This window comes from Caulobacter sp. Root1455 (assembly GCF_001426905.1).
Lineage (GTDB): Bacteria > Pseudomonadota > Alphaproteobacteria > Caulobacterales > Caulobacteraceae > Caulobacter.
Window position 1 is genome coordinate 1 of sequence record NZ_LMFQ01000003.1, and the last position, 54,089, is coordinate 54,089.

Annotated in this window: 58 protein-coding genes; 27 read left to right on the top strand and 31 right to left on the bottom strand. The window is 69.0% G+C overall.

Annotated elements, in window-relative coordinates; translation table 11 throughout:
• Positions 1-230: 230 nt before the first annotated feature.
• Genes dnaQ through ASD21_RS03420 form a run of 5 tightly spaced genes read right to left on the bottom strand, consistent with a single transcriptional unit; the run spans position 231 to position 3,965 of the window.
• A complete protein-coding gene (gene dnaQ, locus ASD21_RS03400; protein WP_056436827.1) occupies positions 231-947 on the bottom strand; it encodes a DNA polymerase III subunit epsilon in 717 nt (238 codons plus the stop codon).
• A 6-nt stretch (positions 948-953) separates the two neighbouring features.
• Positions 954-1,577, bottom strand: a complete 624-nt coding sequence (gene coaE, locus ASD21_RS03405; protein WP_056436830.1) for a dephospho-CoA kinase — start codon at positions 1,575-1,577, stop codon at positions 954-956.
• Entirely contained in the window at positions 1,574-2,461 is an 888-nt protein-coding gene (aroE, locus tag ASD21_RS03410) for a shikimate dehydrogenase (protein ID WP_056436833.1), read from the bottom strand. The genes coaE and aroE overlap by 4 nt, the downstream gene beginning before the upstream one ends.
• Positions 2,458-3,066, bottom strand: coding sequence for a Maf family protein (locus ASD21_RS03415; protein ID WP_056436836.1), 609 nt, complete (start codon positions 3,064-3,066; stop codon positions 2,458-2,460). The genes aroE and ASD21_RS03415 overlap by 4 nt, the downstream gene beginning before the upstream one ends.
• Entirely contained in the window at positions 3,063-3,965 is a 903-nt protein-coding gene (locus tag ASD21_RS03420) for a pyruvate, water dikinase regulatory protein (RefSeq protein WP_056436839.1), read from the bottom strand. The genes ASD21_RS03415 and ASD21_RS03420 overlap by 4 nt, the downstream gene beginning before the upstream one ends.
• Positions 3,966-4,420: 455 nt before the next feature.
• Between ASD21_RS03420 and hemE the strand changes: the two genes are divergently transcribed.
• The 4 genes from hemE to rho all read left to right on the top strand — a co-directional run bounded on the left by hemE (position 4,421) and on the right by rho (position 8,665).
• Complete coding sequence (hemE, locus tag ASD21_RS03425) at positions 4,421-5,449, top strand: uroporphyrinogen decarboxylase (protein WP_056436842.1); 1,029 nt, start codon at positions 4,421-4,423, stop codon at positions 5,447-5,449.
• Between the two features lie 5 nt (positions 5,450-5,454).
• Positions 5,455-6,507, top strand: coding sequence for a ferrochelatase (gene hemH / locus ASD21_RS03430; protein ID WP_056436845.1), 1,053 nt, complete (start codon positions 5,455-5,457; stop codon positions 6,505-6,507).
• Positions 6,504-6,971: a CopD family protein gene (locus ASD21_RS03435; RefSeq protein ID WP_082554611.1), complete on the top strand. Its 468-nt coding sequence runs from the start codon at positions 6,504-6,506 to the stop codon at positions 6,969-6,971. The genes hemH and ASD21_RS03435 overlap by 4 nt, the downstream gene beginning before the upstream one ends.
• Before the next feature lie 329 nt (positions 6,972-7,300).
• Positions 7,301-8,665 (top strand): transcription termination factor Rho, encoded by a 1,365-nt coding sequence (gene rho, locus ASD21_RS03440; protein WP_442856941.1) that lies wholly within the window; start codon positions 7,301-7,303, stop codon positions 8,663-8,665.
• Positions 8,666-9,449: 784 nt separating this feature from the next.
• Here the strand turns inward: rho and ASD21_RS03445 are convergent.
• Positions 9,450-10,415: a quinone oxidoreductase family protein gene (locus ASD21_RS03445; protein ID WP_056436855.1), complete on the bottom strand. Its 966-nt coding sequence runs from the start codon at positions 10,413-10,415 to the stop codon at positions 9,450-9,452.
• Positions 10,416-10,420: 5 nt separating this feature from the next.
• Entirely contained in the window at positions 10,421-11,119 is a 699-nt protein-coding gene (locus ASD21_RS03450; protein WP_056436858.1) for a dienelactone hydrolase family protein, read from the bottom strand.
• Between the two features lie 115 nt (positions 11,120-11,234).
• Here ASD21_RS03450 and ASD21_RS03455 point away from each other — a divergent pair, with 115 nt between their 5' ends.
• The 6 genes from ASD21_RS03455 (at position 11,235) to ASD21_RS03480 (ending at position 17,297) form a co-directional block, all read left to right on the top strand.
• Complete coding sequence (locus ASD21_RS03455; protein ID WP_056436862.1) at positions 11,235-11,492, top strand: DUF6489 family protein; 258 nt, start codon at positions 11,235-11,237, stop codon at positions 11,490-11,492.
• Positions 11,489-12,832, top strand: coding sequence for a tRNA uridine-5-carboxymethylaminomethyl(34) synthesis GTPase MnmE (mnmE, locus tag ASD21_RS03460; protein ID WP_056436866.1), 1,344 nt, complete (start codon positions 11,489-11,491; stop codon positions 12,830-12,832). The genes ASD21_RS03455 and mnmE overlap by 4 nt, the downstream gene beginning before the upstream one ends.
• Before the next feature lie 167 nt (positions 12,833-12,999).
• Positions 13,000-14,856 carry a tRNA uridine-5-carboxymethylaminomethyl(34) synthesis enzyme MnmG gene (gene mnmG / locus ASD21_RS03465; RefSeq protein WP_056436869.1) on the top strand — a complete coding sequence of 619 codons (1,857 nt, stop codon included), beginning with the start codon at positions 13,000-13,002 and terminating at the stop codon, positions 14,854-14,856.
• On the top strand, positions 14,856-15,521 hold the full coding sequence (gene rsmG / locus ASD21_RS03470) for a 16S rRNA (guanine(527)-N(7))-methyltransferase RsmG (RefSeq protein WP_056436872.1): 666 nt from the start codon (positions 14,856-14,858) through the stop codon (positions 15,519-15,521). The genes mnmG and rsmG overlap by 1 nt, the downstream gene beginning before the upstream one ends.
• Positions 15,505-16,317 carry a ParA family protein gene (locus tag ASD21_RS03475; protein WP_056436876.1) on the top strand — a complete coding sequence of 271 codons (813 nt, stop codon included), beginning with the start codon at positions 15,505-15,507 and terminating at the stop codon, positions 16,315-16,317. The genes rsmG and ASD21_RS03475 overlap by 17 nt, the downstream gene beginning before the upstream one ends.
• An 86-nt stretch (positions 16,318-16,403) precedes the next feature.
• Positions 16,404-17,297, top strand: coding sequence for a ParB/RepB/Spo0J family partition protein (locus ASD21_RS03480; protein WP_056436879.1), 894 nt, complete (start codon positions 16,404-16,406; stop codon positions 17,295-17,297).
• A gap of 243 nt (positions 17,298-17,540) precedes the next feature.
• Here ASD21_RS03480 and holA read toward each other — a convergent pair whose 3' ends face one another.
• The 4 genes from holA to ASD21_RS03500 all read right to left on the bottom strand — a co-directional run bounded on the left by holA (position 17,541) and on the right by ASD21_RS03500 (position 22,444).
• Positions 17,541-18,593: a DNA polymerase III subunit delta gene (gene holA / locus ASD21_RS03485; RefSeq protein WP_056436882.1), complete on the bottom strand. Its 1,053-nt coding sequence runs from the start codon at positions 18,591-18,593 to the stop codon at positions 17,541-17,543.
• A gap of 69 nt (positions 18,594-18,662) precedes the next feature.
• Complete coding sequence (lptE, locus tag ASD21_RS03490; protein ID WP_056436886.1) at positions 18,663-19,178, bottom strand: LPS assembly lipoprotein LptE; 516 nt, start codon at positions 19,176-19,178, stop codon at positions 18,663-18,665.
• Positions 19,179-19,181: 3 nt separating this feature from the next.
• Positions 19,182-21,767 (bottom strand): leucine--tRNA ligase, encoded by a 2,586-nt coding sequence (gene leuS, locus ASD21_RS03495; protein WP_056436889.1) that lies wholly within the window; start codon positions 21,765-21,767, stop codon positions 19,182-19,184.
• Between the two features lie 152 nt (positions 21,768-21,919).
• A complete protein-coding gene (locus ASD21_RS03500; RefSeq protein WP_156398282.1) occupies positions 21,920-22,444 on the bottom strand; it encodes a DUF3576 domain-containing protein in 525 nt (174 codons plus the stop codon).
• Between the two features lie 280 nt (positions 22,445-22,724).
• On the opposite strand from ASD21_RS03500, the gene ASD21_RS03505 reads away from it, so the two are divergent.
• Entirely contained in the window at positions 22,725-23,120 is a 396-nt protein-coding gene (locus ASD21_RS03505) for an NtrZ family periplasmic regulatory protein (RefSeq protein ID WP_235523737.1), read from the top strand.
• Between the two features lie 20 nt (positions 23,121-23,140).
• Here ASD21_RS03505 and ASD21_RS03510 read toward each other — a convergent pair whose 3' ends face one another.
• Positions 23,141-23,770: a thiamine phosphate synthase gene (locus ASD21_RS03510; protein ID WP_082554612.1), complete on the bottom strand. Its 630-nt coding sequence runs from the start codon at positions 23,768-23,770 to the stop codon at positions 23,141-23,143.
• On the opposite strand from ASD21_RS03510, the gene ASD21_RS03515 reads away from it, so the two are divergent.
• Positions 23,769-24,413, top strand: coding sequence for a YggS family pyridoxal phosphate-dependent enzyme (locus ASD21_RS03515; RefSeq protein WP_056436900.1), 645 nt, complete (start codon positions 23,769-23,771; stop codon positions 24,411-24,413). The genes ASD21_RS03510 and ASD21_RS03515 overlap by 2 nt on opposite strands.
• On the opposite strand, the gene ASD21_RS03520 is transcribed toward ASD21_RS03515, so the two are convergent.
• A complete protein-coding gene (locus ASD21_RS03520) occupies positions 24,410-24,940 on the bottom strand; it encodes a L,D-transpeptidase family protein (RefSeq protein WP_056436903.1) in 531 nt (176 codons plus the stop codon). The genes ASD21_RS03515 and ASD21_RS03520 overlap by 4 nt on opposite strands.
• A gap of 83 nt (positions 24,941-25,023) precedes the next feature.
• On the opposite strand from ASD21_RS03520, the gene ASD21_RS03525 reads away from it, so the two are divergent.
• Positions 25,024-25,710 carry a response regulator transcription factor gene (locus ASD21_RS03525; protein ID WP_056437107.1) on the top strand — a complete coding sequence of 229 codons (687 nt, stop codon included), beginning with the start codon at positions 25,024-25,026 and terminating at the stop codon, positions 25,708-25,710.
• A 198-nt stretch (positions 25,711-25,908) separates the two neighbouring features.
• Here the strand turns inward: ASD21_RS03525 and secB are convergent, their stop codons facing one another.
• Positions 25,909-26,403, bottom strand: coding sequence for a protein-export chaperone SecB (gene secB, locus ASD21_RS03530; RefSeq protein WP_056436906.1), 495 nt, complete (start codon positions 26,401-26,403; stop codon positions 25,909-25,911).
• Between the two features lie 161 nt (positions 26,404-26,564).
• On the opposite strand from secB, the gene timA reads away from it, so the two are divergent.
• Genes timA through ASD21_RS03545 form a run of 3 tightly spaced genes read left to right on the top strand, consistent with a single transcriptional unit; the run spans position 26,565 to position 28,844 of the window.
• On the top strand, positions 26,565-27,164 hold the full coding sequence (gene timA, locus ASD21_RS03535) for a TIM44-related membrane protein TimA (protein ID WP_056437109.1): 600 nt from the start codon (positions 26,565-26,567) through the stop codon (positions 27,162-27,164).
• The gene (gene mltA, locus ASD21_RS03540) at positions 27,164-28,300 is read left to right on the top strand and encodes a murein transglycosylase A (protein WP_056436908.1); all 1,137 of its coding nucleotides are present in this window, start codon (positions 27,164-27,166) and stop codon (positions 28,298-28,300) included. The genes timA and mltA overlap by 1 nt, the downstream gene beginning before the upstream one ends.
• Before the next feature lie 4 nt (positions 28,301-28,304).
• Positions 28,305-28,844 (top strand): Smr/MutS family protein, encoded by a 540-nt coding sequence (locus tag ASD21_RS03545; RefSeq protein ID WP_082554614.1) that lies wholly within the window; start codon positions 28,305-28,307, stop codon positions 28,842-28,844.
• A gap of 122 nt (positions 28,845-28,966) precedes the next feature.
• On the opposite strand, the gene ASD21_RS03550 is transcribed toward ASD21_RS03545, so the two are convergent.
• From ASD21_RS03550 to ASD21_RS03575, 6 genes are read right to left on the bottom strand one after another with little or no spacing between them, the layout of a single operon-like run.
• On the bottom strand, positions 28,967-29,290 hold the full coding sequence (locus tag ASD21_RS03550; protein ID WP_056436911.1) for a phosphoribosyl-ATP diphosphatase: 324 nt from the start codon (positions 29,288-29,290) through the stop codon (positions 28,967-28,969).
• The gene (gene hisF, locus ASD21_RS03555; RefSeq protein ID WP_056436914.1) at positions 29,287-30,069 is read right to left on the bottom strand and encodes an imidazole glycerol phosphate synthase subunit HisF; all 783 of its coding nucleotides are present in this window, start codon (positions 30,067-30,069) and stop codon (positions 29,287-29,289) included. Before hisF ends, ASD21_RS03550 begins: the two co-directional genes overlap by 4 nt.
• Positions 30,069-30,803, bottom strand: a complete 735-nt coding sequence (gene hisA, locus ASD21_RS03560; protein ID WP_162250202.1) for a 1-(5-phosphoribosyl)-5-[(5-phosphoribosylamino)methylideneamino]imidazole-4-carboxamide isomerase — start codon at positions 30,801-30,803, stop codon at positions 30,069-30,071. The genes hisF and hisA overlap by 1 nt, the downstream gene beginning before the upstream one ends.
• A complete protein-coding gene (gene hisH, locus ASD21_RS03565; RefSeq protein WP_056436917.1) occupies positions 30,791-31,432 on the bottom strand; it encodes an imidazole glycerol phosphate synthase subunit HisH in 642 nt (213 codons plus the stop codon). The genes hisA and hisH overlap by 13 nt, the downstream gene beginning before the upstream one ends.
• Before the next feature lie 13 nt (positions 31,433-31,445).
• Positions 31,446-32,036: an imidazoleglycerol-phosphate dehydratase HisB gene (gene hisB / locus ASD21_RS03570; RefSeq protein WP_056436920.1), complete on the bottom strand. Its 591-nt coding sequence runs from the start codon at positions 32,034-32,036 to the stop codon at positions 31,446-31,448.
• Positions 32,037-32,062: 26 nt separating this feature from the next.
• The gene (locus ASD21_RS03575) at positions 32,063-33,052 is read right to left on the bottom strand and encodes an adenosine kinase (RefSeq protein ID WP_056436923.1); all 990 of its coding nucleotides are present in this window, start codon (positions 33,050-33,052) and stop codon (positions 32,063-32,065) included.
• A gap of 104 nt (positions 33,053-33,156) precedes the next feature.
• Here ASD21_RS03575 and ASD21_RS03580 point away from each other — a divergent pair, with 104 nt between their 5' ends.
• Positions 33,157-34,008: an ATP-grasp domain-containing protein gene (locus tag ASD21_RS03580; RefSeq protein ID WP_156390515.1), complete on the top strand. Its 852-nt coding sequence runs from the start codon at positions 33,157-33,159 to the stop codon at positions 34,006-34,008.
• Between the two features lie 137 nt (positions 34,009-34,145).
• Here ASD21_RS03580 and nth read toward each other — a convergent pair whose 3' ends face one another.
• Entirely contained in the window at positions 34,146-34,847 is a 702-nt protein-coding gene (nth, locus tag ASD21_RS03585) for an endonuclease III (RefSeq protein WP_056436928.1), read from the bottom strand.
• Positions 34,848-34,912: 65 nt separating this feature from the next.
• On the opposite strand from nth, the gene ASD21_RS03590 reads away from it, so the two are divergent.
• From ASD21_RS03590 to ASD21_RS03600, 3 genes are all read left to right on the top strand, one after another.
• On the top strand, positions 34,913-35,389 hold the full coding sequence (locus ASD21_RS03590) for a DUF2244 domain-containing protein (protein ID WP_056436931.1): 477 nt from the start codon (positions 34,913-34,915) through the stop codon (positions 35,387-35,389).
• Positions 35,390-35,548: 159 nt separating this feature from the next.
• Entirely contained in the window at positions 35,549-36,430 is an 882-nt protein-coding gene (locus ASD21_RS03595; RefSeq protein ID WP_056436933.1) for a methylated-DNA--[protein]-cysteine S-methyltransferase, read from the top strand.
• A gap of 60 nt (positions 36,431-36,490) precedes the next feature.
• Positions 36,491-37,552, top strand: coding sequence for a DUF2252 family protein (locus tag ASD21_RS03600; protein ID WP_056436935.1), 1,062 nt, complete (start codon positions 36,491-36,493; stop codon positions 37,550-37,552).
• Positions 37,553-37,586: 34 nt separating this feature from the next.
• Here ASD21_RS03600 and hslU read toward each other — a convergent pair whose 3' ends face one another.
• From hslU to hslV, 3 genes are all read right to left on the bottom strand, one after another.
• Positions 37,587-38,879, bottom strand: a complete 1,293-nt coding sequence (gene hslU, locus ASD21_RS03605) for an ATP-dependent protease ATPase subunit HslU (protein ID WP_056436938.1) — start codon at positions 38,877-38,879, stop codon at positions 37,587-37,589.
• Positions 38,876-39,727, bottom strand: a complete 852-nt coding sequence (locus ASD21_RS03610; RefSeq protein WP_056436941.1) for a nuclear transport factor 2 family protein — start codon at positions 39,725-39,727, stop codon at positions 38,876-38,878. The genes hslU and ASD21_RS03610 overlap by 4 nt, the downstream gene beginning before the upstream one ends.
• Positions 39,728-39,800: 73 nt before the next feature.
• On the bottom strand, positions 39,801-40,400 hold the full coding sequence (gene hslV / locus ASD21_RS03615) for an ATP-dependent protease subunit HslV (RefSeq protein WP_162250203.1): 600 nt from the start codon (positions 40,398-40,400) through the stop codon (positions 39,801-39,803).
• Between the two features lie 5 nt (positions 40,401-40,405).
• Between hslV and ASD21_RS03620 the strand changes: the two genes are divergently transcribed.
• Positions 40,406-41,143: a HesA/MoeB/ThiF family protein gene (locus tag ASD21_RS03620; protein WP_056436947.1), complete on the top strand. Its 738-nt coding sequence runs from the start codon at positions 40,406-40,408 to the stop codon at positions 41,141-41,143.
• On the opposite strand, the gene ASD21_RS03625 is transcribed toward ASD21_RS03620, so the two are convergent.
• Entirely contained in the window at positions 41,140-43,140 is a 2,001-nt protein-coding gene (locus ASD21_RS03625; protein WP_082554615.1) for an alpha/beta hydrolase family protein, read from the bottom strand. The two genes, ASD21_RS03620 and ASD21_RS03625, sit on opposite strands and share 4 nt — an antisense overlap.
• 62 nt (positions 43,141-43,202) lie before the next feature.
• Positions 43,203-44,189: a 2-hydroxyacid dehydrogenase gene (locus tag ASD21_RS03630; protein ID WP_056436953.1), complete on the bottom strand. Its 987-nt coding sequence runs from the start codon at positions 44,187-44,189 to the stop codon at positions 43,203-43,205.
• A gap of 57 nt (positions 44,190-44,246) precedes the next feature.
• Between ASD21_RS03630 and ASD21_RS03635 the strand changes: the two genes are divergently transcribed.
• The 4 genes from ASD21_RS03635 to ASD21_RS03650 all read left to right on the top strand — a co-directional run bounded on the left by ASD21_RS03635 (position 44,247) and on the right by ASD21_RS03650 (position 47,714).
• The gene (locus tag ASD21_RS03635; protein WP_235523736.1) at positions 44,247-44,810 is read left to right on the top strand and encodes an SH3 domain-containing protein; all 564 of its coding nucleotides are present in this window, start codon (positions 44,247-44,249) and stop codon (positions 44,808-44,810) included.
• Between the two features lie 103 nt (positions 44,811-44,913).
• On the top strand, positions 44,914-45,429 hold the full coding sequence (gene fabA, locus ASD21_RS03640) for a 3-hydroxyacyl-[acyl-carrier-protein] dehydratase FabA (protein WP_056436956.1): 516 nt from the start codon (positions 44,914-44,916) through the stop codon (positions 45,427-45,429).
• A 70-nt stretch (positions 45,430-45,499) separates the two neighbouring features.
• Positions 45,500-46,717, top strand: coding sequence for a beta-ketoacyl-ACP synthase I (gene fabB, locus ASD21_RS03645; RefSeq protein WP_056437122.1), 1,218 nt, complete (start codon positions 45,500-45,502; stop codon positions 46,715-46,717).
• 181 nt (positions 46,718-46,898) lie between these two features.
• Complete coding sequence (locus tag ASD21_RS03650; protein WP_056436959.1) at positions 46,899-47,714, top strand: enoyl-ACP reductase FabI; 816 nt, start codon at positions 46,899-46,901, stop codon at positions 47,712-47,714.
• A 55-nt stretch (positions 47,715-47,769) separates the two neighbouring features.
• Here ASD21_RS03650 and ASD21_RS03655 read toward each other — a convergent pair whose 3' ends face one another.
• From ASD21_RS03655 to ASD21_RS03665, 3 genes are read right to left on the bottom strand one after another with little or no spacing between them, the layout of a single operon-like run.
• Complete coding sequence (locus tag ASD21_RS03655; protein ID WP_056436961.1) at positions 47,770-48,378, bottom strand: TetR/AcrR family transcriptional regulator; 609 nt, start codon at positions 48,376-48,378, stop codon at positions 47,770-47,772.
• 1 nt (position 48,379) lies between these two features.
• Positions 48,380-49,999: a DHA2 family efflux MFS transporter permease subunit gene (locus tag ASD21_RS03660; protein ID WP_056436964.1), complete on the bottom strand. Its 1,620-nt coding sequence runs from the start codon at positions 49,997-49,999 to the stop codon at positions 48,380-48,382.
• Positions 50,000-50,023: 24 nt separating this feature from the next.
• Positions 50,024-51,139: an HlyD family secretion protein gene (locus ASD21_RS03665; RefSeq protein WP_056436966.1), complete on the bottom strand. Its 1,116-nt coding sequence runs from the start codon at positions 51,137-51,139 to the stop codon at positions 50,024-50,026.
• Between the two features lie 288 nt (positions 51,140-51,427).
• Between ASD21_RS03665 and ASD21_RS24570 the strand changes: the two genes are divergently transcribed.
• Positions 51,428-51,559, top strand: coding sequence for a hypothetical protein (locus tag ASD21_RS24570; RefSeq protein ID WP_235523735.1), 132 nt, complete (start codon positions 51,428-51,430; stop codon positions 51,557-51,559).
• A gap of 46 nt (positions 51,560-51,605) precedes the next feature.
• Here the strand turns inward: ASD21_RS24570 and dut are convergent, their stop codons facing one another.
• Together dut and coaBC are read right to left on the bottom strand one after the other, a co-directional pair.
• Entirely contained in the window at positions 51,606-52,064 is a 459-nt protein-coding gene (dut, locus tag ASD21_RS03670; RefSeq protein ID WP_056436971.1) for a dUTP diphosphatase, read from the bottom strand.
• Positions 52,061-53,284, bottom strand: a complete 1,224-nt coding sequence (coaBC, locus tag ASD21_RS03675) for a bifunctional phosphopantothenoylcysteine decarboxylase/phosphopantothenate--cysteine ligase CoaBC (protein WP_056436972.1) — start codon at positions 53,282-53,284, stop codon at positions 52,061-52,063. Before coaBC ends, dut begins: the two co-directional genes overlap by 4 nt.
• A gap of 166 nt (positions 53,285-53,450) precedes the next feature.
• Here coaBC and ASD21_RS03680 point away from each other — a divergent pair, with 166 nt between their 5' ends.
• Positions 53,451-54,038, top strand: coding sequence for a hypothetical protein (locus ASD21_RS03680; RefSeq protein WP_056436973.1), 588 nt, complete (start codon positions 53,451-53,453; stop codon positions 54,036-54,038).
• Positions 54,039-54,089: the final 51 nt, after the last annotated feature.

Consider the following 54,089-nt stretch of genomic DNA (forward strand, 5'->3'; position numbering starts at 1 on the left):
AGGCCCTAACAGGGCTCAGCGTCGCGGGCTTCCGGATAACGGTGGCGCGGAGCGATCGGGCTTCGTCGAAACGGTATTTGTTCAAAGTTCTCCGGACGTCGTCCGGCGCTCCGCGACCCTTTCCATCCGCTCAGCGGCCCGCCGCGTGAGAACGAGAAGCCGTGCCCGCGAACACTTGCCCCCACCTGACCGCTTCGCGGTCTGTCCGCCCCCACAGGGGGCGGAGGGCCTCAGCCCTCGATCACGACCCCGACGCCGAACTGGATCCAAACGGCCTTGTCCTTGAGGTTCTTCTGCACGAAGGCGGCGTGGATCTGGCGTTCTTCCTCGGTCGAGCGCGGGGCCAGCGGCCGGGGCCGGGCGCCGTACGAACCGGCGCGGGCGGCCGAGACGGCGGTGACGGCGACCACCTGGGTCAGTTCCAGGGCCCGTTCCTTGCCGCCCTGCAGCTCGAGATAGACTTCGGCCAGCAGGTGGGCGTCGATCAGGGCGCCGTGCTTGTCGCGGCTGTCCAGGCTGATCTTGAAGCGTTTGCACAGCGCGTCGAGCGAGTTGTACATGCCCGGAAAGCGCTTCTTGGCCATGGCCAGGGTGTCGACCCAGCTGCTCTCCACGATGGGCGCGCGGCCGCATTTCTCCAGCTCGAAATTGACGAAGCTGCGGTCGAAGGCGGCGTTGTGGGCGATCACCGGACTGTCGCCGACGAACTCCAGGAACTTGTCGGCGATCTCGTGGAACTTGGGCTTGCCGGTCAGGAAGGCCGACGACAGGCCGTGCACCTTCTCGGCCTCGGCCGGCATGTCGCGCAGCGGGTCGCAATATTCGTGGAACGACCGCCCGGTGGGCATGTAGTCGACCACCTCGATGCAGCCGATTTCGACCAGCCGGTCGCCGGTCTTGGGGTCGAAGCCGGTGGTTTCGGTATCGAGGATGATTTCCCGCGCCATCGGATTTCAATGACCCTGTTCGCCGCCGCCTTCAAGCGGGGCCGGGGCGCGAAGGCGAGTCAGAACGTCGCGGACCTGATCGCGGGCGGCCTCCAGGCCCCGGCCGGTGTCGATCACGAAATCGGCCCGGGCCCGCTTTTCGGCGTCCGGCGTCTGGCGGGCCAGGATGGCCTCGAACTTGGCGGGATCCATGCCCGGCCGGGCCAGGACCCGCTGGCGCTGAATGTCGGCGGGGGCAGAGACGACCACGACCTTGTCGACCTTTTTCTCGCCGCCGGTTTCGAACAGCAGGGGGATGTCGAGCACGACGATGTCGGCGCCCTTGGCCTGGGCGTCCTCGAAAAAGCCGATGCGATGGGCGCCGACCAGCGGGTGGACGATCGATTCCAGCACAGCCAGGGCTTCGGGATTTCCCATCACCGCGGCGCTGAGCCGAGCGCGGTCGATGGCCCCGTCGATCACCACCCCCGGAAAAGCCGCTTCGACCGGCGCGACCGCCGCCCCGCCGGCGGCGTAGAGCGCATGGACGGCCGCGTCGGAATCGTAGACCGGCACGCCCGCCTCGACGAACATCTTGGCCGTCGTCGACTTGCCCATGCCGATCGAACCGGTCAGGCCCAGGACGATCATGTCGCGGCGTCTCCGAGCTGGGCCAGGGCCAGGGCCCGGACATCGACCCCCGCCGGCGGCGTCACGCCGAAGAAGGCTTCGAAGCTGGGGACCGCCTGGCGCAGCAGCATCTCCAGTCCGTCCACCGTGCGGCGGCCGGCCGCCTCGGCGCGGCGGAGGAACTCGGTGCGGAGGGGCTTGTAGACCATGTCGACGACCACGGCGTTCTTCGGCGTCAGCTCCAGCCGCGCGGCGGGGCCCGCGCCGCCGCCCAGACCCAGCGACGTGGCGTTGATCACCAGGCCGGCCTGGGCCAGCAGGGCGTCCAGCTCGTCCTCCGACGCGGCCTCGACCACGCCCCCCTTGGCTTTGGCGATCGAGGTGGCGATGGCTTCGGCCCGGACGAAGGTGCGGTTGACGATGCTGACGCGCGGCGCCCCGGCCAGGGCCAGGGCGGCGGCCGCGCCCCGGGCCGCGCCGCCGGCGCCGAGGATCACCACCGGCGAGGTGGTCAGGTCGAAGCCCGGCGCCTGGGCCGCGATGGCCCCGATCAGGCCCGGGCCGTCGGTGTTGTCGGCGACGATCGTCCCGTCGGCCTCGAAGATCAGCAGGTTGGCCGCCCCGGCCAGCTTGGCCAGGTCGCTGCAGCGGTCGGCGCAGGCCAGGGCCTGCTCCTTGAACGGGATCGTGACGTTGAGCCCCCGGATGGCGCCGCCCCGCAGGCCTTCGACGAAGGTCTCGAAATTGTCCTCGCCCGGCGCGAACGGGACATATGCCGCGTTCAGCCCGGCCGCGGCGATCCAGGCGTTGTGGATCACCGGGCTCATCGAATGGCGGATCGGCTGGCCGCAAACACCGGCGACGGTCGCGGCTCCGCCAATTCTTACGTCTTGAGAAGCGCTCATGCCTGGAGGGCTCCGTGAAGACGCAGGAAATCGAACAGGCCCACGACGGGCAGGCCGAGGATGGCGAAATAGTCGCCGTCGATGCGGTCGAACATCTGCACGCCCTCGCCCTCGAGGAAGTAGCAGCCGACCGAGGACAGGACGTCGGGTCCGTTGCGCTCCAGATAGTCGTCCAGCCAGGCGTCGCTGAACGGGCGAACCGACAGCTGGGCGGTCTCGACCACCCGCCAGATCGGCCGGCCGTCGCGGGCCACGACCACGGCCGAGTGCAGCTTGTGGACCTTGCCGCGCAGCTGGATCAGCCGCTCGCGGGCGGCCTCGACGGTGTCGACCTTGTCGAGCAGCGTCCCGTCCAGCTCCAGCGTCTGGTCCGAACCGATCACCAGGCCGGGCCGCTTGGTCGAGACCTTGAACGCCTTCAGCTCGGCCAGGGCGTCGGCCACTTCGCGCGGCGAGGCGCCTTCGGCCAGCAGGCCGGCCTTGGCGGCGTCCTCGTCGACGCCCGAGCCCACCGCCTCGAACACCACGCCGGCGTTGCGCAGGATCGCCTGGCGGGCCGAGCTCTTGGAGGCGAGGGTGACGGGGGTGGGGGAAGATGAGGTCATCCCAGCACCTCGACCTGGCCGCGGCCGCCCGACAGCAGGTTGATGATCGCCGCCGCCGTCTCCTCGACCGACCGCCGGGTGACGTCGATGATCGGCCAGCCCTGGCGCTCGAACAGCCGGCGGGCGCTGATGATCTCCTGCCGCACCGCGTCGGTGTCGATATAGTCGCTCTCGCGGTTCTCCTTCAGCGACAGCAGGCGGTTGCGGCGGATCTGGATCAGCCGCTCGGGCGAGGTCATCAGGCCGACGATCAGGGTGTTCTTCAGGGTGAACAGTTCCTCGGGCGGCGGGCGGCCCGGCACCAGCGGCACGTTGGCGGCCCGCACCCCGCGATGGGCCAGATAGATGCAGGTCGGGGTCTTGGAGGTGCGCGACACGCCCACCAGGATCACGTCGGCCTGGGTCAGGTCCTGGCCGCCTTGGCCGTCATCGTGGGCGATGGCGTAGTCCAGCGCCTCGATGCGGTCGAAATAGTCGTTGTTCAGCGCGTGCTGGGCGCCGACCCGGGTGGAGATCCGCGCGCCCAGATAGCGCGACATGGCGCTGACCACCGGGTCGAGAGCGGCGATGCAGGGCATCTCCAACCGCCGGCAGCCTTCCTCCAGGGCCGAGCGCAGGTTCGGGTCGATGATCGTGTGCATGACAACGCCCGGCGCGCCGGCGATCTCCTCCAGCGCCCGGTCCAGCTGGCGCGTGGAACGGACCAGGGCGTAGATGTGTTCAATCGGCAGAATGTCGGTGAAACGGGCGCAAACGGCCCGGGCCATGGCGTTCAGGGTCTCGCCCGTCGAGTCCGACACCAGGTGGATATGGAAGTAGGTCGCGAAGCGCGGCGCGGCTCTTTCGCCCTCGGGGACCCCAGTGTCCTGTGGATCATCCGTTAACGGTTGCTTAACCACTGGCTTGGCCCCTGGGGATGAGCGGGGGTGAATCCCGGCTCGTTACGGCGCGTCGAACTGACCCTGTGTTAAACGGTCACATTGATGCCGGACAATCCCCAGTCTCGGATGACCTCCACAGCCGGTGCGTTTCCGATTCCCCCAAGGCGGGGATGAGCAAACGCTCATGGTTACGACGCCGTTAGCCATCTTAACGTTTCATTAGGAATTACGAAGCTCTAGCGGCTTGTCCCCAGAGTTCACAGGCCCGCGCCCACATGTGGGTCGAGCTGGGATGGTTTTGCGATGGACGGGGGGCATGGTGCGCCGCACACGGGTTTTCCCCGTTTGGCACTTGCCCACCATCTCCTACAATCTTCCTTAAAATCTTCTTAAAGAGAGAAGGAAGAAGGGAAGAAGGCCTCCGGGGCGATACGGGCTTGAGCCCACGGGCCTGACGGGATTTAAGGCCTGACATGACCTTGCTCGAAAAGCCCAAGCTCCTTTCCGTCCTGGATGGCCAAAAGGCCGAACGTCCGCCCGTGTGGTTCATGCGCCAGGCGGGACGCTATCTGCCGGAGTATCGGGCCGTCCGCGCGACCGAGCCGACCTTCATCGATTTCTGCCTGAACCCGGAGAAGGCCGCCGAGGTGACCCTGCAGCCGATGCGGCGGTTTCCCTACGACGCGGCCATCGTCTTCGCCGACATCCTGCTGATCCCCCAGGCCCTGGGCCAGAAGGTGTGGTTCGAGGCGGGCGAGGGGCCCAAGCTGGGCGAACTGCCGTCCATCGAGTCGATGCGCGACCTGACGGGTCAGGCCGGCCAGGCGCTGGGCGCGGTAGGCGAGACGCTCAGCCGCGTACGCTCGGCCTTGGAGCCCGAGCGGGCGCTGATCGGTTTCGCCGGCGCGCCCTGGACCGTGGCGACCTACATGATCGAGGGCGGCTCCAGCGACCGCTCCGGCGCGCGGACCTTCGCCTACCAGAACGCCGAGAAGCTGGACGCCCTGATCCAGGTGCTGGTCGACGCGACCATCGACTACCTGGCCATGCAGGCCGCGTCGGGCGCCCAGGTGCTGAAGCTGTTCGAGAGTTGGGCCGAGGGCTTGTCCGAGCCGCTGTTCGACCGCCTGGTGACCAAGCCTCACACCGCCATCGTCGAGGGCCTGCGGGCCAAGGGCGTGACCACGCCGGTGATCGGCTTCCCCCGCGGGGCCGGGACGCTGGTGGAGACCTACGCCAGGGTCGCGCCGGTGCAAGGCGTGGCGCTGGACACCCAGGCGTCGGCGGCGCTGGGCCAGTCCATCCAGAAGACCAAGGCCATCCAGGGCGCGCTCGATCCGCTGCTGCTGCGGGCCGGCGGCGACGCCCTGCTGGCGCGGGTCGATCAGCTTCTGGAACAGTGGGGCGGTGGTCCCTACATCTTCAACCTGGGTCACGGCATCCTGCCGGATACGCCGATCGCCCATGTCGAGGCGGTGCTGGCCCGGGTCACCGGGAAGTGACCGGTTTGCAGGGGAAGAGGCGCAGGATCGCCGTCGTCCTGTTCAATCTGGGCGGGCCCGACGGGCCGGACGCGGTGCGGCCTTTCCTGTTCAACCTGTTCCGTGATCCGGCGATCATCGGCCTGCCGGCGGTGGCGCGCTATCCGATCGCCGCCCTGATCGCCGGAACGCGCGCAAAGTCGGCCAAGGAAAACTACGCCCTGATGGGCGGCGGTTCGCCCTTGCTGCCGGAAACCGAGAAGCAGGCCAAGGCGCTGGAGGCGGATCTGGCCGCGCGGTTCCCGGACGCCGAGACCCGCTGCTTCATCGCCATGCGCTACTGGAAGCCGCTGACCGATCAGACGGCCAAGGCCGTGAAGGCCTTCGCCCCGGACGAGGTCGTGCTGCTGCCGCTCTATCCGCAGTATTCGTCGACCACGACCGGTTCGTCGCTGAAGGCCTGGAAGCGCGCCTATCGCAAGGGCCCAGGCCGGATCTCGACGGTCTGCTGCTATCCGGTGAACGAGGACCTGGTTCAGGCGCATGCCGATCTGATCAAGGCCGCCTACGACAAGGCCGGACGTCCGGGTCCGGCGCGCCTGTTGTTCTCGGCCCATGGCCTGCCCGAGAAGGTGATCCTGGGCGGCGATCCCTATCAGCAACAGATCGAGGCCACGGCCGCGGCGGTGGCCGCCAAGCTCGGCGAAGGCTGGGACTGGCGGGTCACCTATCAGAGCCGGGTCGGGCCGATGAAGTGGATCGGGCCCTCGACCGAGGACGAGATCCGCGCCGCCAGCCAACAGGGCCTGGCCCTGATCGTGACGCCGATCGCCTTCGTCTCCGAGCACATCGAGACCCTGGTCGAGCTGGATCACGAGTATCGCCAGGTGGCCTTCGAGGCCGGGTGTCCGGTCTATGTCCGCGTGCCGGCCCTGGGCGTGGCCCCTGGCTTCATCGCGGGCCTGGGCCGCGCCGTCCAGGGCGTGCTCGGCGCGCCTGAGCGCCTGGTCACCGCCTGCGCCTGGCGCTGCGGCGGCGACCGCACCCAATGTCCGAACAAGCAGGGAGCTTCGGCGTGATCGATTTTCTGGCCCCGCATTTCGACCTGATCCGCGGGCTGCACATCATCTTCGTGATGGCCTGGATCGCCGGCATGCTGATCCTGCCGCGATTGTTCGTCTATCACATGAAGGCCCAGCCCGGCTCGGACATGGACGCGGTGTTCAAGCTGGCCGAACTTCGGACCCTGCGGATCATCATCAATCCGGCGATGATCCTGGCCCTGCTGATGGGCCTGCTGCTGGCGATGATCGACATCCAGCGCCTGGGCGCGGACTTCTACCTGAAGCCCTGGGCCCTGACCAAGATCGCGGCCCTGCTGTTCCTGTTCAGCTGGCACGGTTTCATGTCCAGGGCGCGCAGGCGCTTCGCCGCCGGGACCAACACCCGGTCGGAGAAGTTCTGGCGGATGACCAACGAGCTGCCTTTCCTGGCGGCCATCGTCATCGTTCTGTCGGTGACGACGAAGTTTCTGGGCCACTAGGCCGGCGTGAACCACCGGCGGCTTCGCTTGACCGGCGGGGCCGCTTGTGGTTCCCATCCAGACAGACAGGTCGCCTCGCGGCCCGTTCCCGCCTTTTACGGACCGGCGCTCGTCCTGACGCGCCCCCGGAGCCTCTCGCTTCGAAGGTCTGTTCCCCTGATCGATACGCGCCGTCGTCATGGCGCGACCCGCTCGCCGCCTCACCGCGACGAGTCCGTTTTTAGAACCAAGGCCCGGCTCGCGGTTTCGCGGGCCGAGCGACGTTGAGTGTCACTATGACCGACCAAACCGAAAACCAGACCGAGACCGCCAACGAGGCCGAAGAGCCCATGGTCGACACGACCACCCTGGCCGCCTCGGTCGACCCGCAAGGCGACGACGCCGGCGACGATGAATCCGAGGTGAGCGCCACCGTGGCGGCCATGGGTCTGAAGACCATGTCCCTGCAGGAGCTGAAGGAGAAATCCCCGGCCGACCTGCTGGCCTTCGCCGAGACCTTCGAGGTCGAGAACGCCAACTCCATGCGCAAGCAGGACATGATGTTCGCGATCCTGAAGACCCTCGCCGAGGAAGGCGTGGAGATCTCGGGCTCCGGGACCATGGAAGTGGTGCAGGACGGCTTCGGCTTCCTGCGCTCGCCGGAAGCCAACTATCTTCCGGGTCCGGACGATATCTACGTCTCGCCCTCGCAGATCCGCAAGTTCGGCCTGCGCACCGGCGACACCATCGAGGGCGCCATCCGCTCGCCGCGCGAAGGCGAACGCTACTTCGCCCTGACCGGCGTTTCGAAGATCAATTTCGAGAGCCCGGACAACGTCAAGCACAAGGTCCACTTCGACAACCTGACGCCGCTCTATCCCGAAGAGCGCCTGCACATGGAACTGCCCGATCCGACCATCAAGGATCGCTCGGGCCGGGTCATCGACATCGTCGCCCCGCTGGGCAAGGGTCAGCGCTGCCTGATCGTCGCCCCGCCGCGGGTCGGCAAGACGGTGATGCTGCAGAACATCGCCAAGTCGATCGAGACCAACCACCCCGAGTGCTATCTGATCGTCCTGCTGATCGACGAGCGCCCGGAAGAAGTCACCGACATGCAGCGCACGGTGAAGGGCGAGGTCATCGCCTCGACCTTCGACGAGCCGGCGACCCGTCACGTGCAGGTGGCCGAGATGGTCATCGAAAAGGCCAAGCGCCTGGTCGAGCACAAGCGCGACGTCGTCATCCTGCTGGACTCGGTCACCCGTCTGGGCCGCGCCTACAACACCACCGTCCCGTCGTCGGGCAAGGTGCTGACCGGCGGCGTCGACGCCAACGCCCTGCAGCGCCCCAAGCGCTTCTTCGGCGCGGCGCGCAACGTCGAGGAGGGCGGCTCGCTGTCGATCATCGCCACCGCCCTGATCGATACCGGCAGCCGGATGGACGAAGTGATCTTCGAAGAGTTCAAGGGCACCGGTAACTCGGAAATCGTCCTGGACCGCAAGGTCGCCGACAAGCGCATCTTCCCGGCCATCGACGTGTTGAAGTCGGGCACCCGCAAGGAAGAGCTGATCACCCCGAAGGACCAGTTGCAGAAGACCTACGTCCTTCGCCGCATCCTCAACCCGATGGGCGCCTCGGACGCGATCGAGTTCCTGCTGGAGAAGATGCGTCAGTCGAAGACCAACGGCGATTTCTTCCAGAGCATGAACACTTAAGCTTGGTGTTTCACGTGAAACAGGAAGGGCGGCTGGAGCAATCCAGCCGCCCCTTTTTGTACCTCCGCCCCCTGTGGGGGCGGACAGGCGGCGAAGCCGCCCGGTGGGGGCAAGTGTTCGCGGGCACGGCGTGGCAGGCACGGCTTCTCGATCTCGGGCTTTCGCGACGAGTGGATGGGGAGGCGCGGAGCGGTCCGGGCCCAGCCCGGATGACCGTGAGTTTGAGTGTGCGTTTCGGCTAGACCTGACCGCTCCGCGAAACCGTTGATCCTCGAACAGGCCGGTTTGAACTCCCGGCCCCGTCAACCCGCCTGTCCCGCCATCGTCCCCGCCGGGCCTTGGAGCCTTCTGAGCCCCGCCGCCAAACGCGATCCGATCGCCAAGGCCAGGCGGCCCTGCTCGGTTCCATCCCCATCGCCTGCTTGGGCCGGTACCAAGAGCCCTCCCCGTGATGGAGACGGGTTTAGTATGCGGGCGGTTTGAACGCCGAGGACTTGTGACGCTGATTATTTTTCTGGGCGTTGGGATCGTTCAGGTTTCTCTCGGCGCTGGCGGGGATGGACGCGGCCCGATCCCCGCCGGGGACATGCTCTCATGCCAAGGCCTCCGCCAATCGACCCCGACCGTGGGATGAGTGCGTGTCCCCAACGACATCCACGACGCATCCAGACTGCCCCGTTCCAAGGCCGGCAAGCTCAGCGGATCAGTTGGGGACACGCACTCACGGCAAGCCCTCTGCAACCCGGCCAGAGCTGGGGCATGAGTGCATGTCCCCATCCGCAACTTACGGAATCAACAGAGTCGCCCCCGTCGTCCGCCGTCCCTCGAGCGCCTCGTGCGCCGCCCGAGCCTTCGCCAACGGGAACGTCTGCCCGATCTCGATCTTCACCGCGCCGGACGCCAGCACCGCGAACAGCGCCGCGGCGCTCTCGTCCAGCTCGGCCGTCGTGACGATGTAGTCGAACAGGCGCGGCCGGGTCAGGAACAGAGACTTGGACCCCAGCTCCAGCGGCGCGATCGCCGGCGCCGGACCCGAGGCGTTGCCGAAGGTCGCCAGCACGCCGCGCCGGCCCAGGCTTTTGAGGCTGGCCTCGAAGGTGTCCTTGCCGACCCCGTCATAGACCACGGCCACGCCCTGGCCGCCGGTGATCTCCATCACCCGAGCCGCGACGTCTTCCTGGCCGTAGAGGATGACATGATCGGCGCCGTGACCGCGCGCCAGAGCGGCCTTGGCCTCCGAGCCGACCGTGGCGATCACGGTCGCGCCCAAGGCCTTGGCCCACTGCACCAGGATCGAACCGACGCCGCCGGCCGCCGCGTGGATGAGCACGGTCTCACCCGGCTCGACCTTATGGCAGCGCCGGACCAGGAACTCGGCGGTCATGCCCTTGAGCAGGACGGCCGCCGCGGTCTCCAGACTGACCCCGTTCGGGACCTTCACGGCGCGGTCGGCCGGGACCACGGCCGCCTGGGCATAGGCGCCCAGCGTGCCGTTATAGGCGACCCGATCGCCGACCTTGAACCGGGTGACGCCGTCGCCCAGCGCCTCGACGATCCCGGCCGCTTCCAGCCCCAGGACCGCCGGCATCTTCATCGGATAGAGGCCGCCGCGGTGATAGGTGTCGATGAAGTTCAGACCCACGGCCTGGTGGCGGATCAGGACCTGGCCCGGACCGGGGGCGGGGACGGGGAGATCGACGGCCTCGAGCACTTCGGGACCGCCGGTGCGGACGGCTTGTATGGCCAGCATGACGGTCAGGCCAGGTTGGACTTGAAGAAGGCCAGGCTGCGGGCGTTGGCCCTACCGGCGTCCGCCGCGTCGTAGTGCGCGCCGCCGACCCGGGCGAAGGCGTGGTCGCGGCCTGGATAAGTATGGATTTCAATTTGCGGGTGATCCTTCAGGGCGTCGAGGATCACCTTTTGGGCCTCCTTTGGTACGAACTGGTCTTCTTCGGCGATGTGCATCAGCAGGGGCCGGGCCAGCTTCTCGGCCTCGGCCACGTGCTTGTCGATCCCGACGCCGTAGTAGGAGACGCTGGCGTCGGCGTCGGTGCGGGTCGCCGTCAGGAAGGCCAGCAGGCCGCCCAGGCAGTAGCCGACGGCGCCGACCTTGCCGTTGACGCCGGGCACGGCGCGGACGGCGGCGATGGTCGCGGCGATGTCCGAGACGCCGGCGTCGACGTCGAAGGCGTTGTAGAGCTCGAACGCCCGCTTCCACTCCGCTTCGCTCTGGTCGGTGATGTCGATGCCCGGCTCGATGCGCCAGAACAGGTCGGGGCATACGGCGATAAAGCCTTGGGCGGCCAGGCCGTCGCAGACGTCGCGCATCACCTTGTTGACGCCGAAGATCTCCTGGATGACGACGACGGCCGGAGCGGGGGCCGAGGTTGCCGGGCGCGCCACATAGGCCGAAAAGGCGCCGTCGGGGGTGGTGATCGTGAGGGTCTCGGACATGGGGCTCTCCGTATCCAGCAGGCGTCGATGGGACTTTCGACCGAAGCGCTCTAACGTGCGCCGATGCGGTCAGGGCATAACAATATCGTGCCCCTGCGGCAGGGAACCCCAGATCATGAAGATGACCATTGAGATTGACTGCACGCCGGTGGAGGCCCGCGCCTTCCTTGGCCTGCCGGATGTGAGCGCCTTGAACGATCATCTGGTCAAGGAAATGCAGGAGCGGATGACCTCCAACATGGCCATGCTGGCGCCCGAGGAGCTGATGAAGAACTGGATGGCGTTCGGGGCCGGGGCCCAGGACCAATTCCGCAAACTGATGACCGCGGCGGCCGGAGCGGCGGTCGGGGGCATGGGCGGCAAGTCGGAATGAACGACACGATCTACGCGCCGGCCACCGGCGCGGGCAGGGCGGCCGTCGCCGTGGTTCGGGTTTCCGGACCGCGCGCCGCCGACGCCGTGCGGGCCCTGGCCGGCGATCTGCCCAAGCCCCGCCGCGCGGCCCTGCGCCGGCTAACCCGCGAGGGGATCGCCCTGGACGACGCCCTGGTGCTCTGGTTCCAGGGGCCGGCCAGCTATACCGGCGAGGACGCCGCGGAGTTTCACGTGCACGGCGGACGGGCCGTGGTCGAGGCGCTGCTCGAAGCCTTGGCCGCCGAAGGCCTGCGCCTGGCCGAGCCGGGCGAGTTCACGCGTCGCGCCTTCGAGAACGGCAAGCTGGACCTGACGCAGGCCGAGGGCGTGGCCGACCTGATCGACGCCGAGACCGAAGCCCAGCGTCGCCAGGCGCTGGGCCAGCTGGGCGGCGCGCTGAGCCAGCGCTATGACGCCTGGCGCGGCCTGCTGGTCCAGGCCCTGGCCATGCTCGAGGCGGCGGTCGATTTCCCGGACGAAGAGCTGCCCGAGGACGTGGCCGCCCGCGCCCGCCCGGGCCTGGAGGCCCTGGAGGCCGAGATCGGCGCCGCCCTGGCCGACGCCTCGCGGGGCCGCCGTGTGCGGGACGGCTATCGGATCGCCCTGGTCGGCGCGCCGAACGCCGGCAAGAGCACCCTGCTGAACGCCCTGGTCGAGCGCGACGCGGCCATCGTCACTTCCACGCCGGGCACGACCCGCGACATCATCGAGGTTCCGCTGACCCTGGGCGGCTACAAGACCCTGCTGGCCGACACGGCCGGCCTGCGGACGACGGAAGACACGATCGAGGCCGAGGGCGTGCGCCGGGCGCGGGCCTGGGCGGCCGAGGCGGATCTGCGGCTCTGGGTCGTCGACGCCGCGATGTTCCACGTGAAACAGGACGAGGAGCTTGATGTCGTTCAGCCTGGAGACTGGGCGATGGTCAACAAGACCGACCTGGTCGACGCCGTTCGGCTGGCTGAACTGCGCGAGGTTCTGTCGGCCCGTGGGTTGGCGGTGATCGAACTGGCGGCCCGCAAGCCCGGCGGCGCGGAGCAGGCGAGGGCGGCGTTGACCGCTCATGTGATCCAGGCCCTGTCCGGCGCCGAGTTTCCGGCCGCCACGCGGATCCGCCACGCCGAAAGCCTGACCGAGGCGCGCACCTATCTCCAGCGCGCCCTTTCCGACGTGGGGCTGGAAGTCGAACTCGCCGCCGAGGATGTTCGCCTGGCCGCGCGGTCCCTTTCGCGGATCACGGGCCGCATCGATCCCGAGGATGTGCTCGATCGAGTGTTTTCAAGCTTCTGCATCGGGAAGTGATGTTCCACGTGAAACATCGGCTTGAACTGTCCACAGGCTGATCACAGATGTCTCGGGCGTGTTTCACGTGAAACACCCGTGACCGACTCGCCGCTGCGGGGAGTCTCGCGTATAAGGCTAATACGCCCCCGCCGAGACGGGGGCGTTCGCATTCGAGGCGCGCAAGCTTGTCCAACACTTGGGATGTCATTGTCATCGGCGGCGGTCACGCCGGCTGTGAGGCCGCCGCCGCGTCGGCCCGCGCCGGCGCGCGCACCCTGCTGCTGACCCACAAGCGCGAGACCGTCGGCGAGATGTCGTGCAATCCGGCGATCGGCGGCCTGGGCAAGGGCCACCTGGTCCGCGAGATCGACGCCCTGGACGGCCTGATGGGCCGGATGGGCGACAAGGCCGGCATCCAGTATCGCCTGCTGAACCGCTCCAAGGGCCCCGCCGTGCGCGGTCCGCGCTCGCAGATCGACCGCAAGCTCTATCGCCAGGCCATGCAGGCCGAGCTGTTCGCCTATCCGAACCTCGACGTGATCGCCGCCGCGGCCGAGGACCTGATCGTCGAGGACGGCGTCGTGGCCGGGGTGATCGACGGGGAGGGCGGGGTCTACCGCGCTTCCCGCGTGGTCCTGACCACCGGCACCTTCCTGAAGGGCGTCATCCACCAGGGCGAGACCCGCACCCCGGCCGGCCGGGTCGGCGACGCGCCGTCGATCGGCCTGTCGGACCGGCTCTACGCCCTCGGCTTCGACATGGGCCGCCTGAAGACCGGCACGCCCGCCCGCCTGGACGGCAAGACCATCGCCTGGGACCGCCTGGAGATGCAGGCTGCCGACGAACAGCCCGAGCCGTTCTCGTTCCTGACGACCCACGTGGACGTGCCGCAGATCCAGTGCGGCATCACCTACACCACGGCCGAAACCCACAAGATCATCGCCGAGCGCCTGGGCGAGTCGGCGGTCTATGGCGGCCGCGCCACCGGGATCGGCCCGCGCTATTGCCCGTCGATCGAGGACAAGGTCGTCCGCTTCGCCGACAAGACCAGCCACCAGGTGTTCTTGGAGCCGGAAGGCCTGGACGACGACACGGTCTATCCGAACGGCGTCTCGACCTCGGTCTCGGCCGAAACCCAGCTGCTGTTCCTGCGCACCATGCCGGGCCTCGAGAACGTCGAGGTCATCCGGTACGGCTATGCGATCGAGTATGACTATGTCGACCCTCGCGAGCTCTACCCGACCTTGGAGACCAAGCGTCTGCCCGGGCTCTACCTGGCGGGCCAGATCAACGGCACGACGGGCTACGAGGAAGCCGGCGCCCAGGGCCTGATGGCCGGGCTCAACGCGGCGCTGGCGGCGCGGGGCCGGGAGCCCGCCGTCTTCGCTCGCGACGAGGCCTATATCGGCGTGATGATCGACGACCTGGTCACCCGGGGCGTCACCGAGCCCTATCGGATGTTCACCAGCCGCGCCGAGTTCCGCCTGATCCTGCGGGCCGACAACGCCGACCAGCGCCTGACCGACAAGGGTCTGGACCTGGGCGTGGTGGGTCCGGTCCGGGCCGAGGCCTGGGCCGCCAAGAAGGCCGAGCTGGAGACCGTCCGCGCCTTCGCCCGTTCGGTGACCCTGACCCCGGCCGAGGCCAATCGCGCCGGCTTCAAGGTCAATCACGACGGCCAGCGTCGCGACGTCCTGGCCATGCTGGCCCTGCCCGACGTCACCCTCGACGGCCTGACTTCGGTATGGCCGGAGATTTCAGCGTGGAGCGGCATGGCCCGCGAGCAGATCGAGATCGAGGCGGCCTATGCCGGCTATCTCGACCGCCAGCGCAACGACGCCGAAGCCTTCCGCAAGGAAGAGGACCTGCGCCTGCCGGCCGATCTCGACTACGGCCTGGTCGGCAGCCTGTCGAACGAGGTGCGCGAGAAGCTGGCGCGGGTGAAGCCCCTGACCCTGGGCCAGGCGGCCCGGATCGAGGGCGTGACGCCGGGCGCCTTGACGGCCCTGCTGGCCCACGTCCGCCGCGCGAAGGCCGCTTGATGTCGGCTGTCGCTTCGCCCCTGGTCATCGAGGACCTGGACCCGGTCGACGCCGCCGCCTTCCAGCGGCTGACGGGCTGCACCGACGCGCAATTGGCCGACCTGATCCGCTTCCAGACCCTGTTGGCCGAGTGGAACGCGGTGATGAACCTGGTGGGCCCGGCGACGATCGCCACCTACTGGAACCGCCACGCCTGGGACAGCGCCCAGCTGCTGCGGCTGGCCCCCGACGCCAAGACCTGGGCCGACCTGGGGGCCGGCGCCGGCCTGCCCGGCGTGGTGCTGGCGATCCTGCTGAAGGACACGCCGGGCGCCAAGGTTCACCTGGTCGAGAGCATGGCCAAGCGCTGCAAGTTCCTGCGGGCCGTGGCCGACGATCTGGACTTGCCCGTCGAGATCCACAACGCCCGCGCCGAAGAGCTGGACCTGAAGGTCGACGTCGTGACCGCGCGGGCCTGCGCGCCGATGGTCAGACTGCTCGGGTACGCCCAGCCCTACCTGAAGCGCGGCGCGATCGGCTGGTTCCTGAAGGGACAAGATGTCGCTTCTGAGCTGGCCGAGGCCGCTACATATTGGAAATTCGAGTCGACCCTGCGGCCATCCCTGAGCGACCCGCGAGGCCAGATCGTGCAAGTGAAGGGGCTTAAGAGTGTCCGTAAAGTCTGACCAACCGCTGCGCGTCCTCGCCATCGCCAACCAGAAGGGCGGGGTGGGTAAGACCACGACCGCGATCAATCTGGGCACCGCCCTGGCGGCCTGCGGCGAGCGCGTGCTGCTGATCGACGCGGATCCTCAGGGCAACTGCTCGACCGGCCTGGGCATCACCCGCCTGCAGCGCCGCACCACCCTGTACGACGTGCTGATGGGCGAGGCGCCGGTGATCGACGCCGCGGTCAAGACCGAGCTGCCGGGCCTGGAGGTGATCCCCGCCGACGCCGACCTGTCGGGCGTCGAGATCGAGCTGGGCCAACAGGCGCGCCGTTCCTACCGCCTGCGCGACGCGCTGGAGCCCCTTCGCGCCAACGGTCCCTACACCTATGTGCTGATCGACTGCCCGCCGTCCCTGAACGTGCTGACCGTCAACGCCATGACCGCCGCCGACGCGGTGTTCGTGCCGCTGCAGTGCGAGTTCTTCGCCTTGGAAGGCCTGACCCAGCTGATGCGGACCATCGAGCGGGTGCGCGGCAGCCTCAATCCGAAGCTGGAGATCCAGGGCGTGGTGCTGACCATGTACGATCGCCGCAACAGCCTGTCGGACCAGGTGGCCAAGGATGTCCGGCAACACTTCGGCGACAAGGTGTATGACGCGGTCATACCGCGCAACGTCCGGGTGTCCGAGGCCCCGTCCTTCGGCAAGCCCGTGCTGCTCTACGACCTCAAATGCGCCGGCAGCCAAGCGTACCTGCGGTTGGCGCGCGAGGTGATCAGCCGCGAGAAGTCGAGGCTTTCCCAGGCGGCTTGAGCACCGTCTGAGGATAACCATCCAAGTCATTGTCGAAATTGAGTGTTGAGCGCGTGAGGGAGTCGGTCGTGGTGGGAGAGCCGGGGATGTCTGAAGGTCGTCGTGGTCTGGGTCGCGGGCTTTCCGCCTTGCTCGGCGAAGTCGATTCCGCGCCTGCCCAGGCTCCGGGCGACACCAGCGCCGGTTCGCGCGAGGCTCCGATCGAGCTGATCCGCCGCAATCCTGAACAGCCGCGTCGGACCTTCCGCGAGGAAGACCTGGTAGAACTCGCGGACTCGATCCGCGAGAAGGGCGTGCTGCAGCCGATCCTGGTGCGACCGGCGCCGGGCGCCTCGGGCGAGTACCAGATCGTCGCCGGCGAGCGCCGCTGGCGGGCCGCCCAGCGCGCCGGCCTGAAGACCATCCCGATCATGATCCGCGAGCTGGACGACCTGGCGGTGCTGGAGATCGGCATCATCGAGAACGTCCAACGCGCCGACCTCAACGCGATCGAAGAGGCGCTGAGCTACAAGGTGCTGATCGAGAAGTTCGGCCAGACCCAGGAAGTGATCGCCCAGACCGTGGGCAAGAGCCGCAGCCACGTGGCCAACACCCTGCGCCTGCTGTCGCTGCCGGACTCGGTCCAGCACTATGTGACCTCGGGCGAGATGACCGCCGGCCACGCCCGCGCCATCGCCAACGTGCCCGACCCGGCCGCCCTGGCGCGCGAGGTCATCGACAAGGGTCTGTCGGTTCGCGACGCCGAGGCCCTGGCCCGCCGCGCGCCGACCGCCGACGGCGAGGTTCGCGCCAAGTCGAGCGGCGGCCGTCCGCCTCGGACCAAGGACACCGACACCCAGGCGCTGGAGGCCGACCTGTCGTCGGTGCTCGGCCTCGACGTCGAGATCGATCATCGCGGCGGGACCGGCGCCTTGACCATCCGCTACGCGACGCTCGAGCAACTGGACGATCTCTGCAACCGCCTGACGCGCGGCCACTAGGGGGCGCCGCCGAGGGTCCTCTGTCGCGCGCAGAACAAGGCCGGGCCGTATCCCTGGTCGAGCTGTTCGCCAGAATTGAGGCCGCCTGGGCGCGGAGTTTCCAGCAAGACGCTGAAATCCAAAGGGAAACGCCGACATAGACCGAAAATTCGGTCGGCCCCTCCAAAGGCTGGATTCGGCAAATTCCTGTGGATGAAGCGGCTGGCGGTTTGACGAAGCCGCCGACTCGCCTGTCGAGCCGCGCTAGAGACCCAGCCGCCGGGCCTTGCCGGCGATCTGCAGGGCGAGGCGCTCGGAGATCAGCTGGTCGGGAGAGCCGGAGGTCTTGCAGGCCTTGTCGGCCGCCAGCACCTCGGCCTGGACCACCAGCAGCTGATCCAGGGTCCAGGCCCGGGCCTGGCGCAGGAACTCGCGCTCGCTCTTCCAGAACACGCCGGAGGCCTTGGCGGCGGCCGCCAGGTCGACGCCGTTCTTGTGCAGGGTCAGGGTGCGGCGCAGCCGGCCCAGGTGATAGCCCATGGCCCGCACGGCGGCGGGTCCGCCCTCGCCCTCGGCGGCGGCGCGGCGCAGGCCGGCCTGGGCGGGACCCACGCGTCCGCCGAAGGCGTCGATGGCGGCGTCGCCCAGCGAAGCCTCGGGCTCGACACCCAGAAAGTCGGTCAGATCGGCCGGCGTGGCCACGACGCCGCTGCCGGGGTTCAGATAGAGCGCCAGCCGCTCGATTTCGGCGCGCGCCACGCCGCGCTCCTTGGGCAGGCGCGAGACGAACAGGTCCATGGCCTCGCCGTTCAGGCTGACCTTGTCCTTGGCCAGGGTCTCGCGGGCCAGACGGGCCAGGTCGCCGGCCTCGTCCTCGTAGCAGGGGATCACCGCCGCGCCGGCGGCCTTTTCGGCGACCTTGCGCAGGGTGGAGTCGCGGCCCAGGGGGCCGGCCTCGATCAGGAAGAAGGCGTCCGGGTTCAGCTGGCCCTCGACGTGGCGGGTGAGGGCCTCGGCCGCCTGCTTGTCGGGACCGCCCTTCTCGCCGGTCAGCCGCAGACGCACCAGCCGCCGGCCGCCCATCATCGACAGGGCCGAAAGCTCGTCCTCGAGCTTGCCGGCCTGGCTGTCCAGGTCGCTTTCCGTCAGCTGGGCGGTGTCGAACGGATCGTCGGGGCGCGCGAACAGCTTGTTGGCCAGCTGGTCGGCGCGGTCACGCACCACCCCGCGGTCGCGGCCGTAGATGACCACGGCGCGGATGTCGGCGGCCGGGTCCCGCAGGAAGCGTTCGATGTCCGGTCGTTTCGACAGGATCATGGCCAGCGTGCTCGAGCGAAGTGAAAGCCGGTTCGCGTGAAGAGGACGCGCGAAAACAAGATCGAGACCTTAAGCCTTGGCCTTGCCCGCGAGCCAGGTGGCCAGTTCCATCTGGATCCGGCGGGCCAGCTCGGTCGCGGCGCGTTCCTGACTGTCCTCCTGGGCGGCGATGGAGGAATAGGGCTGGTCGGCCGAGTCGTAGGTCACCGCGGCGCTGGTGACGCCCGACCGCACGGGATTTCCGGTCTTGGAGTCCATCAGCTGCCACGAGGCGGTCAGGCTCAACTCATAGCGGTTGGCGACGTTGTCGACGCGGACGCCGCGCGCGTAGCGCTGCTCGCTGATGGTGTAGATCAGCCGGTGGGATGGCAGCACGTTGACGTCGCGGGCGAAGGCGTCGTCCAACTTCTCGCGCAGCAGATAGCCGGCGCGTCCAGGCGGTGCGACCACCTCTATGGCGCTGAGTCCCTTGGTGACCGACTGGGGGCCGTACAGGGGCGTGAAGCCGCAGGCCGACAGGCTCAGGGCCACGACGGCGAAAAGGGCGGCGGGAAGGGCTTTGGAAAGGAGCGAAAAGCGCGTCATGGATCAGCCGGCCACGATGTTGACGATACGGTCTTTCACCACGATCACCTTGCGAACGGTCAGACCCTCAAGGTGGGCCATGACGGCGGCGTCCGCCAGCGCGATTTTCTCGACCTCGGCTTCGGCGGCGCCGGCCTTGACCTTGATCTCGCCGCGGCGCTTGCCGTTGATCTGAATGGGCAGCACGCGCTCGTCGTCGGCGGCCAGGGCGGGATCCGCCTTGGGCCAGGGCGCATCGACGACCATGCCGCTCTTGCCCAGCTGCGCCCAGGCCTCCTCGGCCAGGTGGGGCGTGAAGGGCGAGATCAGGCGCGCCAGGATCTCGAGGGCCTCGGCGCGGGCCGCCAGGACGCCGTGGGTGGCGTTCTCGGCCGGGGCGGCCTTCAGCATGTTCAGGAACTCGTACAGGCGCGCCACGCCGCTGTTGAAGCGGAAGCCCTCGATCGAGTCCGTCACGAAGCCGATCAGCCGGTGGGCGCCTTTGCGCAGGGCCAGGGCGGCCGCGTCGGCCTCGTCGTGGGCGAAATCGCCGGCCGGCTGGCTTTCGAACTCGTTCCAGACCCGGTGGGTGAAGCGCCAGGAGCCCTCGACGCCGCTGTTGGTCCATTGCACGTCGCGCTCGGGCGGGCTGTCGCTCATCACGAACAGGCGCGCGGCGTCGACGCCGTAGGCCTCGAAGATGTCCTCGGGGGCGACGACGTTCTTCTTGGACTTGGACATCTTCTCGATGTCGCCGATGACGATCGGCTCGCCGGTCGCCGCGTGCTTGGCCGAGCGGCTATTGCCTTCGACGGCGATGACCACGTCCGAGGGCTCGACCCATTCGCCGGCGGCGTTCTTGTAGGCCTCGTGGGTGACCATGCCCTGGGTGAACAGGCCGGCGAACGGCTCCTCCACCGAGACCAGCCCCTCGTCCTTCAGGGCACGGGTGATGAAGCGGGCGTACAGCAGGTGCAGCACCGCGTGCTCGACGCCGCCGATATATTGGTCGACGGGCATCCAGTGATCGGCGGCGGCCTTGCTGATGGGCTCGGCGGCGGTCGGATCGGTGAAGCGGGCGAAGTACCACGAGCTGTCGACGAAGGTGTCCAGCGTGTCGGTCTCGCGCTCGGCCTTGCCGCCGCAGCTGGGGCAGGTGGTGTGGCGCCAGGTCGGATGGCGCAGCAGCGGGTTGCCCGGCTTGTCGAAGGCCACGTCGTCGGGCAGCACCACCGGCAGCTGGTCTTCCGGCACGCCGACCGGTCCGCAGGCGGCGCAGTGGATGACCGGGATCGGGCAGCCCCAATAGCGCTGGCGCGAAACGCCCCAGTCGCGCAGGCGATAGACGGTGGCGCCCTGGCCCTGGTCCATGGCCTCGATGCGGTTGACCGCCTCGGTCTTGGCGGCCTCGACGTCCAGACCGTCCAGGAATTTGGAATTGAAGATCGCGCCGGGCCCGACGTAGGCCTCCTTGCCGACCTGGAAGCTCGCGGCGTCCTCGCCCGGCGGCAGCACCACGGGCAGCACCGGCAGGTCGTACTTGCGGGCGAAGTCCAGGTCGCGCTGATCATGGGCCGGGCAGGCGAAGATCGCGCCCGTGCCGTAGTCCATCAGGATGAAGTTGGCGATCCAGACCGGCAGGGTCTGGGTCGGGTCCAGCGGATGGACCACGCGCAGGCCGGTGTCGCGGCCCAGCTTTTCGGCGCCCTCGATGTCGGCTTCCGACGTGCCGCCCTTGCGGCATTCGGCGACGAAAGCGGCCACGGCCGGGTCGGCCGCCGCCAGCTGCTCGGCCAGCGGGTGTTCGGGGGCGATCCCGACGAAGCTGGCGCCGAACAGGGTGTCGGGGCGGGTGGTGTAGACTTCCAGGCCGTCGGCGTGGCCAGCGGGGGCCTTGCCGTCAAACTTGAAGGTGAACCGCAGGCCCTTGGACCGGCCGATCCAGTTCTCCTGCATGATCCGGACCTTTTCGGGCCAGCGGTCCAGGGTCTTCAGGCCGTCGATCAGCGCGTCGGCGTAGTCGGTGATGCGCAGGAACCACTGGGTCAGCTTGCGCTTCTCCACGGTCGCGCCCGAGCGCCAGCCCTTGCCGTCGATCACCTGCTCGTTGGCCAGGACGGTCATGTCGACCGGGTCCCAGTTGACCGAGGCTTCCTTGCGATAGACCAGGCCGCGTTTCAGCAGACGCAGGAACCAGGCCTGCTGCTTGCCGTAATATTCCGGGTCGCAGGTGGCGAACTCGCGCGACCAGTCGACCGACAGGCCCAGGGCCTTCAGCTGCTCGCGCATGGCGGCGATATTGTCGTAGGTCCAGCCCTTGGGGTGGACGCCGCGTTCCATGGCGGCGTTCTCGGCCGGCATGCCGAAGGCGTCCCAACCCATCGGGTGCAGCACGTTGAAGCCCTGGGCGCGCTTGTAGCGGGCCACGACGTCGCCCATGGCGTAGTTGCGCACATGGCCCATGTGGATGCGCCCCGACGGGTAGGGGAACATCTCGAGCACGTAGTACTTCGGACGCGCGTCAGGCGTGACCGGCGTCAGGAAGGTGTTGGCGTTCGCCCAGGCGGCGCGCCACTTCGGCTCGGTGTCTTTGGGATTGTAGCGGGCCATGAAACCAGACTGTTCGTGCGGAGGACGACGCTTTTGGGCGCGCTCCGCGGAAGTCTTAAGCGGTTTCGCGGCCTCGGCGCGCTTCTAAAAGTGCGAACGGGAGCCTTTTGTCGCCAGGACAAAGGGCTCCCGCGAAGAACGACGGCGAAAGCCTAGTTCTTGATGTTGGAAAGTCGAAGCTGACGGGCGCGGGTCAGGATGGCGTTTTCGACGTCGGTCGCCGTCTGTTCGGTGGCGGCGCTGTCGACCCAGCCGCCGCCGGCGTCCTTGACCTGCTTGAAGATCGTCACGTTCAGGCCGTCGGCGCGCAGACGGGTGTCCAGGATGTAGACCGTCGCCTTGAAGCGCTCGTCCGGCTTTTCCGGATTGGTGTACCAGTCGGTGACGATCACGCCGCCGTAGGGATCGGCCGAGGCCAGGGGCATGAAGGCCAGGGTGTCCAGGCTGGCGCGCCACAGGAAGCCGTTGACGCCGATCGCCCCGGCTTGCGGAGCGGCCTTGCCGCCACGGCCCTTGAAGGGATTGAACCCCGGTTCATCGCTTTGGGTCGTGAACTGACCGCCGCCCTTGTTGCCGCCACAGGCTGAAACCCCGGTCAGAACGGTCAACGCCAGAACGCCAGCGGCGACGCCGCGCAACACCGACCCACGCTCAAACGCCATAGTACCTCGCTCCAATGTATCACCCGGCGCTTTCGCGCGACCTGGCGCGCCCCCGCAGCCGGAAGCCGGTCTATAGCATGGTCGCGCTGGGTCAAAACAGGAATCGCGTGGCAGGACCGCCACAGGCGCCGCTTGAATCGACTCCCGCGACCCTGAGTCCAATCCAACTACGGTTGACCGCGTTGTACTAGGGTCTTTAATCGATGTTCAGGGAGCCCGCTCCTATATAGGGTTTGACTCTATCGAGGCCGGGTTGGGATTGGGTTCGAGTAATATGTTCGCCGCACGGTATTTCATGGCAGGGGCCGCCGCGCTGATCCTGATGGGATCGGCTTCGGCAACCTATGCCCAGAGCAAGCCGCGCACGGCCGCGCCCGACTTCGCCGTGAAGAGCGATTTCGGCAATCCGACCCCGATCGCCCCGTTCAACCCGACGCAAGGCCCGAAGAAGTCCCTGAAGTGGGACGACAAGAAGGGCAAGTGGGGCCTCAAGCTCGATCTCGAACAGCCCGTGGGCCGCGAGATGGAGGCCAAGGACGTGCAGGCCGGGGCCTATTACAGCGTCACCCCGTCGATCCGCGTCGGCGGCGCCGTGGCTCTGGGCGACCAGAACCCCGCTTTGGCGGCCCGCAGGAACGAGATCCAGGAGCCCGCGCCGCGGGTGAAGCTGGAAACCGCGTTCAAGTTCTAAGATCAGGCTAGGCGCCCATTCTAGGCGCTCAGCGCCTCCACCGCCGCGATCCCGACAATTCCCGTGTCCAGCAGCAGCGTCGCCGTGTCCGCGCGCACGCCGCCCAGGGCGTAGACCGGCGCTTCCACCGCCTCGACGATCTGTTTCAGGCCGTCCACGCCCAGCGGCGCGCCCGCCGAAGGGCTGCGGCTGGGGAAGACCGGCGACACCACCAGGGCGTCCGCGCCCGTCGCGGCGCCGGCCAGGGCCGCGGCCAGGTCATGGGCGGCCAAGGTGATCAGCCAGTCCGGATGCGCGACGCGCAGGTCCGGCGCCTGGGCGGCCAGCCGCTCGGGCAGATGAAGGCCGTCGGCCTCGATCTCCAGCGCCAGCGCCGCGTCCGCGCCGACCAGGAGCGTCAGGCCGCGCCGCCGGGTGATCTGGCGCAGCCGCCGGCCTCGCGCCGCCGCGTCCGGCGCGCCGAACGCCCGGAACACCACGGCCGCGCCGATCGGCAGGCGCTCGGCGGCCCGTTCGGGATCCGGCGTCCGTTCCGGATCGGTGAAGAACAGCAGGTTCGGCAGCGGCTTTCCGCGCACCGGCCATGGGCGAAGGCGCGCGACCGTTCTAGACAGGGCTTCCATCTCGTCGGTTGCGCGTGTTGAGCCCATGTCAGACGTCTACTCCTCGGTCCTGTCCCGCATCCGCGCCGCCGCCCTGGCCGCCGGCCGTCCAGCCGACGCGGTCACCCTGGTGGCGGTGTCCAAGCTGCAGCCATGGGACCATATCGCGCCCATTTTCGACGCGGGCCAGCGGGTGTTCGGGGAAAATCGCGTCCAGGAGGCCATCGGCCGCTGGAGCGAGCGCCGGGCCGAGATCGAACTACGCCTGATCGGACCCCTGCAGAGCAACAAGACCCGCGACGCGGTGGCCTTCTTCGACGTGATCGAAAGCCTCGACCGCGAGAAGCTGGCGCGGGTGCTGGCCGACGAGATCCAGGCCCAGGGCAAGGCGCCCCGGCTGTACATCCAGGTCAACACCGGCGAGGAGCCGCAGAAGGCCGGCGTCAGCCCCGGCGAGGCCGACGGCTTCGTCGCCCTGTGCCGGGGCCTGGACCTGCCCGTGGAGGGCCTGATGTGCATTCCGCCGGCCGATCTCGACCCCGCCCCGCATTTCCGCCTGCTGGGCCAGATCGCGGCCCGCAACGGGCTGGAGAAGCTGTCGATGGGCATGAGCGACGATTTCGAGACCGCCATCGCCTGCGGGGCGACCTCCGTGCGCGTGGGGTCGGCGCTGTTCGGTTCGCGGACCTAGGCCGACGCGATCTCGACCGCGTCGCCGGGCCTGGCGGCCGCCAGCAGGGCCTCGATATCCTCCCGCGCCAGGGCCACGCAGCCCTCGGTGCCGGGATAGCCGTCGCGCGCCAGGTGCAGGAAGATCGCCGAGCCCAGGCCCGGGGCCGGGGGATCGTCGTTGTGCCCCAGCACCACCACCAGGTCGTAGACGCGGTCGTCGCGCCACAAGCGCTCGGCGCTGGCCGGGTAGGGCAGTCTGACAGGCTTGTTGTAGGCCGGGTCGCCCGGGGCGTCGCACCAGCCGTCGTCCGCCGCGATCGGCCTGGCCTCCAGGGCGGTCTGCGGGCCGTCCGGATAGACGTCGGGGCGGTAGAGCACGTGGCGGATCGGCCAGACGCCCGTCGGACTGCGGTTGTCGCCCTCGCGCTTGTCGGCCGCGGCGATCACCCCGGCCTTGCCCAGCGCGGCCCGCGCGGTCTTTCCATCCCAGGCGATCTGGCCGTCCCAAGGGCTTGAACCGTCGGGACGGGCGCGAAAGATCGTCAAGACCGGGTCTCCAAGAGCGTTGCGCGGCAAGAGGTTGAGAACCGCCTTGGCGCCGGGGGCCGCAGCGGTGCATGTTCCCGCCCATGGCGCAACGCAAAACCCTTCTCCTGGTCGACGACGACGATGATCTGCGCGGAGCTCTGGCCGAGCAGCTCGCCCTCCACGAGGAGTTCGCGGTCGCCGAGGCTCCCACCGCCGGCGAAGGCGTGCGGATGGCCAAGGAGCTCAAGCCGGACCTGGTCCTGCTGGACGTCGACTTGCCCGACATGGACGGCCGCGAGGCCTGCCGCCTGATGCGCAAGAACGGCGTCACCGCGCCCGTCATCATGCTGACGGCGGCCGCCAGCGACAGCGACACCATCCTGGGCCTGGAATCGGGCGCCAACGACTATGTCACCAAGCCCTTCCGCTTCGGCGTCTTGCTGGCCCGCATCCGCGCTCAGCTGCGCAGCTACGAGGCCTCGGAAGACGCCCTGTTCCGCATCGGTCCCTACGAGTTCCGGCCCTCGGCCAAGCTGCTGATCGACGAGAAGCAGAAGAAGGTCCGGCTGACCGAGAAGGAAACCAACATCCTCAAGTACCTCTACCGCGCCGGCTCCAAGCCGGTGTCGCGCGAGGAGCTGCTGACCGAGGTCTGGGGCTACAACGCCGGGGTCACCACCCACACCCTGGAAACCCACGTCTATCGCCTGCGCCAGAAGATCGAACCGGATCCGGCCATGGCGCGGATCCTGATCACCGAGATGGGCGGCTATCGGCTGCAGCCGTAGAAGCCGGAGCCGTAAAAGGTTGTCATCCCGGACAAGCGCGCAGCGCGCCGATCCGGGACGACGCGTGAACGCATGCGCTTCCGGCGGTCCCGGGTCTTCGCTTCGCTACGCCCGGGATGACAGCGGATTTTGGACAAAGAAAAAGGCCCCAATCGCCGAAGCGGTTGGGGCCTTTGTCATTCAGCGATCAGCCTGCGATCAGGCGTTGCCGACCACCACGCCCTCGGCCTGGGCCTTGCGGGCGGCGTAGACGCCGGCGAAGTCGATCGGGTCGATCAGGAAGGGCGGGAAGCCGCCTTCAGAGGTGATGTCCGAGATCAGGCGGCGGGCGTAGGGGAACAGGAAGCGCGGGCACTCGATCAGCAGCACCGGCTCCAGCTGGTCTTCCGGCACGCCGGCGATGTGGAACAGGCCGCCGTACATCACCTCGACGTGGAACACCGGCTGTTCGTCGCGGGTGGCGCGAGCCGACAGCTTCAGGTCCACCTCGAACAGGCCGTCGGGACGGCCTCGGGCGTTCATCTCCACGCCCATGTCGATGGCGGGCGGAGCGCCGCCGGCGCGCAGGGAATCGGGGGCGTGCGGGCTCTCGAACGAGAAGTCGCGCACGAACTGGGCGATGATGCGGATGCCGCTTTCGGTGGCCGCGGAGTCGTCCTGAGCGGCGGGCGGAGCGGCGGTCGTGTCGGTCATGTGCGATAAATCCGTATTCGGCGTCGAAATTGGCCGCTAGGAGAGAGCCGGGCTGCTAACACGAGGGCGGCTGGCGCGCAACGTCAGGCGCCTGACGCGCGAGCCCGTTATCGCCTATATAAGCGTAAGGCGGCGCGTTGGCCGAACGAGCGGAAAATATCGTGTTTGAATGGATTATCCTCGCGGCCCTGGCCGCGGTCATTCTCTACCAGCTGTACGCCACCCTGGGTCGCCGGGTCGGGCGTCAGCCGGAGGACGCCCCCGCGGTGGTTCCCGCCAACGCCTCGACGCGTGATTTGAAGGCCCCCGAGACGCCGCCCGAAGCGCTGTCGGGGCTGGCCGCCCTGCGCGCCCGCCAGGCGGACTTCGACATCGGCCAATTCCTGAGCGGCGCGCGGCAGGCTTACGAGATGATCGTCAAGGCCTTCGCCGCCGGCGACCGCGAAACGCTCCGGCCGCTGCTGTCTTCGGACGTCATGGCCAATTTCGAAGCCGCCATCGCGGCCCGCGAGGCCCAGAACCGCGTCGAGAAGGCCGAATTCCTGGTCGCGCCGCGCACCGACCTGGATTCGATCACGGTCGAGGGCGATGTCGCCAAGGCGGTGGTCCGCATCCTGGCCGAGATCCGCACCCGTTCGACCGGCGCCGAGGGCGAGGCGGTCGACGACCGTCGCACCGCCGATCTGTGGACCTTCCAGCGCGACCTGAAGAGCAAGAACCCCAATTGGACCCTGGTCCGCGTCGACGTCGCGGAGGCCTGATGCTTCGCCACGGGCTTGTCGCCGCCTTCGCCCTGCTGGCGCTGGCGGCCTGTACGACCGCGCCGCCGCCGCCGGTCGGCGCCGGCCCGATCCCGCCGCCGGTCGGGCTTCCCGTCACGCCGACGGGCCCGGGCGCGGTGTCGTTCAGCGACCTGGCCGGCTGGTCGCAGGAAGACCACCTCGGCGCCCTGGACGCTTTCCGGCAGGGCTGCGGCGTGGCCAAGGATCCGGCCCTGGCCGAGGTGTGCCGCAAGGCCCGCGCCGAGCGCCCGGGCAATGACGACGACGCCCGCCGCTTCATCGAAGCGAATTTTCGTCCCGAGCCCGTCCCGGGCCAGGGCCTGCTGACCGCCTATTTCGCGCCGGAATACGAGGCGCGGATGTCGCGCTCGGCCGAGTTCAGCGCCCCGATGCGCGGCAAGCCCGACGATCTCGTCACCCTGGACCTGGCTCAGTTCGACCCCGGCCTGGTCGGCAAGAAGGTCACCGGCGAGATCGAGGGCGGCCAGGTGCAGCCTTATCCGGACCGCGCGGCCATCGAGGCCACGCCGGAGACCCGCCCCCTGGCCTGGATGCGCCCGGAGGACCTGTTCTTCCTGCAGATCCAGGGCTCGGGCATTCTGGTGATGCCGGACGGTCGCCGGGTGCGCGCGGCGTTCGCGGCCCACAACGGCCGTCCGTTCGTCGGCATCGCCACGCCGATGCGCGAGAAGGGTTTGCTGCCCGACAACAACACCTCGGGCGACGCGATCCGCGGCTGGCTGGCCGACCATCGCGGTCCCGAAGCCGACGCGATCATGCAGCTCAACCCGCGCTACGTGTTCTTCCAGACCCTGCCCGACGACGGCGGGCAGGCGGTGGGCGCGGCGGGGATCCCGCTGCCGGCCGGCCGGGCCATCGCCGTGGACGCCAGCAAGCACGCCCTGGGCGAGCTCTATTGGCTGGACGCCGGCGCGCCGAAGCTGGCCGGGGCCTTCCCGACCTATCGCCGCCTGGCGGTGGCCCTGGACGTCGGCGGGGCGATCAAGGGCGACGTGCGGGCCGATCTCTACACCGGCACGGGCCCGGCGGCGGGGGCGGAGGCCGGGCGCGTGCGCCACGACCTGCGCCTCTATCGCCTCGTTCCCCGAGGCTGAGGCCGTGAAGCGCCCCCCGCGCCAGGAAGAACTGCGCCTGTGGGGCATGGTCACCGCCACGGTGAAGGCCAAGTCGAGCCAGAAGGCGGCCGGCTGGACGCCCAAGGCCGAAAAGTCGCTGATCCAGCCGACGACGCTGCAGCCGATGGCGCCGCTGCTGGTCGATCCCAAGACGATCAAGCCGGCGGGCGCCAGGCGCCAGCCGGGGCCGCTGGAGGGCATCGAGCCCAACCGCAAGCGCAAGATCGCCCGCGAACACACCCCGCTGGACGCGCGGCTGGACCTGCACGGCCTGGACCAGGACCGCGCCCGTCCGGTGCTGGAGGCGTTCCTGCGCCGCGCCTGGGAGGACGGCCACCGCGCCGCCCTGGTGGTCACCGGCAAGGGCAAGCTGGGGGTCGGGGTTCTGAAGGCCCGCACGCCCGAATGGCTGGCCGGCCCGGCCCTGCGCGACATCGTGGCGGGGGTGTCGCCGGCGGATAAGCGCCACGGCGGGGACGGGGCGTTGTACGTGGCGCTGAAGCGTCGGCCGCCGAAGGTCTGACGGTTTAGGTCCTCCCCCTTTGGGGGAGGTGTCGGCGAAGCCGACGGAGGGGGGAGTGGTCCCACCTCAGCAATATCCCCCCACCGATCGCTGCGCGATCGCCTCCCCCACAGGGGGAGGGCCTAGGAGGGGCGCGAAGCCTTCTCAGCGATCCCCGAGGTCCCCTCACGCGCCGTGAGCTTCTCAGCCACCGCATCCAGCGACACGCCCGAAGCCGCCAGCAGCACCAGCCAGTGGTACAGCAGGTCGGCGCTCTCGGCCGCCAGGGCGTCCGACCCCTGAGCCACGGCGGCGATCACCGTCTCGACGGCTTCCTCGCCCAGCTTCTTGGCGGCCAGGGTCGGATCGTTCAGCAGCTTGGCGGTGTAGGACGCGGTCGGATCGCCGCCCTTGCGGGTCTCGATCGTCGCGGCCAGGCGCTCCAGGACCTCGAACAGCGTGCTCATGCCGCCCCCTTCAGGTCGTCCAGGCGCACGGGGATGCCGGCGTCGGCCATGGCCCGCTTGGCCTCGCCGATGCTGATCTCGCCGAAGTGGAAGATCGAGGCGGCCAGCACGGCGGCGGCGTGGCCGTCGCGGGCGGCCTCGACCAGGTGATCGGTCGTGCCGGCCCCGCCCGAGGCGATCACCGGCACGGTGACCGCGCCGGTCACGGCCTTGAGCAGCGGGATGTCGTAGCCGATCTTGGCTCCGTCGCGGTCCATCGAGGTCAGCAGGATCTCGCCCGCGCCGCGCTCGACCACCTTGGCGGCCCAGTCGACCACGTCGATGCCGGTGTCCTTGCGGCCGCCATAGGTCCAGACGTTCCAGCCGGAGCCGTCCTCGCGCGCCTTGGCGTCGATGGCCACCACCACGCACTGGGCGCCGAACGCGTCGGCCCCGGCGGCCACCAGGTCGGGGTTCTCGACGGCGGCGGTGTTGACCGAGACCTTGTCGGCGCCGGCCAGCAGCAGGCGACGCATGTCGGCCACCTGGCGCACGCCGCCGCCCACCGAGACCGGCATGAAGCAGACCTCGGCGGTGCGGGAGATCACGTCTAGGATCAGGCCGCGGCCCTCGCTGGAGGCGGTGATGTCCAGGAACATCAGCTCGTCGGCGCCCGCCGCGTCATAGGCGCGGGCCTGCTCCACCGGGTCGCCGGCGTCGCGCAGGGCCACGAAATTGACCCCCTTGACCACCCGGCCGTCCTTGACGTCCAGGCAAGGAATGATCCGGGTCTTCAGCATCAGGCGGCTGCTATGGTCAGGGCTTCGGCCGGCCGGATCGTGCCGGCGTAGAGCGAGCGGCCCAGGATGGCGCCGGCGATCTCGACGCCCGCGCGGGCCTTCAACCGCTCGATGTCGGCCACCGAGGCCACGCCGCCCGAGGCGATCACCGGGATCGACACGGCGTCGGCCAGTTCGCCCACGCCCTCGACATTGACCCCGGTCAGGGCGCCGTCGCGGCTGATGTCGGTGACGATCAGGGCGGCCACGCCCGCGTCCTCGAAGCGTTTGCCCAGGGTGATGGCGTCGATGTCCGACAGGCCGGTCCAGCCGTCGACCGCCACCTTGCCGTCGCGCACGTCGACGGCCACGGCGATCTGTTCGGGCCACAGGCGGGCGGCCTTGCGGACCAGTTCGGGGTCATGGACGGCGACGGTGCCGAGGATCACGCGGCTGACGCCCGCCTCGATCCAGGCCTCGACGCCCTCCAGGGTGCGGATGCCGCCGCCCAGCTGCACCGGGATCGAGATGGCCTCCAGGATCGACTGCACGGCGGCGGTGTTGACCGACTTGCCCTGGATGGCGCCGTTCAGGTCGACCACGTGCAGCCACGAGAAGCCGTCGCGCACGAAGCGTTCGGCCTGGTCGGCGGGGCTGGTGTTGAAGACCGTGGCCTTTTCCATGTCGCCGTGCAGCAGGCGCACGCACTGGCCGTCCTTCAGGTCGATGGCGGGATAGAGGATCATGGGCGCCATTCCAGGAAGTTGGCGAGCAGGGCGAGCCCCGCGGCTTGGGATTTTTCGGGGTGGAACTGTACGCCCGCGACGTTGCCCTTGGCCACAGCGGCCGTGAACGGGCCGCCGTGGTCGGTGACGGCCAGCACGTCGGCCGGGTCGGTCGGCGTCAGGGCGAAGGAGTTGGCGTAGTACATGTGGGCGCCGCTTTCGACGCCCTTGAACAGGGCGTGGTCGCGCGTGAAGGCGATCGCGTTCCAGCCCATGTGCGGAATGGTCAGGGCCGGATCGTTCGGCTCCAGCTTCTTGACCTGGCCGCCGATCCAGTCGAGGCCCGGGGTGACGCCGAACTCCAGGCCTTCGGTCGCCAGCAGCTGGTGGCCGACGCAGATGCCCAGGAACGGCGCGCCCTTGCCGTGCACGGCCTCGTTCATGGCCTCGTAGACGCCCGAGGCGTCCAGGCCGGCGCGGCACGAGGCGAAGGCCCCCACGCCGGGCAGCACCACGCGGTCGGCGGCGGCCACGATCGCGGGGTCGGCGGTGACAACGATGTCAGCGTCGATCGCGTGGCGGCGGGCCGCCTCGCGCAGGGCCTTTTCGGCCGAGCGCAGGTTGCCCGACCCGTAATCGATCAGGGCGACGGTCTGCATGAAATCAGATTCCCTACAGCACGCCCTTGGTGGAGGGGGCATGGCCGCCGGTCTTGGGGTCGATCTCGACCGCCTGACGCAGCGCCCGGGCCAGGGCCTTGAACCCGCTCTCGGCGACGTGGTGGGTGTTGTCGCCGTAGAGGGTCTCCAGGTGCACGCACGCTCCGCAGTTCATGGCGAACGCGTGGTGGAACTCCTTGAAGAGCTCGGTGTCCATCTCGCCGACCTTGGGCCGCTTGAAATCGACCTTCCAGACCAGATAGGGGCGGTTGGACAGGTCGATGGCGCAGCGCGTCAGGGTTTCGTCCATCGGGATATAGGCGTGGCCGAAGCGCCGAACGCCCTTGAAGCCGTCCAGCGCCTTGTTGATCGCCAGGCCCAGCACGATGCCGGTGTCCTCGACCGTGTGGTGCATGTCGATGTGCAGGTCGCCCTTGGTCTCGACCTTCAGGTCGAAGCCGCCATGGCGCGCGAAGCTCTCCAGCATGTGGTCGTAGAACCCGATGCCGGTGGAGATCGTCGAGGCGCCGGTCCCGTCGAGATCGATCCAGACCCGGATCTGGGTCTCCTTCGTCTCGCGGACCACTTCAGCGGTGCGGGCCATCTGCGTCCTTACAGTCCGTTCTGACCTTAGAGGCCATTCTTTTGGGCCAGCTCCCGCAGGTTGACCTGCGGACGCGGACCATAGTGGTCAATCACCTCGGCGGCGGCCAGGGAGCCCAGCTTGCCGCAGATCGGCAGCGGACGACCCTGGGACAGACCGTAGAGGAAACCAGCGGCGTATTGGTCGCCCGCGCCGGTCGTGTCCACGACTTTTTCCACCGGATAGGCCGAGATTTCGTGAAGCTGCCCGTTCGAGGCCACGATCGAGCCCTTTTCGCTGCGGGTGACGGCGGCGATCTCGACCCGGCCGGCCAAGGCCTTCACGGCGGCGTCGAAATCGTCGGTTTCGAACAGCGAGCAGACTTCGCTCGCGTTGGCGAAGACGATGTCGCATTGGGTTTCGATGAAGCCCAGCAGGGCGCCGCGGTGGCGGTCGACCATGAAGCTGTCGCTCAGGGTCATCGAGATCTTGCGGCCCGCGCCGTGACTCAGGGCGGCGGCCTTGGCGAAGGCGCGGCGGGCTTCGGGCGGATCGAACAGATAGCCCTCGAGATAGGAGAACTGCGCGGCCTCGATGATCGCCGGGTCGACGTCGGCCGGGTTCAGTTCGACGCAGGCGCCCAGATAGGTCGACATGGTCCGCTGGGCGTCGGCGGTGACGTTGATCAGGCTCTGCGCCGTGGCCGGACCCTCGGCGAGGGACGGGGTGGTGAAATCGCAGCCGATGGCCTTCATGTCGTGGCGGAACACGTTGCCCAGCTGGTCGTCGGCGACCTTGCCGATGAAGGCGACCTTGCCGCCGAAGCTGGCGACGCCGGCGGCGGTGTTGGCGGCCGAGCCGCCCGAGGCCTCGATGCCCGCGGCCATCACCTCGTACAGACTGGCGGCCCGCTCGGGGTCGATCAGCGCCATGGAGCCCTTCACCAGGCCCTCACGCTCCAGGAAGGCGTCGTCGCACTGGGCGATGACGTCGACGATGGCGTTGCCGATGGCGGCGACGTCGTAGAGGGCGATCATGAAAGGCCTTTTGCGAAGGAGCGACGCGCGCGGAGTACCGGATCGGGGCCCGCAAGGCAACGCGAGCCTTGCCCCGGGGATCGCGGCGTTCTACCGGCAGAGGCATGACCGACGTCCTTATTCTCACCCCCGCCCCCGACGAACCCCGCTTCGCCAACAGCTGGTTCCCCCTGTTCGAGCGCCTGGCGGCGCCGTTGCGGGCCCGAGGGCTGACCGTCGAGGCCGGCAGCTGGGTCGACGCCGACACGGCCGGCGCCCGGGTGGTGCTGCCGCTGCTCAGCTGGGGCTATCATCTGCGGGCCGACGAATGGTTCGCGCGGCTCGACGCCCTGGAGGCGGCCGGCGCGCGCCTGGCCAATCCGGTCCCGGTGCTGCGCTGGAACACGACCAAGACCTATCTGGCCGACCTGGCCGCCAAGGGCGCGCCGGTCGTGCCGACCCACGCGGTCGATCGGCTGACCCTGGCGGCGCTGGACCATGCGCGAGACGTGTTCGGCGTCGATGTGCTGGTGACCAAGCCGCAGATCTCCGGCGGCTCGCAGGACACGGTGAAACTGCGCCACGCCGACGGCCTGGCCGGCTGCACCGCCGGTCCGGCCCTGATCCAGCCCTTCCTGCCCGCCGTGGGCGAGGAGGGCGAGCTGTCGCTGTTCTATTTCGACGGCGTCTTCAGCCACGCGGTGGCCAAGGTGGCCGTGGCGGGCGACTTCCGGGTCCAGCCGCAGTTCGGCGGCCAGGTCAGCGGCGTCGCGCCCGAGCCCGAGGCCCTGCACGCGGCCGAAATGGTGCTGAAGGCGGCCGGCGCGCCCCTGACCTACGCCCGGGTCGACCTGATCCGGGGCCTGGACGGCGCGCCGCAGCTGATGGAGCTGGAGGTCATCGAGCCGGATCTATTCCTGGAGCACGTGCACGACGACGGCGCGGCGTTCGCTGACGCCGTCATGAGAGCGCTGTAGCTCTTCCACTTGCCCCCACCTGACCGCTTCGCGGTCTGTCCGCCCCATAGGGGGCGGAGGAGGCGGACGCCGCATCCTCTTCCCCCTCTGGGGGAAGACGGTCGCGAAGCGACCCGTAGGGGGCAGGTGTTCGCCGCCTAGGCGCCCAAGAACAGCTCCCGAGACGGACACAGATCCGCGATCCGGCAAATCTCGCACTTCGGCTTCCGCGCCACGCACACATAGCGGCCGTGCAGGATCAGCCAGTGGTGCGCCCGGGTCTTGTAGCGGTCGGGCGTCACGCGCATCAGGTCGTCCTCGACCGCGTCCGGCGTCTTGCCCGCCGACAGCTTCAGGCGGTGCGCCACGCGGAACACATGGGTGTCGACGGCGATGGCCGGTTCGATGTCCAGTTCGTTCAGCACCACGCTGGCGGTCTTGCGGCCCACGCCCGGCAGGCTTTCCAGCGCCTGGCGGTTCAGCGGCACTTCGCCGCCGTGGCGGTCGACCAGGAGCCTGGCGGCGGCGATGACGTTCTTGGCCTTGGTCCGGTAGAGGCCGATCGAGGCGATGTAGGGCGTCAGCCCCTCTTCCCCCAGCTCCAGCATCTTCGCGGCGCTGTCGGCGACCTGGAACAGCGGGCCGGTGGCCTTGTTGACCTGGACGTCGGTGGCCTGGGCCGACAGGGCCACGGCGGTCACCAGGGTGTAGGGGTTGGAATAGCGCAGCTCGGTCTTGGGATGGTCCTCCAGACTCTCGAACCGCGAGAACAGCACCTCGACCCGCTCGCGCTCGGCCGGCGAGACGCGCTTGGCGGCAGGGCGCTTCTTGGTGAGGGGCTTGCGAGCGGAGGAGGCCATGGACGGCGACCATGCCGTGATGCGCGCTTCTCGCCAAGGCGGGCGTGAGCGCCTAAATCAGCCTCATGGCCGCGCCGCTGTACATGGACGCCGTGATCAAGCCGAACCGCTCGATGACCCGGCGCGGCCTCTACGTCGTGCTGGGCGTGATGGTCGCCTTCAACCTGATGGTCGCGGTGTTCCTGCTGGTGGTCGGCGCGCCGCCGGTGCTGCCGTTCCTGGGGCTGGACGTCCTGGCCGTCGCCCTGGCGCTGCGCGCCAGCTTCCGGGCCGCCGAACGGGCCGAGCGGATCCAGGTCACCGCCGAGGCCGTGACGGTCAGCCGAGAGGACGAGAAGGGCGCGCGGGTGATCTGGACCTCGCCGACCGCCTTCACCCGAGTGGGGGTCGACCAGCCGGGCGAGCACGACGCCCGGGTGCGGCTGATGATGTCGCGCAAGCGCCTGACCCTGGGCCGGGCGCTGAGCCCGCCCGAACGGGTCGACTTCGCTCGGGCGCTGGAGCGGGCGATCCTTCGAGCCCGGTCCGAACGGCATGTCTGAGGGGCCGCCCTCGTCCCTCGACAGGCTCGGGATGAGGACGAATGATGCGGCGGTTCAATAGAACCTCATCCTGAGCCTGTCGAAGGACGAGGTTCGCGCGCCGGAACAAGCCGCAAGAACCGGGCGGACGAACATCGGTCGCCGCACTATCTTCCGTCCATGGCCCTCGACATCTCGCCCTCGCAAGCCTTCGCCCAACTGACCGAGCGATCGGCCGACTACGACCGCATGGCCAAGGCCCTGGCCTGGCTGGCCGACCGCTGGCAGGAGCGCCCGCCGCTGGACGAGGCCGCCCGGGCGGTCGGCCTGTCGCCGTTCCACTTCCAGCGGGTGTTCAGCCGCTGGGCCGGGGTCAGCCCCAAGACGTTCGTCGCCGCCATCGCCCACGCCGAGGCCCGCCGGTCACTGGAGGAGGGGGCCAGCGTGCTCGACGCGGCCTATGACGCCGGCCTGTCGGGCCCTTCGCGCCTGCATGACCTGTTCATCGCCCAGGAGGCGGTGACGCCCGGCGACGTGCGTCGGCGCGGCGAGGGGATCCAGCTGACCTGGGGCTGGGCGCCCACGCCCTATGGCAAGGGCCTGTTCGTCATGGCTCCGCGCGGGCTGGCGGGCCTGGCCTTCTCGGACGGCGACGACGAGGCGACCTTCGACGACATGCACCGAAGGTTTCCGGCCGCCGACTGGCGCCGCGACGACGAGGCGGCGGCCAAGACCGCGATCCACGCCTTCGCCGGCGGCGACCAGCCCCTGCCGGTGGTGCTGATCGGCTCGCCGTTCAACGTCCAGGTCTGGAAAGCCCTGCTGCGCATCCCGCCGGGCCGGACCAGAACCTATGGCGAGATCGCCGCCCTGGCGGGCAGTCCCAGGGCCTACCAGGCGACCGGCGGAGCGATCGGGGCCAATCCGATCTCGCTGCTGATCCCTTGCCACCGGGCCATCGCCAAGGACGGCCGGCTGACCGGCTATCACTGGGGCCTGGGCCGCAAGGCGGCGATGCTGGGCATGGAGGCGGTGGAGGCCGGCGCGCGGCTTTCGGCCTGACGCGCCAGGGCCTAGTCTGCGGAGCGACGGCCTTGGCGGCCGCCGCTTCGGGAGCCGCCCATGACCGCCTCGATCAAGGCTTCGGTGAAGACCTATGAGGCCTGGCTGGCCGCCGCGCTCGGCGGCGACCTGGTCGAGGCCGACCTGGCCGAGAAGCACGACAAGATGCGCGAGGGCCCGTTCCCCTTCCTGCGGGCGACCTACTGGCGCTGGGCGGAGACCATTTTCGAAACCTGTCCGGATCTGGCGTCGGCCCCCGCCGTGCTGGCGATCGGCGACACCCACGTCGAGAACTTCGGCTGCTGGCGCGACGCCGAGGGACGCCTGGTCTGGGGCGCCAACGATTTCGACGACGCGGCGGCCATGCCCTATCCGCTGGACCTGGTGCGGCTGGCGGCCAGCGCCTTGTTGGCGCGGGAAGACCGGGACCCCGGCTCGGGGGAGATCTGCGCGGCGATCCTGGCCGGCTACGCCGCCGGCCTGGTCGATCCCCGGCCCTTCATCCTGGAGCGCGACCACAAGTGGCTTCGCAAGGCGGTGATGCTGCCCGAGACCGAGCGCGCCGCCTACTGGGCCAAGTTCGCCGCGCCCGCGCCGCGTCCGATCCCGCTACGCTATCGCGAGGCCCTGCGGGGCGCCTTGCCGGATCCGGCCGGGCCCTTCGAGACCTTCCCGCGCACGGCCGGGGTCGGCAGCCTGGGGCGGCCGCGTTTCGTCGCGCGGGCCGACTGGCGGGGCGGGCCGGTGCTGCGCGAGGTCAAGGCGGTGGTCGTCTCGGCCTGGGTGCTGCGGCACGGCGGCGATCCGGCGATCCGCGCGGGCGTGGTGGCCGGGGGCCGATTCCGGGCCGTCGATCCGCGACACCACGTCGCCGACGGCCTGGTGGTCCGCCGCCTGTCGCCCAACAGCCGCAAGATCGAAGCCAAGGGCTCGGCCGATGAACTGCTGTCGCCCGACATGCTGACCGCCATGAGCCGCGAGATCGCCGCCTGCCACGCCGGGGACCCAGGACGCGCGCCGGCGTTGCTGGCGCATTTGCGGGGCCTGCCGCCGGACTGGCTGCGCGTTCACGCCAAGGCCGCCGCGCGCCAAGTCGAGGCGGATCAGGCGGCCTTCACCTGAACCTTCTCCCTCTGGGAGAAGGTTTTTTCCAGTTTCACAGGATGAACCGGCTCAGATCCGCGTTGGCCGCCAGAGCGCCGATGCGTTCCTGCACATAGGCCGCGTCCACGGTCACCGTTTCGCCCGAGCGATCGGCCGCCGAGAAGCTGATTTCCTCGACCACCTTTTCCAGGATGGTCTGCAGGCGGCGGGCGCCGATGTTCTCGACCGAGGCGTTGACCGCCACGGCCGCGTCGGCGACGGCGTCGATGGCCTCGTCGCTGAACAGCAGGGTCACGCCCTCGGTCAGCATCAGGGCCTGGTGCTGGCGGATCAGGTTGGCTTCCGGCTCGGTCAGGATGCGGCGCAGGTCGTCGCGGGTCAGGCCCTTCAGCTCCACCCGGATCGGCAGGCGGCCCTGCAGCTCGGGCAGCAGGTCCGACGGCTTGGCCACGTGGAAGGCGCCCGAGGCGATGAACAGGATGTGGTCGGTCTTCACCGGACCGTACTTGGTCGAAACGGTCGTGCCCTCGATCAGCGGCAGCAGATCGCGCTGCACGCCTTCGCGGCTGACGTCGCCGCCGCCGCGCTGGCCGGAGGAGGCGACCTTGTCGATCTCGTCCAGGAAGACGATGCCGTGGTTCTCGGCCAGCTCCAGGGCCTCCTGGGTCAGGGCCTCCTGGTCCAGGAGCTTGTCGCTCTCCTCGGCGATCAGCGGAGCCCAGGCGCCGACGACGGTGGTCTTGTGGGTCTTGGTGCGCCCGCCGCCGAACGACTTCATCATTTCCGACAGGTTCAGCACCGAGGCGCCGGGCTGGCCGGGGATCTCGAACATGCCGCCGCCGGTGTCGGCCAGCTGCAGCTCGACCTCCTTGTCGTCCAGCTCGCCGGCCCGCAGCTTCTTGCGGAAGCTGTCGCGGGCCGCGCTGGCGGCGGGACCTGTCAGGGCGTCCAGGATGCGGTCCTCGGCGGCCGCCTCGGCCTTGGCGCGCACGCCGGCGCGCCGCTTGTCGCGGACCATGGCCAGGGCGCTCTCCACCAGGTCGCGGACGATCTGGTCGACGTCGCGGCCGACATAGCCGACCTCGGTGAACTTGGTGGCCTCCACCTTGAGAAAGGGCGCCTGGGCCAGGCGGGCCAGGCGGCGGGCGATCTCGGTCTTGCCCACGCCCGTGGGGCCGATCAGCAGGATGTTCTTGGGCGTGACCTCGTCGCGCAGGTCGGCCGGCACCCGGCGGCGGCGCCAGCGGTTGCGCAGGGCCACGGCGACGGCCTTCTTCGCGTCGGTGTGGCCGACGATGTAGCGGTCGAGTTCGGAGACGATTTCGCGGGGGGAGAATTCGGTCATTTGTCCGTGTTCAAGGTCTCGAAGATCAGGCGCCACCCTTCGGCGCGCCTTTGCCAGACATGCATATAGTGCGTGTTGACCGGGGTGTCAGACGGGCCGGACCAGGCGGCCGTTCCGTGGGTCCAGACGAAGTCGCCCGCCGCGGAGGCGCCGCCCCCGTCCATCCTGATCGTCATGCGAGGCGGGCGCCGGCCGATCCGCTCGGCGAGGTCGGACGGCGCCAGGCCTTCGGTTCCGCTGGGGCCGGTCAGCCAGGCATCGGACGCCAGGGCGGCGCGATAGGCCTTGGGCGCGTCGTCGATCGCCGCCTTGGCCAGGCCGTTCTCGGCGGATCGGACCGCCGCCAGGGCGTCGGCGGGCGATCTGGAGCCCCTTGTGGCCGTCGGGCCTTGGATCGCCGGAGTCGAGGCGTCGGGCGCGCGCGCCGCGTCGGCCTCGGCGCCGCCGTCGTAGATCCACTTCCACCGGCCGTCCGGACCCTTGCGCCAGATCGTGGCGTAGTAGCCGCCGCGCTGGCCGTTCACCGCCGAGGGGCCGACCGAAAGGCCGAGGTCCCCGGAACGGGCGATCACCACCTTCTGCGGCCACCATTCCAGCTTCGGCGTCTTGCTGGACGGGCGTTTTTCGTAGAGCGCCTTGGCGCTGACCGGTCCCGGCCGGAAGACGACGGCGTCGTCGGCCATGTGGGCGAGGAACGAGTCCCGGATGCCCAGGGCCAGGCCGTCGGCGGCGAAGGCGCGCTCGGCCTTCTCGATCTCGGCGGGCGAGGGTCCGGAGAACGAGGGCTGGGCCGCCGAGGTCGGCGTGGCGACCAGCAGGGCGCAGGCGATCAGGACGGTCTTGAGCATGTGGAGGCCTCCCGCGCCGAGCTAAGCGCCCCGCGAGGCCATTGGCTCGTGAATTCCGCGTAACGGCGGGAAATCAGACGGTTTCCACCGTCAGATTGCCGTTGGTGTAGACGCAGATCTCGGCGGCGATGGCCATCGCCTTGCGGGCGATCTCCTCGGCGCTCAGGTCCTGGTCGATCAGGGCCTTGGCCGCCGCCAGGGCGTAGTTGCCGCCCGAGCCGATGGCCGCCACCGAGCCGCCGCCCTGGCTCTCGCCCGGCTCCAGCACGTCGCCCACGCCGGTGACCGTGTAGATCGAGGTCGCGTCCGCCACCAGCAGCATGGCCTCCAGCCGGCGCAGGTAGCGGTCGGTGCGCCAGTCCTTGGCCAGGTCGACGCAGGCCCGGGCCAGCTGGTCGGGATACTGCTCCAGCTTGGCTTCCAGCCGCTCGATCAGGGTGAAGGCGTCGGCCGTGGCCCCGGCGAAGCCGGCCACCACCTTGCCGCCGGCCAGGCGGCGCACCTTGCGGGCGTTGCCCTTGACGACGGTTGGGCCCATGGAGACCTGTCCGTCGCCGGCGATCACGGTCTGACCGTTCTTGCGCACCGCCAGAATGGTCGTGCCATGCCAGTCGGGGAAGGAATTGGAGCTTTGCATGGCTTCGCATGTGGCGAGGCCGAGCCCGAGGGTCAAGCGCGATGAGCTTTTCCGACGCCGAGGTCGAACGTTACGCCCGCCATCTGGTGCTGCGCGAGATCGGCGGACCGGGCCAGCAGAAACTGAAGGCCGCGCGGGTGCTGGTGGTCGGGGCCGGGGGCCTGGGCGCGCCGGCCGCCCTGTATCTGGCCGCCGCAGGGGTGGGGACTCTTGGCCTGGTCGACGCCGACGCCGTCTCGCTGTCGAACCTGCAGCGCCAGGTGCTGTTCGCCACCGCCGACGCGGGCCGGCCCAAGGTCGAGGCCGCCGCCGAGCACCTGACCGCCCTGAACCCGCATCTGAGGATCGAAACCCACCCGGTATGGCTGGGTGAGGCCAACGCCCGGGCGTTGATTTCCCGGTATGACCTGGTGCTGGACGGCGCCGACGATTTCGCGACCCGCTTCGCGGTCAGCGACGCGTGCCTGGCCGAGGGCAAGACCCTGGTCAGCGGGGCCCTGGGCCGCTGGACCGGCCAGGTCGGGGTGTTCCAGGGCCGGCCCTGCTACCGCTGCCTTGTCCCCGAGATCCCGCCCGACGCCGAGACCTGCGCGATGGTCGGCGTGGTCGGAGCCCTGGCGGGGGTGATCGGTTCGATGATGGCCCTGGAGGCGGTCAAGGTGATCACCGGCGCCGGCCAGAGCCTGGCCGGCCGCCTGCTGATCTACGACGCCCTGGCGGCGGAGACGCGCACGGTCCGGATCGGGGCGGACCCGGCGTGTCCGAGCTGCGGCGGCTAGGCGAACGCCGTGGCTATGTGGGCGATCGAGGTTTCCATGACCTTGGTCCAGGTCTCCGCGTTCCATCCACGGTGGCCAAATCCTTTGAGCTCGACATGCTCGACTGACCTGCCGGCCTTGGTGAGCGCCTGCGCCATCAGGACGGACTGGCGGGCTGGCACGATCTTGTCTTCCGTGCCGTGGATCAGCAGAACGGGCGCCTTGAAGTCGCCGGCCCGTCGAGCAGGCGAGGCGGTCTTGAGCATATCTTGGTCCGCGCCTGGGTCGCCGATCGTCTTGAGCCAATAGGCGTATGTCGGCGAATCCGCGCCGCTCTCCTTGCGTGACCAGCTTAGGAATTCCAGGAGGTCCGACGGTCCCGCGATGGAAACGGTCGCGCGATAGAGATCAGGCTGCCGCGCCGATCCCATCAGGGCGGCGTAACCGCCGTAGCTGATTCCGCAGATCGCGATCTTGCGTGGATCGGCGCGGCCGGACGCCACCAGGTGAGCGACGCAATCCTCTACGTCTTCCTGCATCAGGTCGCCCCAATGGCGGCGTCCCGCGTCGGCGAATGCGCGTCCATAGCCGCCGGAGCCCCGAAAATTGGGCTGCAGAACGAGCCAACCCTGGGCCGCCAGGGCTTGCACGAACATGTCGAAGTCTACGCTGTCACGCATTTCCGGTCCGCCATGAGGCAAGACCACCAGCGGTCGAGGCGCGACGGCCGCGGCGATCGGCGTCGAGAGGTAGGCTGTTAGACGGGCCTTGCTCCGGGTTTCGATGTTCAGGATTTCCGTTGGAGCGAGCCGTTCGCTGGGCAGCCAGGGCATGCTCCTTCCCAAAGCCTTCAACGCCCGAGTGTGGAGGTCGCAACTCCAATACTCGGTTGGCGTTCGCGGTCCCGAGACGGTCAGAACTATCCGCCCGTGATCCTGGCTGATGTCGATGGGCGCGACGTTGCAGGTCTTGTCAAAGGTCTTGACGATCTGCTGGTAGGCGTCGTCCAGGACGGGATCCAGGAACGCGTAGGTCGCGCGATCCTCGGTAAAACATTCAGCCACGGGGTTGCGAGCGGCGTCGCAGAAGAGTCCCTCGAGATCGAACCCTGGGCGACGTTTGAAAACCTCGCCCACTTCGAGCGTTCGCAGATCGAACCGTCGAACGGCCTGGAAGTTTTCACCGGGCGGCGTCTGGGTCACGAGCAGGACACCGGCCTCGGGCGTCGTGGCGACGACATCCAGTCCATCGAGTTTCTGGAATTCGTCGCGCCGAAGTTTCTTGAAGAATTTCCATTCCCGCTCACCTGGCGCACGAGCATAGACCTTGACGGTGCCCCAGAAGCCCGCGTCGTAGCGCAAGACCGGCAGGCCCTTCTGGGTGAGCCAGCCGTAGGTTTCCTCGACGCCGCGTTCAACCTCAGTCCCGACGCCTGTGTAGATGTCGACCTGCTCCAGGACATAGCGACCGTGACGGCCATCCCAGGTCTGGACTAGCACGTGGCGCGGATCGTCCAGCAGCGGATCGACGATGTCGCCCAGATCGTAATTGCTGCCGAGCAGCTCGGGCTGACCACTGAACAGCAGGACGGAGTCGCCGCCGTCGGCGCCGAGCGCCAGCATCCGACGGCTCGGTGTCGGCAGGAACCCGCCGGGGTACTTTATGCCGAGGAGCTGGCCGTCCGCTCCGACGTGCACCAGAATCCAAAGCAGAAGGCGCTCGTCATTGCCCCATTCGACGCGTTCGACATCGTACGCTCCAAGATGGATCATCAGCGGCGGGGCGTTGGGTTTGTCGATCTCGTGGACGAGCAGGTACGAGATGTACCGGCCCTTCTCGATCCCGCGATGAAGCACGACGATTCGTCCACCGTCCGGCGAGAGCGACGCGCCCAGCACGAAGGGCCGTATCAGGAGCTCCTTGATCGACGGTGGCGCGGGCGGCGTTGCAGCATACACCGTTCGCGCGACAAGCGGCGTCAAAGCCGCCGAAGCGACCAAGACTCGACGTGAAAGCATGCAGACCCCCGGGGAACTCGCGCCACGCTGGCGGTCCAGCCGCGCGCGGTCAAGCTTCGGGACTACAGCATCGACGGGATCACCCGGTCCGGGGGCCTGTGGCCGTCCATGAAGGTCTTCACGTTGACGATGACCTTCTCGCCCATGTCGATGCGGCCCTCGACCGTGGCCGAGCCCATGTGGGGCAGGAGCACGACATTGGGCAGCTTCAGGAGCTTGGGGTTGATGGCCGGCTCGTGCTCGTAGACGTCCAGGCCGGCGCCGGCGATCTCGCCGCGGGCCAGCATGTTGGCCAGGGCCCCTTCGTCGATCACCTCGCCGCGGGCGGTGTTGACGATGATGCTCTGGGGCCGCAGCAGCTTGAGCCGGCGGGCCGACAGCAGGTGGTAGGTGGCCGGGGTGTGCGGGCAGTTGACCGAGATGATGTCCATCCGGGCCAGCATCTGGTCCAGGCTCTCCCAGTAGGTGACGCCCAGTTCCTCGGCGATGCGCGGGCTGACCGGCTTGCGGTTGTGATAGTGCACCTGCATGCCGAACGCCTTGGCGCGGCGAGCCACGGCCTGGCCGATGCGGCCCATGCCGATGATGCCCAGGCGCTTGCCCCACAGGCGGCGGCCCAGCATCCAGGTCGGCGACCAGCCGTGGAAGCCGCCGGCCTTGACCACCTCGGCGCCTTCGACGACCCGGCGCGAGGCGGCCATGATCAGCGTCATGGTCAGGTCGGCGGTGTCCTCGGTCAGCACGCCGGGGGTGTTGGTGACGATGATGCCCCGGGCGTTGGCCGTGGCGACGTCGATATTGTCCACGCCCGCCCCGAAATTGGCGATCAGCTTGAGCCGGTCGCCGGATCGCGACAGAAGGCGGCTGTCGATGCGGTCGGTGATGGTGGGGACCAGCACGTCGGCCGAATTCATCGCCTCGACCAGTTCATCGGCCGTCAAGGGTTTGTCGGTGACGTTCAGCTGGGTGTCGAACAGCTCGCACATCCGCGTCTCCACCGGATCGGGCAGTTTGCGGGTGACGATGACTTTGAGCTTGCGAGCTGACATGAGCGGTTCGAAAAGCCTTCCCTGACGGGTGTTTGAAATCTGTAGCAAAGGGGCCCCATGCGGCCAAGCAACATGCCGACGAATTGCAAACATCATTCGCTCGGCGCCCCGATCTTCGCACGGAAGGGAGCCGTCGCCGCCTTCGGATGGGTCGTTCTCGCGGCGGGCGCCGCCTGGGCCCAGGGCCCCAAGGTCACGCCGTCGGGCATGGAGGTGCCGCGCTATGTGTCGCTGAAGTACGGCGAGGTGAACGCGCGCGTCGGGCCGGACGAGGCCCACCGGCTGCTGTGGATCTACAAGGTCAAGGGCCTGCCGGTGCAGGTGGTGGCCGAAACCCGCGAATGGCGCAGGATCTGCGACCCCGAGGGCAATCTGGCCTGGGTGCACAAGCGCACGATCGACGGCCGCCGCACCGCCATGCGGGTTCAGGCCACGCCGCTGCCGTTGCGGGCCCAGCCCAAGGCCGGGGCCCGCGTCACCGCCTATCTGGCCGGCCGCGCCACGGCCAATCTCGATCGTTGCGAAAGGGGCTGGTGCAAGTTGAAGGCCGGCGGCGAATCAGGCTGGGCGCCGCAAGGCGAGGTCTGGGGCGCGGCGCCTCAGGTCCAGTGCAAGGACTAGGGCCAGCAACAGGGCGTTTTCGCCCCGTTGCAGCGGTTGGCGTTCACGGGCGTTACCGAAAGTAACATTGAGGCGCGGCCCACCGCCGTGCTAGGGCGAGGCCATGCAACAAAGTTCCTACACCTACGACGAGCTCCTGGCCTGCGGCCGAGGCGAACTGTTCGGCCCCGGCAACGCCCAGCTGCCGGCGCCGCCGATGCTGATGTTCGATCGCATCGTCCGCATCGAGTCCGAAGGCGGCAAGTACGGCAAGGGCTATGTCGAGGCCGAGTTCGACATCAATCCGGACCTTTGGTTCTTCGCCTGCCACTTCATCGGCGACCCCGTCATGCCCGGCTGCCTGGGCCTGGACGCCCTGTGGCAGCTGGTCGGTTTCTTCCTGGGCTGGTCGGGCGGTCCCGGCCGCGGCCGCGCCCTGGGCGTGGGCGAAGTGAAATTCACCGGTCAGGTCACCCCTGACATCAAGAAGGTCGTCTACAAGATCGACCTGAAGCGCGTCATCATGCGCAAGCTGGTGATGGGCATTGGCGACGGCGTGCTGGAGGCCGACGGCAAGGTCATCTACGAAACCAAGGACCTGAAGGTCGGCCTGTTCACCGCCGAGCAGATGGCGTCTTGATCCCGCCGCAGGGTCGACCGCTCTAAGAGTCGACCCCTTCTGGATCAGGGGAAGAAAAAGAGGATTGTTCATGCGTCGCGTCGTCGTCACCGGACTGGGAATCGTCTCGTCCATCGGCAACAACGCCAATGAGGTGCTCACCTCACTGCGTGAAGCCAAGTCCGGCGTGGTCTCCGCGCCGGAATATGCGGAACTGGGTTTCCGCTGCCAGGTTCACGCCACGGTCAAGCTCGACTCGTGGGAAGCCCTGGTCGATCGCCGCGCGGCGCGCTTTCTCGCGCCCGGCACGGCCTACGCCCACATCGCCATGGAACAGGCGATCGCGGATTCCGGCTTGGAAGAGTCCGAGATCTCCAACGAGCGCACCGGCCTGATCGTCGGTTCGGGCGGCCCGTCCACGCGGGTGATCATCGAGGCGGCGGCCATCACTCGGGAAAAGGGCCCCAAGCGGATCGGTCCGTTCGCGGTGCCCAAGGCCATGAGCTCGGGCCCGTCGGCCGTGCTGTCGACCTGGTTCAAGATCCGCGGGATCAACTACTCGATCAGCTCGGCCTGCGCGACCAGCGCCCACTGCATCGGCGCGGCGGCCGAACAGATCCAGATGGGCAAGCAGGACATCGTCTTCGCCGGCGGCTGCGAAGAGCTGGACTGGAGCCTGTCCAACCTGTTCGACGCCATGGGCGCGATGAGCAGCAACTTCAACGATCGCCCGGCCGTGGCCAGCCGCGCCTACGACAAGGACCGCGACGGCTTCGTGATCGCCGGCGGCGCCGGCGTCGTGGTGCTCGAGGAATACGAGCACGCCAAGGCGCGCGGGGCCAAGATCTACGGCGAACTGGTCGGCTACGCGGCCAATTCGGACGGCTACGACATGGTCGCCCCGTCCGGCGAGGGCGCGGCGCGCTGCATGAAGATCGCCATGGCCGAGGCCGGCGGCCGGACCATCGACTATCTGAACCCGCACGGCACCTCCACGCCGGTCGGCGACAGCAAGGAGATGGGCGCTGTCCGCGACGTGTTCGGCGACAAGGCCCCACTGATCTCCTCGACCAAGTCGCTGACCGGCCACAGCCTGGGCGCGGCCGGGGCGCAGGAGGCGATCTATTCGATCCTGATGCTCGACAACGGCTTCGCCGCCAAGAGCGCCAACATCGAAAACCTCGATCCCGAGTTCGCCGACCTGCCGATCCTGCTGGAGCGCTCGGACAAGCCGCTGACGACGGTGATGTCCAACAGCTTCGGGTTCGGCGGCACCAACGGCACGCTGATCTTCACCAAGGCGGACTAGCCGGCGGGGCGGGCGGCTCGCGACATGGCCGCGCGCCAGCGCTGTCGCCGGACTTCGTGGACGCCCCCCGCGCCCTGGGCGACCTTCCGCCCGCCGGCTTCGACGTCGATCCTGTCTGGAGGGTTCCGCCGGAGTCTTCCTCCTGCTAGCTAGCGCTCAAGGATTCCAGGAGAGCCAAGCCATGGCCGACGAATACGCATTCCCCAAGGGCGAGCTGATGCGAGGCAAGAAAGGCCTCGTCATGGGCGTGGCCAATCACAACTCCATCGCCTGGGGCATCGCCTCGCAGCTCGCCGCCCAGGGCGCCGAGATGATCTTCACCTACCAGGGCGAGGCTCTCGAGCGCCGCGTGCGGCCGCTGGCCGAGAGCATCGGCGTCACCACCCTGGTCCCGGCCGACGTCACGGACGACGCCTCGATGGACGCGGCCTTCGCCGCCATCGAGGCCAAGTTCGGCACGATCGACTTTGTCGTCCACTCGGTGGCCTTCGCCAACAAGGACGAGTTGAAGGGCTCGTTCGTCGACAACACCACCCGTGACGGCTTCCTGCTGGCCATGAACATCTCGGCCTTCAGCTTCGTCGACGTCGCCAAGCGCGCGGCCAAGCTGATGCCGAACGGCGGCTCGCTGATCACCATGACCTATCTGGGGTCGGAGCGGACCATCCCGAACTACAACACCATGGGCGTGGCCAAGGCCGCCCTGGAGGCGGCGACCCGCTACATCGCCCGGGACCTGGGCCCCAAGGGCATCCGCTGCAACGCCATCTCGGCCGGCGCCATGCGCACCCTGGCCCTGGCCGGCATCGCCGGCGGCCGCGGCATGATCGCCCAGGGCCGGGCGTTCAGCGCCATGAAGGAGGACACTTCGATGGAAGGCGTCGCCGGCGCGGCGCTGTGGCTGGTCTCGGACCTGGGCCGCTCGACCACCGGCGAGGTGGTCCACGTCGACGCGGGCTTCCACATGATGGGCATGCCCGACGAGGTAGAGGCCTAGGGCCAGGCCGAAAGCGACAGGATGAAGGGCCTCGCCGCGCGGCGGGGCCCTTTTTCTATGGGGCGTAGGCCCGCATGAAGCGTTCGGCGGCCTCGCGCGCCAGGTTGTCGAACTCGGCCGGCGTCTTGTCGGCCGGCAGGCGGAGCAGGGCCCGCAACTGGCCGTGGCCCATGACCATGCCCGAGAAGAACTCGGCCGCCTGATCGAAGTTCTCGACCTTCAGGCGGCCGATCTTCGTCTCCATCTCCAGGAAGGCGGCCAGTTGGCGGCGCGCCTGTCGCGGGCCGGCCTCGAACACCTCCTGGGCCACGTCGGGCATCTCGCCCGCGCCCTGGATGATCACCCGCATCACCGAATGGCCCTTGGCGGCGGTCACGGCCTCCAGCATCGAGCGGGCATAGGCCTCCAGGGCCTCGCGCGGATTGTCGATCGCGCCCGGATCGCGCAGCGGGGCGGTGATCGCCGCCACGCGCCGCGCCATCAGCGCCCGGACCAGCTCGGCCTTGGAGCCGTAGTGATTGTAGACCGTCTGCTTGGAGACGCCCGCCCGCTTGGCGATGGCCTCCATCGGCGCGCCCAGGCCGCGCTGGCCGATCACCTCGACGGCGGCGTCGAGAATGGCCTCGGTCTTGGCGATGTCGATCTGGCCCGCGACTCTAGGCATGTCAGTGCGCGTCCGAAGGGGGAGGAGGGGCGTTCCTGGCCGGCTTGGCCAGCAGCGAGATGACGGCGGCGATGAAGCAGCCGTAGGCCAGCAGGGTGAAGCTGTCGCCGAAGGCCAGCACCGTGGCCTGCTGCTGCAGCATGCCGCCGATGGCCTTGCGGGTGGCGCCCTCGGGATCGGAAACGCCCAGCTGGGCCATCCGGGCCGCCAGGCCCTGCATCATGCCAGCGATCCGGGCGTCGCCCTGGCTGAGCTCGTCCGACAGGCCCATATAGTACAGCGCCGTCTGGTTGGTGATCGTGGTGGCCAGCAGGGCCAGGCCGATCGCCCCGCCGGTGTTGCGCGCCAGGTTCACCAGGCCCGAGGCGTTCTTGACCATGTGCGGCGGCAGGGTGCTCATCGTCACCTGCTGGGTGGCGATCATGGCGATCATCACGCCCACGCCCCGGCAGGCCTGGACCCCGGCGAACTCCCAGAAGCCCCAGTCCTTGGTCACGCCGTGGGCCATGTACATGCCGAAGCCCGCCAGCATGAAGCCGATGAACATCGGCACGCGCGGGTCCATCTGGCGCACCAGCCGGCCGGCGATCGGTCCGGTGGCGAACATCGACAGGCCCGAGACCACCATGGTGGTGCCGACCTCGGAGGCCGAATAGTGCCGCACCCGGCCCAGGAACTGCGGCAGCAGGAAGGTGCCGCCGAACAGGCTGGCCCCCGACACGGCCGTCATGGCCACGCCGATGCTGAAGTTGCGGTTGGCGAAGGCCCGCAGCTCGACGATCGGGTTGCGATAGCTCAGCGACCGCCAGACGAAGACCACGCCGGTGACCGCGGCGACGACGGCCAGGGCCAGGATGCCGCTGTCCTCGAACCAGCCGTCCTTGGAGCCTTCTTCCAGCACGAACTGCATGCTCATCAGGAAGACGGCCATGACCGCCAGGCCGAACCAGTCGAAGCCCTTGGCCAGGCTGGGATCGCCCTTGTCGAACTGGCCCCAGCGGGCGACGCCGAACAGCACGACGAGGCCGGTCGGCACGTTGATGAAGAACAGCCAGCGCCAGCTGAGCCACTCGGTCAGGTGGCCGCCCAGGGTGGGGCCGACCGTCGGCGCCAGGGTGACGATCAGGCCCATGATCACGCTGGCCGTCACGCGCCGCTCGGGCGGGAAGGCGGTGAACGCCACGGCGAACACCGTCGGGATCATCGCCCCGCCGATGAAGCCCTGCAGGGCCCGGGTGATGATCATCATGTCGATCGACGAGCTGAGGCCCGTCAGCACGCTCATGACGATGAAGCCGGTGCACGACATCAGATAGACGCGCTGCGTCCCCCACAGCCGCGACAGATAGCCCGACAGCGGGATCATCACGACCTCGGGGATCAGATAGGCGGTCTGGATCCAGCTGACCTGGTCGGCGCTGGCGCCCACCCCGGCCTGGATCTGCGGCAGCGAGGCCGCGACGATCTGGATGTCGAGAATGGCCATGAACTGGCCGATGACCATGGCCCCGAAACCGAGGAACAGCTTGCCCCAGTCGACCTCCGGCGCCGCCGCCGGCTTGCCGGCGGACTGAGGCGGGGCGGAGGGCGCTGAGTTGGCGGGGAGGGCGGCGTCGGTCATGGCGGCGATCCGGGTCGGAGCGCCTTAGCGCGCCTGGCCTCCCGCCTGACTTTTCTGGGCGTACTGGCCGGCGTCGGGCAGGCCGGCCTGGGCGAAGCTCGGGCCCGAGCGGTCGCGCACGTCGACCTTGACGTCGACCGACAGGCCGGGACGCAGGGCCGAGCCCAGCGCCGATTTCTCGACGACGATCTTCACCGGCAGCCGCTGGGTGATCTTGGTGAAGTTGCCCACGGCGTTCTCGACCGGGATCAGGGCGAACTCCTGGCCGGTGGCCGGGGCGAAGCTGTCCAGCTTGCCGTGGATCACCGACTTGCCGAAGGCGTCGGCCTTGATCTCGACCGGCTGGCCCACCCGCAGGCGGCTGACCTGGGTCTCCTTGAAATTGGCGACGATGTAGCCCTGGCCGACCGGCACGATCGACATCAGGGCCACGCCCGGCTGGACCAGCTGGCCAGGACGCACGGCGCGGGCCCCGACCACGCCGGCGGCGGGCGCGCGGATCACGGTGCGGTCCAGGTCGATGCGGGCCTGTTCGACCGCGGCGCGGGCGGCGGCGGCCTGGGCCACGGTCTGGGCGCGGGCCGAGCCGAGGGATTGAGCGGTGCGGCGTTCGGCTTCCAGGGCGGCCTGGGCGCTTTGGACGGCGGCGGCCGACTGGGCGGCGCCGGCCTGGGTGGTCTGGACCTTCTGGGCCGAGACCCAGCCCTGCTTGGCCAGGGCGTCGTAGCGGATCAGGTCGGCCTTGGCGCGGCCCTGGTCGGCCTGGGCGCTGGCGACGCCGGCGGCTCGCTGGGCGATCATCGCCTGTTCGAGGGCGGCCTTGTCGTCGACGCCCTTGATGGCGGCTTCCAGGGCCTGGGCGTTGGCGATGGCCTGGTCCAGCTTGGCCTGCAGCGGCGCGGGATCGATGCGGGCGACGACCTGGCCGGCCTCGACCCGCTGGTTGTCGGCCACCAGCACCTCGGCGACATAGCCGGAGACCTGCGGGCTGACCTGCACGGTGTCGGCCTGGACGAAGGCGTTGTCGGTGGTTTCGTAGCGCTGCTTGTCGACGAACCACAGACCGCCGCCGACGACCAGCGCCGTGGCGGCCACGCCGCCGACGATCAGGGGAACAAGCTTCTTCGACGCGGCGGCCATGGACTTAGAATCCTGAAACAATCCAGTGACCCGGGCGATATATCGGACCGTCGTCCCGGACAAGGGGATAAATGGACGCAACCGTCCAAAAATCAACCGGGACCGCGGCAAAAGATCGGCGCCGTCCGCCCCGCGCGCCCGGACATTGCTTGAGCGTGTTGTTCCCGGGGTTTCTCGTGGAGGGCGAATCACCCCTTAATCTTTTCGCGCCGGCGCAACCGGGGGAGCCGCGCGCGCGTATTTCCAGGTGCGGGCTGTTCGCTCCGCGCCGTCGCCCAGGAAGCGCCCATGAACGCCCCGATGAACGCCCGTAGCGGCCCGCTCTCGATGTTCCGCCCCGTCCTGTGGCTGGCGGCCGCCGCCTTCGCGGCCGGCTTCGGCGGCTATCTGATGATGTCGCCGGCCCTGCACGCGGGATGACGCGCGGCGGCTGGTCGCCGCCGCCCCTCACGCCTCGGGCCGGATCTCAGCGTCCGCCGGTCGAGCCGAAACCGCCCGCGCCGCGCGCCGTCTCGTCCAGGCTGGTCGTCAGGCCCCAAGAGGCCTGGACCACCGGCGCGATCACCAGCTGGGCGATGCGGTCGCCCCGGCGGATCGTGAAATCCTCCTCGCCCAGATTGATCAGGATCACCTTCACCTCGCCGCGATAGTCGCTGTCGATGGTGCCGGGGGTGTTCAGGCAGGTGACGCCGGCCTTGGCGGCCAGGCCCGAGCGCGGCCGCACCTGGGCCTCGAAGCCCAGCGGCACGGCGAAGGCCAGGCCGGTGGGGACCATGAAGCGCGAGCCCGGCTTCAGCACCAGGGGCGCGTCCTCGGCCACCGCCGCCCGCAGGTCCATGCCGGCCGCGCCGTTGGTTTCGTAGGCGGGCAGGGGCAGGCCCTCGGCATGGGCCAGTTGGACGACGGGGATGTGCGGGGTGGTCATGAAAGGCTCTCGGCTATGCGTTGGGCGAGGTCGTGGGCCACGGAGTCCTTGGCGGCCCGCGTCCAGCGTTCGGTCTTGTCCTTGGAGATCAGCAGGACGGCGTTCTCGTCGCCGCCCATCACGCCGGGCTCGGTGACGTCGTTGGCGATGATCCAGTCGCAGCCCTTGCGCGCCAGCTTGGCGCGGGCATGGGCCTCGACGTCGTTGGTCTCGGCCGCGAAGCCGATCACCAGTTTCGGCCGCTTCGGCCCGGAGGCCGACAGCGTGGCCAGGATGTCCGGGTTCTCGACGAAGGTCAGGGCCGGCGGGCCGCCCTTGTCCTTCTTCAGCTTGACGCCGAACACCTCGTCGATGCGCCAGTCGGCGACGGCGGCCACGAACACGCCGACGTCGGCGGGCAGGGCGGCCTGGCAGGCGGCCAGCATGTCGCGGGCGGTCTCGACGTCGACGCGGTCGACGCCCGGCGGGGTCGGCAGGGACACGGGACCGCTGACCAGGGTCACCCGCGCGCCCAGCCTGGCCAGGGCGCCGGCGATCGCGTAGCCCTGCCGGCCGCTGGAGCGGTTGGTGATGCCGCGCACCGGGTCGATCGGCTCGAAGGTCGGGCCGGCGGTGACCAGGGCGTGCTTCCCGGCCAGCGGGCCCCCTTTTTGGGAACGGGCGGCGGGACCTTCCAAAGCGGCCATGATCGCCTCGAAGATCACCGGCGGCTCGGCCAGGCGGCCCGGGCCGAACTCGCCGCAGGCCATCGCCCCCTCGTCGGGCCCGACGAACAGCACGCCGTCGGCCTTCAGGGTCGCCAGGTTGCGCTGGGTCGCCGGATGCAGCCACATCCGCACGTTCATGGCCGGGGCCATCAGCACGGGTTTGTCGGTCGCCAACAAGGTGGTGGACGCCAGGTCGCCGGCCAGGCCGTTGGCCGCCTTGGCGATCAGGTCGGCGGTCGCCGGGGCCACCACCACCAGGTCGGCCGAGCGCGACAGTTCGATATGGCCCATCTCGGCCTCGTCGGTCAGCGAGAACAGGTCGCTATAGACCTTGTCTTCCGAGAGGGCGGCAAGCGAGAGGGCGGTGACGAACTCGGCGCCCGACTTGGTCAGGATCGGCCGCACGCCGACACCGGCCTTGCGCAGCAGCCGCGTCAGCTCCAGCGCCTTGTAGGCGGCGATGCCGCCGCCGACGATCAGAAGAACTCGGCCAAGGGGAGTGGAGTCGGTCATGTGTCGGCCTCCGGCGCGTCTCGCCCCCGAGGGGGCGTCATCAGGCGCATAGAGCGACGCGACGTCCAGCGTAAGCCCCCTCGCGCAAAAACCTTAACAGGGACTCGACATGCGTTCCGTCTTCGTTCTTAATCGTCAAAGTAGAGGAAAAGCTCGGAGATCGATCATGACGGTACGGCGTGCGTCCTGGCTTTCCGCCCTGGCGGTTGTCGGCCTGACCCTGAGCGTCGCGGCCTGCGACGGCGGGGCCTCCGCGGTGAAGGCGCCCAAGGCGGGCGATGTCGCCTCGGCGGTCCAGCCGGCTTCGGACCGCGAGGCCCAATCCTTCAATGGGGGGGCTTATGACAGCGCGCCGGCGTCCCGGCCCGATCCGCGCGACGCGCCGGTCCGCAAGGTGGCGGGCAAGCCGATGTGGGCGGCCAACCGCACGCGGACGGCCGAGGAGAACGCCCAGCGGGGTTTCGAGCGCTATGGCGCGGATTTCGCCGCCGCCGACGTCGACGACTATGTCCGCAAGACCCACGCCTTCGTCGGTCATCCGCCGGCTGGAGCGGAGACCCTGACGCGCGCCAACGGCGACACCCTGATCTACGACCCCAGGGACAACGTCTTCGCGGTGGTCACCAAGGCGGGCGCGCCGCGCACGATGTTCAAGCCCGACGACGGCGCGGCCTATTGGGCGACCCAGAAGGCGGGCCAGGGCCGACGGACCACCGCGTCTCGAGATCGGACGCCCGGCGCCGGCGACAGCTAGATCATCGTTCGAGCGCGCCTTGGGGGAGGCGCCGAAGGCAAGACGAACGGC

Excerpts from the sequence above, each read along its gene's own strand:
- rho (WP_442856941.1), top strand. The coding sequence starts at position 7,301 with ATGGTCGACACGACCACCCTGGCCGCCTCGGTCGACCCGCAAGGCGAC.
- ASD21_RS03610 (WP_056436941.1), bottom strand. The coding sequence starts at position 39,727 with ATGCTCAAGACCGTCCTGATCGCCTGCGCCCTGCTGGTCGCCACGCCG.
- ASD21_RS03445 (WP_056436855.1), bottom strand. The coding sequence starts at position 10,415 with ATGCTGGCCATACAAGCCGTCCGCACCGGCGGTCCCGAAGTGCTCGAG.
- dnaQ (WP_056436827.1), bottom strand. The coding sequence starts at position 947 with ATGGCGCGGGAAATCATCCTCGATACCGAAACCACCGGCTTCGACCCC.
- hisB (WP_056436920.1), bottom strand. The coding sequence starts at position 32,036 with ATGGCCCGCACCGCTGAAGTGGTCCGCGAGACGAAGGAGACCCAGATC.
- ASD21_RS03655 (WP_056436961.1), bottom strand. The coding sequence starts at position 48,378 with ATGCCTAGAGTCGCGGGCCAGATCGACATCGCCAAGACCGAGGCCATT.
- ASD21_RS03595 (WP_056436933.1), top strand. The coding sequence starts at position 35,549 with ATGGCCCTCGACATCTCGCCCTCGCAAGCCTTCGCCCAACTGACCGAG.
- hisF (WP_056436914.1), bottom strand. The coding sequence starts at position 30,069 with ATGCTGAAGACCCGGATCATTCCTTGCCTGGACGTCAAGGACGGCCGG.
- aroE (WP_056436833.1), bottom strand. The coding sequence starts at position 2,461 with ATGAGCGCTTCTCAAGACGTAAGAATTGGCGGAGCCGCGACCGTCGCC.
- ASD21_RS03635 (WP_235523736.1), top strand. The coding sequence starts at position 44,247 with ATGCGGCCAAGCAACATGCCGACGAATTGCAAACATCATTCGCTCGGC.
- ASD21_RS03525 (WP_056437107.1), top strand. The coding sequence starts at position 25,024 with ATGGCGCAACGCAAAACCCTTCTCCTGGTCGACGACGACGATGATCTG.
- ASD21_RS03620 (WP_056436947.1), top strand. The coding sequence starts at position 40,406 with ATGAGCTTTTCCGACGCCGAGGTCGAACGTTACGCCCGCCATCTGGTG.
- hisH (WP_056436917.1), bottom strand. The coding sequence starts at position 31,432 with ATGCAGACCGTCGCCCTGATCGATTACGGGTCGGGCAACCTGCGCTCG.
- ASD21_RS03415 (WP_056436836.1), bottom strand. The coding sequence starts at position 3,066 with ATGACCTCATCTTCCCCCACCCCCGTCACCCTCGCCTCCAAGAGCTCG.
- ASD21_RS03580 (WP_156390515.1), top strand. The coding sequence starts at position 33,157 with ATGACCGACGTCCTTATTCTCACCCCCGCCCCCGACGAACCCCGCTTC.
- ASD21_RS03515 (WP_056436900.1), top strand. The coding sequence starts at position 23,769 with ATGTCAGACGTCTACTCCTCGGTCCTGTCCCGCATCCGCGCCGCCGCC.
- ASD21_RS03480 (WP_056436879.1), top strand. The coding sequence starts at position 16,404 with ATGTCTGAAGGTCGTCGTGGTCTGGGTCGCGGGCTTTCCGCCTTGCTC.
- ASD21_RS03575 (WP_056436923.1), bottom strand. The coding sequence starts at position 33,052 with ATGATCGCCCTCTACGACGTCGCCGCCATCGGCAACGCCATCGTCGAC.
- ASD21_RS03665 (WP_056436966.1), bottom strand. The coding sequence starts at position 51,139 with ATGGCCGCCGCGTCGAAGAAGCTTGTTCCCCTGATCGTCGGCGGCGTG.
- coaE (WP_056436830.1), bottom strand. The coding sequence starts at position 1,577 with ATGATCGTCCTGGGCCTGACCGGTTCGATCGGCATGGGCAAGTCGACG.
- ASD21_RS03600 (WP_056436935.1), top strand. The coding sequence starts at position 36,491 with ATGACCGCCTCGATCAAGGCTTCGGTGAAGACCTATGAGGCCTGGCTG.
- ASD21_RS03505 (WP_235523737.1), top strand. The coding sequence starts at position 22,725 with ATGGCAGGGGCCGCCGCGCTGATCCTGATGGGATCGGCTTCGGCAACC.
- ASD21_RS03550 (WP_056436911.1), bottom strand. The coding sequence starts at position 29,290 with ATGAGCACGCTGTTCGAGGTCCTGGAGCGCCTGGCCGCGACGATCGAG.
- ASD21_RS03680 (WP_056436973.1), top strand. The coding sequence starts at position 53,451 with ATGACGGTACGGCGTGCGTCCTGGCTTTCCGCCCTGGCGGTTGTCGGC.
- holA (WP_056436882.1), bottom strand. The coding sequence starts at position 18,593 with ATGATCCTGTCGAAACGACCGGACATCGAACGCTTCCTGCGGGACCCG.
- ASD21_RS03590 (WP_056436931.1), top strand. The coding sequence starts at position 34,913 with ATGGCCGCGCCGCTGTACATGGACGCCGTGATCAAGCCGAACCGCTCG.
- coaBC (WP_056436972.1), bottom strand. The coding sequence starts at position 53,284 with ATGACCGACTCCACTCCCCTTGGCCGAGTTCTTCTGATCGTCGGCGGC.
- ASD21_RS24570 (WP_235523735.1), top strand. The coding sequence starts at position 51,428 with ATGAACGCCCCGATGAACGCCCGTAGCGGCCCGCTCTCGATGTTCCGC.
- secB (WP_056436906.1), bottom strand. The coding sequence starts at position 26,403 with ATGACCGACACGACCGCCGCTCCGCCCGCCGCTCAGGACGACTCCGCG.
- ASD21_RS03630 (WP_056436953.1), bottom strand. The coding sequence starts at position 44,189 with ATGTCAGCTCGCAAGCTCAAAGTCATCGTCACCCGCAAACTGCCCGAT.
- fabB (WP_056437122.1), top strand. The coding sequence starts at position 45,500 with ATGCGTCGCGTCGTCGTCACCGGACTGGGAATCGTCTCGTCCATCGGC.
- ASD21_RS03455 (WP_056436862.1), top strand. The coding sequence starts at position 11,235 with ATGAAGATGACCATTGAGATTGACTGCACGCCGGTGGAGGCCCGCGCC.
- fabA (WP_056436956.1), top strand. The coding sequence starts at position 44,914 with ATGCAACAAAGTTCCTACACCTACGACGAGCTCCTGGCCTGCGGCCGA.
- ASD21_RS03625 (WP_082554615.1), bottom strand. The coding sequence starts at position 43,140 with ATGCTTTCACGTCGAGTCTTGGTCGCTTCGGCGGCTTTGACGCCGCTT.
- ASD21_RS03660 (WP_056436964.1), bottom strand. The coding sequence starts at position 49,999 with ATGACCGACGCCGCCCTCCCCGCCAACTCAGCGCCCTCCGCCCCGCCT.
- ASD21_RS03510 (WP_082554612.1), bottom strand. The coding sequence starts at position 23,770 with ATGGGCTCAACACGCGCAACCGACGAGATGGAAGCCCTGTCTAGAACG.
- hemE (WP_056436842.1), top strand. The coding sequence starts at position 4,421 with ATGACCTTGCTCGAAAAGCCCAAGCTCCTTTCCGTCCTGGATGGCCAA.
- rsmG (WP_056436872.1), top strand. The coding sequence starts at position 14,856 with ATGTCGGCTGTCGCTTCGCCCCTGGTCATCGAGGACCTGGACCCGGTC.
- hisA (WP_162250202.1), bottom strand. The coding sequence starts at position 30,803 with ATGGCGCCCATGATCCTCTATCCCGCCATCGACCTGAAGGACGGCCAG.
- nth (WP_056436928.1), bottom strand. The coding sequence starts at position 34,847 with ATGGCCTCCTCCGCTCGCAAGCCCCTCACCAAGAAGCGCCCTGCCGCC.
- leuS (WP_056436889.1), bottom strand. The coding sequence starts at position 21,767 with ATGGCCCGCTACAATCCCAAAGACACCGAGCCGAAGTGGCGCGCCGCC.
- ASD21_RS03650 (WP_056436959.1), top strand. The coding sequence starts at position 46,899 with ATGGCCGACGAATACGCATTCCCCAAGGGCGAGCTGATGCGAGGCAAG.
- mltA (WP_056436908.1), top strand. The coding sequence starts at position 27,164 with ATGCTTCGCCACGGGCTTGTCGCCGCCTTCGCCCTGCTGGCGCTGGCG.
- ASD21_RS03450 (WP_056436858.1), bottom strand. The coding sequence starts at position 11,119 with ATGTCCGAGACCCTCACGATCACCACCCCCGACGGCGCCTTTTCGGCC.
- lptE (WP_056436886.1), bottom strand. The coding sequence starts at position 19,178 with ATGACGCGCTTTTCGCTCCTTTCCAAAGCCCTTCCCGCCGCCCTTTTC.
- mnmE (WP_056436866.1), top strand. The coding sequence starts at position 11,489 with ATGAACGACACGATCTACGCGCCGGCCACCGGCGCGGGCAGGGCGGCC.
- hslU (WP_056436938.1), bottom strand. The coding sequence starts at position 38,879 with ATGACCGAATTCTCCCCCCGCGAAATCGTCTCCGAACTCGACCGCTAC.
- dut (WP_056436971.1), bottom strand. The coding sequence starts at position 52,064 with ATGACCACCCCGCACATCCCCGTCGTCCAACTGGCCCATGCCGAGGGC.